Source organism: Streptomyces sp. NPDC047108, from assembly GCF_040643575.1.
In the GTDB taxonomy this organism is placed as follows: Bacteria; Actinomycetota; Actinomycetes; order Streptomycetales; family Streptomycetaceae; genus Streptomyces.
In genome coordinates this window covers 25,831-81,185 of sequence record NZ_JBEYUP010000024.1, presented here as the reverse complement: position 1 = coordinate 81,185, position 55,355 = coordinate 25,831, and the positions used below count along the sequence as shown (strand labels likewise).

Sequence of the window (55,355 nt, the reverse complement as noted above, 5' to 3'; positions counted from 1 at the left end):
GCGTGACCTCGTGCATCCGGTTCAGGGTGCGGAGGAAGGTGGACTTGCCGCAGCCGGAGGGCCCGATGAAGGCCGTCACTGACCGGGGCTCCACGGTCATCGAGATGTCCTCGATGGCCTTGTGGGAGCTGTAGTACGCGGTGAGGCCGCTGACGTCGATGCGCTTGGCCATGTGAATCACTACTTCTTTCGTCCGCCGGTCAGCGACCGGTCTTCGGGGCCTTCCAGCGGGCGATGCCCCGGGCCACCAGGTTGAGGATCATGACGAACGCGATGAGGACGAGCGCTGCCGCCCAGGCGCGGTCGAAGGAGACGTCCGTGCCCAGCTTGTACTGCTCGTAGACGTACAGCGGGAGCGACGACTGCGCCCCGTTGAACGGGTCGTTGTTGATGAACGCGTTGCCGAACACCAGGAGCAGGACGGGGGCGGTCTCACCGGTGATGCGCGCCACCGCGAGCATGACGCCGGTCGTGATGCCGCCGATCGCGGTGGGCAGGACCACCTTGAGGATGGTGCGCCACTTCGGGACGCCCAGGGCGAGGGACGCCTCGCGCAGCTCGTTGGGCACGAGCTTGAGCATCTCCTCGGCGGAGCGCACCACGATCGGCATCATCAGGATCGCCAGGGCCAGGGCGCCGGCGAGGCCGGAGAAGCCCATGTCGAAGGTCAGGACCCAGGTCGAGAGGATGAACAGGCCGGCGACGATCGACGGGATGCCCGTCATGACGTCGACGAAGAAGGTGACGGCCTTGGCCAGCCGTCCCCGCCCGTACTCGACGAGGTAGATCGCGGTGAGCAGGCCGACGGGTGCCGCGATCAGGGTCGCGATGCCGACCTGCTCCAGCGTGCCGATCATGGCGTGGTAGACGCCGCCGCCCTCGTCGCTGCTGCCGAGACCGGCCATCGAGTGCGAGAGGAAGTCGGCGTCCAGGACCTTGGCGCCGCGGGCGATCGTGCCCCAGGCCAGCGAGACCAGCGGGATGATCGCGACGACGAAGCTGACCCAGACGAGGCTGGTGGCGACCCGGTCCTTGGCCTGCCGCTTGCCCTCGACGGCGCTGGTGATCACATAGGTGCCGAGGACGTAGAGCAGACCGGCGATCAGGCCCCACTGGACCTTGCTGTTCCAGCCGGCGCCGATGCCGATGCCCACGCCCGCGCCGAGCGCCGCGACGGCGATGGCGGGCGGGGCCCAGCGGGGCAGGCGCCGGTGAGCCAGGCTGGACGGGCCGGGGGCGCCGGTGACCGGGGGCTTGTCCATGACGACGTTGCTCATGCGTTGGCCCCCGAGTACTCCTTGCGGCGGGCGATGATCAGGCGGGCGGTGCCGTTGACCAGCAGCGTGATGACGAAGAGCACCAGACCGGAGGCGATCAGCGCGTCACGGCCGTAGTCGTTCGCCTCGTTGAACTTCGCGGCGATGTTCTGGGCGAACGTGCCGCCGCCCGGATCCAGCAGATGGCCGGAGAAGAGGAAGCTCGGGGAGAGCACGGTGGCCACCGCCATCGTCTCGCCGAGCGCGCGGCCGAGGCCGAGCATCGAGGCGCTGATGATGCCGGAGCGGCCGAAGGGCAGCACCGACATGCGGATGACCTCCCAGCGCGTGGCACCGAGCGCCAGCGCGGCCTCCTCGTGCATCTTCGGCACCTGGAGGAAGACCTCGCGGGTGACGTTGGTGATGATCGGCAGGATCATCACGGCCAGCAGGATGCCGACGGTGAAGAGGGAGCGGGCCGGGCCCGAGCCCTCCTTGTCGAAGATGTACGTCCAGCCCAGGTACTCGTTGAGCCAGCTGTTGAGGCCGCCCAGGTACGGGACGAGGAAGAGGGCGCCCCACAGGCCGTAGATGATGCTGGGGACCGCGGCGAGCAGGTCGATGACGTACGCCAGCGGGGCGGCGAGCTTCCGCGGCGCGTAGTGCGAGACGAACAGCGCGATGCCGACCGCCACGGGCACGGCGATGACCATGGCGATGATCGAGCTGACGACCGTGCCGTAGGCCAGGATCGCGATGCCGAACTCCGGCGGGCTCCCCGCCGGGTTCCACTCGAAGGCGGTGAGGAAGTTGGCCTCGTCCTTGGAGATGGCGAGGTAGGCGCGGTAGGTGAGGAAGACCGCGATGGCCCCCATGATCACCAGCAGCAGGATGCCGGAGCCGCGGGTGAGACCGAGGAAGATGCGGTCGCCGGGGCGGGTGGCCTTGCCCTTGGGGGCGGCGGGTGAGGGTGGTGGCGGGGCGGAAGCTGTGGGAGTTATGTCCATGTTCGCTCCGGTCTGGTGGGGACCAATCTCATGGTGATGGGTCCCTGGCGGCGGTGCACCGGATGGGTGACCTCGGGCGGAAGGCCCCGCCCCCGCGAGAGCGGGTGGGCGGGGCCGAAGGCCCAGGTCAGGAGAGGGTCGGGACGGTCTCGCGGACCTTGTTCGCGATCTCCTCGGGGAGCGGCGCGTAGCCCTCCTCGCTGAGGATCGACTGACCGTCCTTGCTGGAGGTGTAGGTCAGGAAGGACTTGACCGCGTCGAGGGTCTCCTTCTTGTTGCCCTTGTCGCAGGCGATCTCGTAGGTGACCAGGATGATCGGGTACGCGCCGTCGGCCTGGGTGGTGTAGTCCAGGTCCATGGCGAGGTCCTTGCCCTTGCCGACGAGCTTCGCGGCCGCGATGGCCTTGGAGGCGTTGTCGGAGGTGGCCTCGACGGGCTGCGCCGCACCGGTGTCGACCTTGACCGTGCTGATCTTCTGCGAGGTCGCGTAGGACAGCTCGAAGTAGCCGATCGCGCCGTCGGTCTGCTTGACCTGCGAGGCGACGCCGGAGGAGCCGCTGGCGGACTGGCCGCCCTTGGCGGGCCAGGACTTCTCGTCCTCGTAACCCCAGTCCTTCGGCGCGGCCTTGCCCAGGTACTTGCCCAGGTTCTGGGTGGTGCCGGACTCGTCCGAGCGGTGGAAGGCCTGGATCTCGGTGGCGGGGAGCTTGGCGTCCGGGTTCAGCTTCTTGATCGCCGGGTCGTTCCACTTCTTGATCTTCGAATCGAAGATCTTGGCGATCGTCGGGGCGTCGAGGACCAGGTCGTCCACGCCGGCGACGTTGTAGCCGATGGCGATGGGGCCGCCGAGCATCGGCAGGTTCACGCCCTGGCCGCCCTTGCAGACCTTCTTGGACTCGGTGACCTCCTCGGGCTTCAGCGCCGAGTCGGAGCCGGCGAACGCGGTCGAGCCCTGGAGGAACTCGGTGATGCCGCCGCCGGAGCCGATGTCCTTGTAGTTGATCTGCGTGTCCTGGCAGGCCGTCCTGTACGTCTGGATCCAGGCGTCGATGGCGTTCTTCTGAGCCGAGGAGCCGGAGGCCAGGATCTGGCCCGAACCATCACACTTGATCTTGCTGGCGGCGGCCGTGTTCGTGTCGGCGCCGTCCTTGGCGTTGTTGTCCGAACCGCAGGACGTGAGGACGAGGGCACCGGACACCGCGACCGCGCCGACGGTCAGGACGCGCAGACCGCGACCACTCTTACGCTGAAGCTTCACCTTCGAGGTTCCTTCCTGGGGCCCGCCGGCGGACGGCGAAGCGATGAGGGTGTTTTCCGCATGTGCCGGCGGACGCGCCAGCCCAACCGGTAGGGCTGAAATTAGGCAGATCAGGTGAATCGATCGACGGGCACGAGTGAACGCGAGGTGAACCTCGACCGTCGGGGCGGCGACTCTGCTGACAGCGCACACCGCGTGCCTCTGTTGAATTACGGAGAGGCATGGCAACATCCGCACCTGGGACAAGACAACACCAAGTCGGATCGGTCGGGCGATAACAGGAGGTGGCCGGTGAGGCGGCAGGGGGGCATGGGCATACGGCTCGTGACGGCGACTGCTCTGGTCTGTGCGATGAGTGCGCTGGCCGTGCCAGGAGTGGCGACTGCGGCACCCCGTGAACCCGCGCCGAGACCGGGTGCGGACCGGAGCCTGGAGGACGTCCGCAAGCAGGTCGAGCGGCTCTACCGCAAGGCGGAGGCGGCCACCGACGCGTACAACGCCGCCCGCAGCGCCTCCCGGAAGCAGTCCAAGGAGATTGTCCGCATCGCCAAGGAGATCGTCCGCGCGGAGAAGAGGATGGAGCGCCTGAAGAACCAGGCCGGCGCCCTCGCGCGCGCCCAGTACCGCGGCGGCACGCTCCCCGACCAGGCCCAGCTCCTGCTGAAGAGCCGTCCGGAGGACTTCTTCCACGATGCCGACCTGGCCCGCAAGGGGCAGCAGGCCACACGCGGCCTGATGGGCGCGCTGGCCCGGACCCAGTCCGACCTGGACGACTACGCGCACACCGCGAGCGAGCAGTGGCAGAAGCTCGAGGAGAACCGGAAGAAGAAGGCCGGCGCGAAGCAGGAGATCAAGAAGCGCCTCGCGGCCGCCAAGAAGGTGGAGGACCGGCTCGAGAAGGACGAGCTGAAACGCCTGCGCGAACTGGAGGACGAAGTCGCGAGGAAGGCCCAGGCCAAGTGGCTGGACTCCGGCGTGCTCGACGAGATCAGCGACCGGGCCTCGAAGAAGGGCCGCAAGGCCATCGCCTTCGCGACGGCGCAGATCGGCAAGGACTACGTGTGGGGCGCCGAGGGCCCGGACACGTACGACTGCTCGGGCCTGACCTCACAGGCCTGGCTGGCCGCCGACCGTCCCATCCCGCGCACCTCGCAGGAACAGTGGCGGCAGCTGCCCCGCGTCAAGATCCGCGACATGCGCCCCGGCGACCTGATCATCTATCACCACGACGCGAGCCATGTGGGGATGTACGTCGGGGACGGCGCGATCGTGCACGCCCCGCGGCCGGGGCGGCAGGTGACGCTCGCCGGTGCGGGGTCGATGCGGATCCTCGGGGTCGTACGCCCGGACAAGTAGCCGCCGGACCGTCACCGACCGTGCCGCGCCCGGAGGTTGACGGGGTGACAGGTGGGCGGGCTCAGGTCGGCCGCCTGGCGGTGACGGTCTCTCAGCCGGGGCTCCGGCGCCCCGGCGGATGCGGGACGCCCCGGCCGGGGAAAGGTGCGGGGAAGTGCGCTCAGCCGTCCTTCCGCAGTGCCTCCCACGTCCGTGCGAACACGTCGTAGGCGTCCTGGTCGAAGAGCACGAAGCGCGCCTCGGTGACGGCGGTCGTCTCCGCGTCGCGGACCGCGGTGAGGGCGATGCGCGCGGCGTCCTCGAGCGGCCAGCGGTACACGCCGGTCGAGACGGCCGGGAAGGCGACCGTCCGCGCGCCCAGCTCGTCGGCGACGCGCAGCGACTCGCGGTAGCACGAGGCGAGCGTCCCCGACCGGTCCTCACCGTCCGACCAGACCGGCCCCACCGTGTGGATCACCCAGCGGGCGGGCAGGAGCCCGGCCGTCGTGGCGACCGCCCGGCCCGCCGGGAGGCCGTTGCCGTAGTGGCCGGCGCGGAGTTCCCGGCACTCCCGCAGGAGCTCGGGACCGCCCCTGCGATGGATCGCGCCGTCGACGCCACCGCCGCCGAGGAGTGAGGAGTTCGCGGCGTTCACGACGGCATCGACCGTCTGGTCCGTGATGTCTCCCATGGACAGAGTGATGTTCGTCATTCCCCGATTGTCTCGCTTCCGGTCAAAAGCCCAGCAAGGAGCGGCATATGACAGGCGCGGTTTCCGATTCGCCATTCCGCATCGGTGCGATGGACCGCTAGGGTCGCCTGTCAGCGTCCGCCGTCGGGCGGTTGCTGTGCCCTCGGGGGGAGGGAAGGAAGAAGAGGACATGCCCGTACCCGTACCGCAGCAGGGGGAAGCCCTCGCTGCGGGAGGTGCTTCGGCCGGCACCCCGGTCCGCTCCGGGGCGGACCGGCCGCTGGTGCCGCAGCAAGCCGGGCCGGTCGACAGTGCCGGACCGGACCACACCTTCGTATCCGGGTCCGGCTCCGCGGGCCCCGGCGAGGCGCCCCACGGCCCCGGGCTGACGCTGCTGGTGATCGAGGACCACCCGGCCGTCCCGCTGAACCTTCCGGAGATGCTGGACGCCGAGGGCAAGCGGGTCCGGATCCGCACCGCCCGCAATCTCACCGAGGCCGAGCGGCTGCTCACCGACGACGTGCACTGCATCCTGCTCGACCTGGCCCTGTCCGTGCCCGGTAAGGGGAAGGGCGAGGGCGACGAGCTGGACACGCTCCGCCACGTGCTGCAGCTCGCGCCGCACCACGCCGTGCTCGCCCTCACCGCCGAGGCGGACGCCGGCCGCGGCGCCGAGGCCGTACGCGTCGGGGCGCAGGACTACCTCTTCCGCAGCGAACTCGACGGGCAGCTCCTGAACCGCGCCATCCGCTACGCCGTGGAGCGCAAACGCGCCGACGTGGCGCACCGCCGCCTCACCGAGTCCGTCCTGCGCAGCCAGGAGAACTCCCGGCTGGAGCGCGGCCTGCTGCCCCGCCCCCTGCTCGACGGCTCCGACCTGCGGTTCGCCGCCCGCTACCGCCCCGGCCGCAGCCGCGCCCTGCTGGGCGGCGACTTCTACGACACCGTCCGCACGCCGGACGGCACGGTGCACGCCATGATCGGCGACGTCTGCGGGCACGGCCCCGACGAGGCCGCGCTCGGCGTCGAACTCCGCATCGCCTGGCGCGCCCTGACCTTCGCGGGCCTGTGCGGGGACGAACTGCTCGGCACCCTGCAGAAGGTGCTGGAGAACGAGCGGGCGGACGAGGAGATCTTCGCCACGCTCTGCACGGTGGACATCGCGCCCGACGGACGGCGGGCCGGCCTGTGCCTGGCCGGTCACCCGGCCCCCCTGGTCGTCCGCCCGGGCCTGGGCCCGCAGCTCCTGCCGTACGAGGAGGGCGGCCCGGCCCTCGGCCTGCTGCCGCGGGCCCGCTGGCCGCGGCTCCAGGTGGAGCTGGGCGGCGACTGGAGCCTGATGATGTACACCGACGGCCTGATCGAGGGCCGTATCGGGCAGGGCACGCAGCGGCTGGGCCAGGAGGGCATGGTCGCGATGGTGGCGCGCCGGCTCCGTACGGGCCTGCGCGGGGAGGCGCTGCTGGACGCGGCGCTTGCGGAGGCGCGCTCGCTCAACGGCGGCGAGCTGAACGACGACGTGGCGATGTTGCTGCTCGACCGCGGGCAGTGCTGAGAAGCCGGCCGCCGACACCTACGCAGAAACGATCCTCCGCGATGCGGGGGATCGTTTTGTTGCTGCTCCGCCCCTCACGCGCGGAGGTGCGGTTTGCTACGGGATGCCGCGAAAAGCCCGCACCGAACGGGTGCGGGCCTTCGGGTTGATGCGCGGGCCGGGTCGATGCCCGGGCGCGGAACCGGTTCCGGGAAGCGCGAGACCGAGAAAGGCCCCTCGGACGTCCCCGGAGGGGTCAGCGCCCGCCGTTGAACGGTCCGTACGGGCCGTCCGAGCTGCTTCCGCGCCGCTTGGGCCCCCGCCCGCCGCCCGAGAGCGACTTGATCGCGGGCCGCACGTCGACGATGTAGACGATCGCCGCGATGAGCCCGATGACCACGAGGAAGAAGAAGGCGAAGAGGTTCACGACGACCGCGAGCCCCAGAATGATCAGCCAGAACGGCTTGGTCTGCTTGTCCGCGGCGCGGAACGCGTCCTCGCGCCGGAAGAGGGCGTCGCCGAAGGCGAACACCGTGAACAGGAGCACGCCGAGAGTGATCCACCCGAGCACGTCGTTGAACCCCTGGATCAACACGCCGTTCACCACCTAGAGAGAGCCATCAGTCCACCGGGCGAACTTCGTCCCGTCCGTCACCGTACCCGGGGCGATGCCCGCCACGCACCCGAGGCGAAGGGGCTCCGTGGACGGGCGAGGGCCGGGCACGCCTCGCGCGCCCGGCCCTCCCGGTCGTGCCGGGTGCCTTCGGTCACTGGCCCGGCTTCGCTGCCGGCTTCTTGTTGGTCACCGGCCGGCGGGCCGGGGCCGGCTTCTTCGCACCCGGGTTCTTGGCCTGCTCGGCCTTCGGCTGCTGGGACTTGCCGTTCTGCGCCTGCGGCGCGGGCTTCTGCTCCGGCTCGGGCTCGACGGCGACGGCGATCTCCGCGATCTCCTCGGCGGTCTCGCCGCGCCAGGTCCGCACGGCACGCTGGCCGCGCTCGGCGAGCTCGTCGTAGGTCTCACGCGCCTTGACCGCGTACTCGGCGGCCTTGCCGACGCCCTGGAGCGCGAAGTCCTGCGCCTGGTCGCGGAACTTCTTCAGGTCGGTGTCGAGGTTCCCGATGACCTCGTTCATCTTGGACTGGACGACCGTCTGGGCGTCCTTCGCCTGCTTGGTCATCCGCTCCTGGACGGCCTTGGGGTCGGTGGACCGGACGGCCGCGATGCGTTCCGGAGCCTCGGCGCGGAACTTCTCGATCAGCGCCGGCACCTCCTTGAGCTTCTCGGCGGCGAGATCGGTGGCGCCGGCCGCGGCGTACAGGGGGGTGGGGTCGGTCAGGGTCTTGCGCAGGTCGTCGGTGATGGCCATGGCTATGCGTTCTCCCGGATCAGTTGGAGGGTGTGCTGGCTTCGTGGTCCGGCTTGTCGTCGTCCGTCACGAGTCCGTTCTCCTTGCGGAACGACTCGTAGATCTGCAGCAGCACCTGCTTCTGCCGCTCGTTGATCGTCGGGTCGGTGAGTATCGCGCTCTGCACCTCGACTCCCTCCCGGTCCCGCTCGTCGAGGATCCCGGCCTGCACGTACAGCGTCTCGGCGGAGATGCGCAGCGCCTTGGCGAGCTGCTGCAGGATCTCCGCGCTCGGCTTCCGCAGGCCGCGCTCGATCTGGCTGAGGTACGGGTTGGACACTCCGGCGGCGTCCGCGAGCTGACGCAGGGAGAGCTGCGCGCTGCGCCGCTGCTCCCGCAGGAACTCGCCCAGGTTGCCGACGTTGAGTGAAGCCATGGTTCGATCCTGCCGTTGCGTGCTAACTTTTGCAAGCAGGCGCTTGCAAAAGTGTCGTAACCAACAGGTGACCGGCGAGACCGAGCACGGTCGCCTTCGCAGCAGTGTGCGCGGCACGATCGTCCGGCCATCGCCCGACCTGCGCGGTTAGCATGCGGGGATGGAGATCCGCGTGGGCTCGGTGGTGTTCCACTACGTGGAGAAGGGGACGGGTCGGCCCGTTCTGGTACTCCATGGCGCCGGTGTCGACCACCGTGAGGCCGAAGCGTGCTTCGAGCAGGCCCTCGACGGTGTCGCGGGGCTGCGGCGGATCTATCCCGACCTCCCCGGCATGGGCCGGACACCCGCCCCCGGAACCCTGCGCAGCGCCGACGACGTCCTCGAGGCGCTGCTCGACTTCGCCGACGCGGTCATGGGCGGGACCGCGTACCTCCTCGTCGGGCACTCGGCGGGCGGGTACTTCGCCCAGGCGATGGCCGCGAGGCGCCCGGCGCAGGTCGCCGGTCTGGCGCTCGTCTGTCCGCTGCTGCCGGAACTGCGGGCCGTCCCGGAGCACCGCGTCGTCGCGGGATCGGGCGAGCAGGGTGACGAGGTCTTCCGGAGCTACTTCGTGATCCAGACCCCGGAGATGCTCGAACGGTACGAACGTCACGTCGCGCCGGCCGCCGCGCTCGTCGACCAGGCAGCCCTCGACCGCATCGGCGAACGGTGGGCACTCACGCCCGATCAAGCACCGGCCTACGCAGGTCCGACCGCGGTCGTGGCAGGGAGGCTGGACTCGACGGTCGGGTACGCCGCCGCCACCGACCTCGTCGACCACTACCCGCGCGCCTCGCTCGCCGTGGTCGACGACGCGGGACACGCCTTGCCCCACGAGAGGCCGGAACTCCTGCGCGCCCTGCTGGCCGATTGGCTCGCGCGCGTCGAGCGCTCGCGCTGACCCGGACCGGCAGGCGCGGCGCTCATGGTGCGGCGCTCGTGGTCCGGCGCCTCGTGGTCCGGCGGTCACCGGTTCGCCTCGTCCAGTCCGATCCGGGCGGCGACCGGCAGGTGGTCGCTGCCCGTCGCCGGCAGGGTGCGGATGCCGGTGACGGTCGCCGAGCGGGCCATGACCTGGTCGATCCGGGCCAGCGGGAAGCCGGCGGGGAAGCTCAGGGCGAAGCCGCGCTCCGCCACGTTCAGCCGTGAGGTCAGCGGGGCCAGCCCGCGGTCGTCGACCGTGCCGTTGAGGTCGCCCAGCAGGATCACCGTCCTCCGCTTCTCGGCGGCGATCGCCTCGCCCAGCAGGCTCGCGCTCTCGTCGCGCCAGGACGACGCGAGGCCGCTCGCGCGGACGCGGACCGAGGGAAGGTGTGCGACGTATACCGCGACGTCACCGTGCGGCGTACGGGCCACGGTCCGCAGGCCGCGGCGCCAGGGCTCCGTGATGCCACGGGGTTTGATGTCCAGGTGCCGGGTGCCCGTGAGCGGGTGCTTCGACCAGAGGCCGACCGTGCCCCGGACCGCGTGGTACGGGTAGTCCCGGCCGAGCCGCGTCTCGTAGACCCGCAGCGCGGACGGTGTCAGCTCCTCCAGTGCGACGAGATCGGGCTCCGCGGCGGCCAGTGCGCGGGCCGTGCTCGCCGGATCGGCGTTCTCGTCGCTGACGTTGTGCTGCACCACGACCAGGTCGCGCCCGCCTGGGTCCCTCTCGGGCAGGAGCAGCCCGCCGAAGAGGGACGTCCAGGCGGCCACCGGCAGGAGCAGGGCCACCAGCGCGACGGCCGAGCGGCGCAGCAGGGCGGCCCCGAGCAGCACCACGACCGCCAGGCCGAGCCAGGGCAGGAACGCCTCAAGCAAACTGCCCACGCGCCCTATGGAGTTGGGCACCGCACGGTGGAAGACCAGCAGTGCGGCCGCCAGCACCGCGAGCCCGGCGAGCACCCGCCCACGCTTCCAGGCCCCGTGGCCCCATGTCTTCCGCCGGCTCTCCACCCTGGCTCCTTGTCCGCTGGTCCCGTGCGGAAAGACGCGCCGCCGCGTGCATCCGTTTCCCGCCGGGGAGGACAGGTGCGGCGTCACGGCGTCGGCGTCACGGAACCGGGTCGGCAGCTACTGACGTCCCTCCCGTCGGGGATCAAGATCAAGATCGGCCGCTCGGTGGGTCGCGAACCAGGACATCAGGGCATCAAGGGGGACTCCGGACATGAGCGGGACCGCGACGCGTTACCTCTATCTCGCCCGGCACGGCGAGGCGTCACCGGACGAGGGCGAGCTGACCGCGAACGGGCGCCGCCAGGCCGTCCTGCTCGGCGAGCGGCTCCGGGAGGTGCCGCTGTCCGTGATCCACCACGGCCCGCTGCCCCGCGCGCGGGAGACCGCCCGGCTGGTCGGCGAACAACTCGACGGGGTCCCGCTGCGGATGTCCGAACCCGCCGGCGACTACGTCCCCTACGTGCCGCCGCATGAGGAACTGCCCGCGGAATCCGCCGACTTCTTCCTCGACTTCGTCTTGCGGTTCCCGGCGCACGAGCGCGAGCGCGGGCCCGGGCTGGCCCGTGAAGCCGAGGAGCGCTTCACCGGCCCCGTGCCCGGGGGCGAGCCGCGCCACGAACTCGTCGTCACGCACAACTTCCTCATCGGCTGGCTCGTACGCGCCGCCCTCGACGCGCCGGCGTGGCGCTGGCTGGGGCTCAACCAGGCCAACGCGGCGCTGACGGCGATCCGTTACGCACCCGGGCGGCCCGCCTCCGTCGCCTTCTTCAACGACATGGCACACCTCCCCGAGGGCCTGCGCTGGACCGGCTTCCGCCCGGAGGCGCGGGCCTGAACCGTCGCGGTCAGCCGGCACGGTGATCGGCGAGCACCGCGTCGATCACATGGCGTGCGTTGGTCGCGAGCACCGGGTTCGTGTCCTCGTAGTACGGGAGTTGGACGAGGGCCATCGACAGCGCCCAGCCGCGGCCCCGCGCCCAGGTGCCGTCGTCGGCCGCGAGGGCGGTGCGGAAGGTGTCGCGGGCGCCGGGCGGGAGGAGATTCCAGGCGGGGATCAGGTCCGATGCCGGGTCGCCCACGCCCATGGTCTCGAAGTCGATGACCGCGCTGAGCCGCCCGTTCCGGAGCAGCAGGTTCGCCGGCATCAGGTCGGCGTGGAGCCATACGGGCGGCCCGGACCACCGCGGCGCGCTCAGGGCCTCCTCCCAGGCCGCCGTCGCCGCGTCCGTGTCGATGGTCCCCCGCAACCGCAGCTGCTCCAGGGCCGACCGCGTCTCCTCGTCCTCCGCGTTCAACGGCCCGCCACGGTAGGCCGCGGGCCCTTCTGCCGGGTCGATCCGCCGGAGGGCGGAGACGAACCCGGCGAGATCGCGAGCGAGCAGGTCCGGCTCGGTGAGCCGGCCGGCGACCGGGTGGTCCCCGTCGATCCAGCGGTGCACGGACCAGTTCCACGGGAAGCCCTCGGCGGGTACGCCCTTCCCCAGGACTGCGGGGACGGCGACCGGGAGCCGTGGCGCGAGCCACCGCAGCCACCGGTCCTCGGTCTCCACGTCCTTCGCGCCGCGTTCGAGGCGGGGCAGCCGTACGGACATGGTGTCCCCGAGCCGGTACACCGCGTTGACCGTCCCCGACGACGGGAACGGCTCGACGGGCAGGCCGGCCCACTGCGGGAACTGGCCCGCGATCAGACGGCGTACGAGGGAGACGTCCGTCCTGGGCTCGCCGGCATGCATCGTCTCGACGCTCATCGATCCTTCTTCTCACGCTGACACTGACACTGAGACCGGCACTGACACTGACGCTGATTCGACGGGGAGGATCCGGGGCCCGCGACCCCGGACCCGACGGACATAGGAGCGCCGGCGAGCCGTGCCCGTCAACCGGGTTTCGCCCAGCGGGCCCGCGCGGTGGCCGCCCTGCCCCAGGTCATCCGCCCCGTGCGCGGATCAGCGTCCCGCGGACGCCCGTGCGGCGTTCGAGGCCGAGGACGAACGCGTCGTCCGGGCCGCCCGTCGCTCCCGTCACCCTCCCGAGGAGTGCCCTGGGAGCGGCGGCGGGGGGCTGCGTAGGATCCGCACATGAGCCACGATCCGACAGCAGATCCGACCGCCGTCGCCCTGCCCGGCCCCGACGCGAAGACCGGCTTCCCGCGGATCCCGGGACCGAAGGCATGGACGCCTCCGGTCCCGGAGTGAGCCTGTGACCCACCCCGGACTGCTGGTTCTCACCCCGCAATACACCTCGTCGGGCGCCCTGCTCGCGCAGGCCGCGGCAGAGCGCGGGATGCTCGTCGAGCAACTGCCGCCGAGCCGCCGGGTCCCGGAGGACCTGCGGGACATACGCCCCGCACACCTTTACGGCGGACCCCGTTTCACCGCCGCCGTGGCCCCGCATATCGGGGTGAAACCGCTGGAACCGGCCGTCCATTGGCTCGCTCGCCTGCCTTATCGTTTTGTCAGCAGGGCGATCCGGGAACTCCCTCTCTCCGCCGCCCGCGAGCTTCAGCAGCCCTTCTTCGCCAAGCCGCTCGCGGACAAGTCCTTCCCCACCGACGTCTACGCCTCGGGGGTGCGCCTGCCGGGTGGGCTGCCGGACACGACGCCGGTCCAGGTGAGCGAAATCGTCACCTTCGCCGCCGAGTTCCGCCTGTTCGTCCTCGACGGCGAGGTCCGTACGGGCAGCCGCTACGCCACCTTCGGCCGCCTCGATCCCGCCCCGCTCGCCTCTTGTCCCGAACGCGAGGACCTGCTCGAGTTCGCCGGTGACCTGCTGACCGCCCGCGCCCACACGCTGCCCCGCGCCTTCGTCCTCGACCTGGGCCTGATGGTGGCGGATGTCGGGGGAGAGGGGCCGTGGGCGGTGGTGGAGGCGGGCCCGGCCTGGTTCAGCCCGCTCTACGCCTCGGACGCGGCGGCCGCGCTGGACGTGGTGCTGGAGTCCGTGGCCTCGGAGGACGACGCGGGCTGAGCGCCACCCGAGCCCGTCACCGCCGCGCCGGTCCCGCCCGGGCGCGCCCCGCTCTCTGCCGCACCCGCCGCACCGGTCCGGGAACCCGTACGGTCTCCGGCCCGCGTACGGGACCATGCCCGGAACGTCGCCTCCACCTCCCCCGCGTCCGGAACCCGGCTCATCCCCAACGCCCGCTCCGCGCCCGCGAGTACGGGTGCGATGCGCTCGGCGGCGTCCCGGAGGTCCGCCCGTAGGGGCCGGGCGCCGAGGGTGATCGCGGTGCGGATGACGTCCGTGCAGACGGACTGGGCCCGCTTGAAGTCCAGATGGAGAGGGAGATCGTTCTCCCAGCCGTTCAGGCAGGCGGGCCGACTGGCCGCGAGCGCGTCGCGCCAGCAGGCGACGGCCTCCGCCTCCTGGTCCGCGGGGTAGCCCATGAGGTGCAGGTGGGTGGCGAGGTCGTACAACGGGTCGCCGATCGCGGCGAGTTCCCAGTCGATGGTCCAGATCCGGTCGTCGGCGTCGACGACGAAGTTCTCGCGGTGCAGGTCCCCGTGGAGGAGGCAGAAGGGGCGGTGGGCGAGGCCCGTGGCCCGCTCGCGCAGCCGGTCGAGACCGTCCGGCGGGACGCCGAGTGCGGAGAACAGCTCGCCGTACTGGGCGCTGTGGCGGCGGAGCACCTGGTGCTCGGTGAAGCGGATCAGGCCGCGGAGGAAGCCGGTTGTGTCGCCGTCGGGGAGCCGCCGTTCGCCGCCGCTGCCGGGCTCCACGGTCAGGTCGCCCGGCTTGACGGCCACGAGCTGCTCGAAGAGCCGGCCGAGTTGGGCCAGGTACGAGGACGGTACGCGCGTGCCCACGGGGTGACCGGTCCCGAGCGTGCTGCCCTCGATGAAGCCGTGGAGCGGGAATCCCTGGCTCATGTCGATGACCGGTATGTGCTGGATGCGGCCGGCGAGCGCGACGAGGAGCCGGGTCTCGTTCCCGAAGGAGCGGCGGTCGAACCAGAGGAGTCCGGGCCGGGGTTCGCGGAGCTTGGCGCGGCGGAAGTGGCCGGTGAGAGAGCTGGCCGGGGGGAGCGGGACCGCGTACGCCTCGTGGTGGTAGCCCTTGAGGGGGCCCTCCACCTCCTGGTCGGCCGTCAGCCAGGCGGCTTTCCGGGGGCCGGAGGGCGAGGCCGCCGTGGGTGTCATCGAGGGGCACTCTCCGGGAAGGGGAAGGAGCAGCGTAGTGCTCTTGCCCGCCCTGCTCGCCCGACTAACGGCCCGCGCCGCCGCCGCTGCCGGGACTCCCTCCGCCGTCAACTCCGGGCAGGGGCAGGCCGGTTGTCGTGCCACGGCCTCCGGCAGGGCTCAGGCGACGGCCGTCCGGCGCAGCGCGTCGTGGATCTCGTCCATGCCGGTCACGACGAGACCGGCCCCGGCGGCCCTCAGCCGCCGCGCCTTGCGTGGCGAGCAGGCGTAGCCCAGGAACGCGGCGCCGACGGCCGCAGCGGCCAGCACGTCCGGCTCGGAATCGCCGATCAGCAGACTGGCATCGGGCGTGGCGCCGAGCGAGGCCAGGGCCCGTTCCAGGACGTCGGGATGCGGCTTCATGCGCAGATGGTCGGCCGAACGCCCGAAGACACGTCCCTCGAAGACCTCGAGGAGACCGGTGCGGTCGAGCAGGACGCGGATGGCGTCGGCGGAGTTGTTGGACGTCACGGCCAGGGGGACGCCGAGCCGGTGCAGTTCGCGCAGGACGGCTTCGGCTCCCGGTGTGGGGACCGCGCTCTCGGTGGCGGCCGCCATCTCCTGGTCGTCCAGGCATGCGCGCAGCGCCGCGTCGAGGGCGACCGTCCGCGGCGTCCGCGGGCGGCCGCCGAGGCTTTCGAGGGCCGCGCGGTAGAGGGCGAGCGGGTCGTCCTGGTTCGGCAGCGCGGGGACGGGCTCGTCGTGCTCGACGAGGATCTTCTCCAGCAGCCGTGCGGTCTCGGGGGCGCGGCGCTCCAGGCCGGGACGGCGGGCGGCGTAGAAGTCGAACATGGGGCCGTCGAGGTCGAACATGACGGCCCACCTCGTGTGGACCACCGTCGAGAGGAGGGGTGTGAGGTCGGGCATCGCGATCAGTCGTCGAACCTAGCGTCGTGGGCCAGATGGTCCCAAAGCGAATCGAACCACCGCTGGGCGTGATCCACGAACGTCGCGTCCTGGGACACCGTCTCCGTGTCGCCTCCGGTGAAGGGGAAGAGCGTCGCGCCCAGGCCCATCACGTCGAAGATCTCGAGCTTCTCCGTCCGCCCCGAGTCGTCCGCGGCTCTCACGTCCACGGGCCGCTTGACCACGCGGTACATGCCGAACAGCGCATGACGGCGGTTGATGATGTAGAGCTTGGCGATCGGGGTCAGGGGCATGGTCCTGATCTCGACCGAGACGTCCTCCACCAGGTCGCGGTTGCGCAGCTCGAGGATGGCGTCGCGCAGCGCGCCGGCGTGCCGCTTGGTCAGCATGCGATGCCGGTCGCGCGGGCGCTCGTCGTTCGGGTCGTCGACGGAGCGGGGCAGCGCGAGGTTGATGTCGGTGCTGGGCAAGAGTAGCCGTACGGCGATGCGTTGTGGCTTGATTTCTTCGCTGTGGATGCGCAGTGTCTGGGCCCGGATGTGCGCGTCCATCGACTCGGCCGTGAGGGTCATCAGGTCGAGCGTGACCGTGGGCGCCTCGAACGCCTCTTCTATGTACGGCTTCAGATGCACCATCGGTGACGATGCGCCCGCCTGGTGCGAGGGTCGGCGGGCCACCACGGCGCCACTGCCCTGACGCGATTCGATCCAGCCTTCGTGCTGGAGGTCCTGCAGGGCCCGGCGGACGGTGTCGCGCGAGACGGCGAACCGCTGGACGAGTTCCCGCTGGGTGGGGATGCGCTGGCCGTACCGGTACTGGCCGTCGCTGATCTCCATCCGCAGCACGTCCGCAACGTGCTCGAACTTCGGGTCACTCGCCTTGGCTTCGCCCGGGGCGGAGCGGTCCTGAGTCACCTCACCACCCTACAACTGCGTCGTGCCTGTACGTAATTGGGCTGCCGCAGGTCGAGCGGGTTCCCGCTTGGCCGGGCTGATGTCCGGTCGGGTGAAAGGAAGTTGGGGAGGTTGGGCGCGCGGATGTATGGCCGTATCGGGATTCGCACCTACTTCCGGTCAACTGTGTCGACCAAGTTGGTAGGTGGGTTAGTCGTTCTTCGGGCTGGGGCACAACCTTTGTAGGGCCAACCAGTCTAATTTGATGGGTGGTTGATTGACCCGGTGTCCGGCCCGTCTCGCCCATCCGACGCTGTGTGGGCGCAGAGCTTCCCGCCGTTTCGCGCACCGTCCCGAGGGAGGGACCCATCATGAACGAAACCCAGCTCGCGCCTGTCGCCGCCCTCCTCCTCGCCGCTGTCGTCGTGGGATTCGAGCAGCTCGTGCAGTGGCGCTTCGGCGCCATGGGCATCGTCGGGCTGACCATGCTTGCCGTCGGCGTGAAGGCGAAGAACGTCACCTGCAGCTGCATCGGAGCGGTGGTCCTCACGATGCTGCTCGTGCACTGACGCCCGGCACACCGGCCGTTGCACCGGCGCCCGCCACCGGCCCCGTCCGTCGCGGGCGCCTGCCCCGTCCCGCCGCCCCGCCCGCGCCGCGTCAGAAGACGTCCGGGCACCACGGGCGGCGGGATGTCCGCAGCAGCGTGTCCGCCAGCGCCGCCGCCCCCGCCCGTTCCTCCGTGACGCGCCCCAGGGATGCCAGGCGCACCGCCGACTCGTCACCCAGGTAGAGCGCGCCCAATTCGCCCACCGGCAGCGTCAGATCGGCCGTCTCCGCCGTCGGCGTGCACGACGCCCCCTCGGGAGAGGCGTCCAGGCGGAAGCGGCCGCCGGCGAGGCCCGCCGTGTCGCGGACGTCCAGCACCAGCGAGCCCGCCGTCGGGTACGTCCGGGCCTCCATCGCCCGCGGTACGTCCAGCAGCCGGACCCAGAGGAAGTCCGCGTGCGTCGTGACGGTCGCGGCGCGCGGGTCGGGGAGCAGGAGCGGCAGGAGGTCGTCCGGCGCCCGTAGGCCGGAGTGGACCGCGGTGATCCAGTCGACCGAGATCAGGAAGTGCCAGAGCGCCCGCTCCGCCTCCGGGGTCGCCGCGATCAGGCTGCGCACCTTGGCGCCGCAGTGCGGCCGCTTGGCCTCCCAGCGGTTCCGCGCCGTGTAGACCAGCAGGCCGTCGATCCGGCCGTCGCCGTCCGCGGGGCGGTGGACCGCGTAGAACGGCTCCGTCCACTCGTCCGCCGCGATGCGCAGCTCGCCCGTGGCCCGGCGCCACCAGCGCTCGTCGCGGTCCACCGCGCCGTGCTGCACCGCCCGCAGCCGCTCGTGCAGCTGGGGGCCGAGCTTGCGCACCTCGGCGCCGTCGGTCAGATCGACCCGGCCGCCGTCGCCCGGGCCCGACCAGCGCGGGTCGACACCCGACCGGGCCACGTCGACCTCCCACGCGGTGGTCCACGTCGCCGGGCCGAAGCCGTACCGCCCGTAGATCGGGTACTCCGCGGCGACGAGGGTCGACAGGACGTCGCCGCGCTCCTTGGCCTGCGCCTGGTCCGTCTCCATCATCCGGCTGAGCAGGCCGCGCCGCCGGTGGGTGGGGGAGACCGTCACGTTGGAGACGGCATTCGCCGCGACCGTGCCGCCGCCGGCCACGGTGAGCCGCTGGGCGAAGCTGCGGTACGTGCCGACGCAGCGGCCCGCGTCGAAGGCCCCCTGCGTCCGGTCCGGGTCGATACCGGGGCGGCGCATCTCGACCTCCTCGGCGGAGATCTCCGGCGCCTGGAGGAAGCCGGTCGCCATGGCGCGCATCCAGTCGCGCAGTTCGTCGCCGCTGACCGTCCTGACCTCGAGACCCATACGGCCACGCTAGGGCAGGGGACCCTCGGGGGTCCCCTGATTTTTCCCGGCCCCGGTACGGCTCCTCGCCACCGCCCGACACCCGCCCGACGTGCGAAGACCGCCGTCGGAAGGCTGCCGTCGGCGGACGGCCGTCGCACGGCCGTCGGCAGAGGTGCACCGTCGGAGGAGCACCGTCAGAAGACCGCGCGTACCTCGCCCGCCGGGCGTCCGCCGCCCAGCAGCGGGGAGTCCGCGACCCGGTCCAGGACGGGGTCCGTGACACCCATCAGCCGGAGCGCACGGGCCAGGACCGGTCCCACGGCGCGCTTGGCCCCGTCCTCGATCTTGAACGCGAGGGCGCGGCCGTCGGCCAGCGCCACCGCCTGTACCGCCTCCGCCCCGACCTTGGCCAGGGCGCCCGGCACCTCCCGCATCAGCCAGGTGTCGATGCGGCGCGTCCCCGCCACGTACTCGGGGTGGGCCCGCATCGCATCCGCCACGCGCCGCTCGGCGCTGCCGGGCCCGGCCGTGACGTGGAAGCGGAACGCGCGGGCCAGCCCGGTGAGGGAGAACGCCAGCAGCGGTGCGCCGCAGCCGTCGACGCCGGTGTGCGCGACCTTCTCGCCGCTCGCCTCCTCGATCGTCTCCCGCACGAGGAGCTGCAGCGGGTGCTCCGGGTCCACATAGCCGTGAACCGGCCAGCCCGCCGCGACGCACGCGGCGAGCATCGCCGCATGCTTCCCCGAGCAGTTCATGGCGACGGGATCGGCCGAGCCGCCGGCGGCCAGGTGCGCCTGGGACTCGACCGGGTCGATCGGGAGATCCGCCGGGGTCCTGAGGGCCGCGGGGGTCAGTCCCGCCTCCGCCAGCATGGTCCGTACGAGGTCCTGATGGAACCGTTCGCCCGAGTGGCTGCCGGTCGCCAGCGCCAGCCGCTCGCCGGAGAGATCGGCGCCGGCGCGCAGCACACCGGCCGCCTGCATGGGCTTGTTGGCTGACCGGGGGAAGACCGGCGAGACGACGTCGCCGAGCGCCAGTTCCACGTCGCCCCCGCGGCCGAGGACGACCAGCGATCCCCGGTGGAGGCTCTCGGTGAACCCGGACCGGACCGCCTCGGCGAGCACGGGTGCCACCGTCCCGCCGGAGCGCTCGGCCTCAGCGATCCGCCGTTCCTCGGCGGCCGGAGCAGCCGGGCCCCGAGCCTTCCCGGCGACCGGAGCGCCCTGTCCCTGTGCGGCGCTCTCCGCCGTCCCCATGTCCCTTGTGCGTATGCCGTCCGTCATGCCAGCAGATCATCCACCTGTGCCTCGCCGTCGCGGTACCGGCGGGCGATCTCCGCGCTGCAGCCGTCTGCCGTCCGCTGGAGCTGCTGCCGCCGCCACGACACCTGCTGCTCGCAGCGCACCAGCCGGCCCATCGCGCCGAGCAACTCCTCGTCCGTACGCGACTCCAGGTCCGACAGCTCGACCTCGGACAGCATCTCCTCGGCCAGTTGGCGGTACTTCTCGCTGTGCGGGGTGCCGAGCGTCACATGCCGCGCCGAACGGCCGTTGCTCGGACCGTCCGCCAGGATCTCGTGCAGCCGGTCCACGACGGGCGACTCCGGCGCCGCACGGCGGGCCTGCTCCGCGCGGAGGATGTCGATCCGGCCCTGCAGCAGCCGCCGTACGTAACTGAGATCGGCCTCCTCCTGCTGCGACTGGCGGCGCAGGGACCGCAGTTCGGGCAGCCGCAGGGACTGCAGGTCCGGCTGCGGGGCGTCGGTCAGCGCGACCGGTGCGCTGCGTTGCGTGGGCGGGCGGCTGGTGGTGGCCGCTCGGCCGGTGCCAGGTGTACTCATGCCTCATCCGTCCCCTCGTCCGGTGCGGCAGCAGGGTGCCGTGATGCGCACCGCTTGTGATGCATCGTGCCACTATCGCCGGTGCACGTGCATCGGCACCGCTGCGGATAGGACCCGGACGGACGCAGGGCATGATGGTCCGTATGCGTGCTGTGGTGCAGAGGGTCGACGGGGCGAGCGTCGTCGTGGAGGGGGAGACGGTCGGCGAGATCGTGGGCCCCGGGCTGTGTGTGCTGGTGGGCGTCACGCACGACGACACCGAGGCCAAAGCGGCTCAACTGGCCCGCAAGCTCTGGTCGGTGCGCATCCTGGAGGACGAGAAGTCCTGCTCCGACGTCGATGCGCCGCTGCTCGTGATCTCCCAGTTCACTCTCTACGGTGACGCCCGCAAGGGGCGCAGGCCCACCTGGAACGCGGCGGCTCCGGGCGAGGTCGCCGAGCCGCTCGTCGACGCGGTCGTCGCGCAGCTCAGGGCGCTGGGCGCACACGTGGAAACGGGCCGGTTCGGAGCGGCCATGAAGGTCTCGCTCACGAACAACGGCCCGTTCACCGTGCTCGTCGAAGTCTGAGCCCGGCGGGTCCGGCTCCCCCCTGCGGAGCCGTTCTCGCCGCGGAGGCGGTGCGCGGCCGCCGCCGCGAACCCGGAGAGCGGATCGCCGCGGGGCGCCGGGCTCCCGCGGAGATCCGCATCCGTGTCACTCCGTACGGCTCTACTTCACCGAGCCCGCCATGACGCCCTGGACGAAGTGCCGCTGGAAGGCGAAGAACACCACCACGGGCACGATCAGGGACAGGAAGGCACCGGGCGCCAGCACACCGATGTTGCTGCTGAACTGGCGCATCTCGGACTGCAGGGCCACCGTCAGCGGCTGCGAACCGCTGTCGGCGAAGATCATCGCCACCAGCATGTCGTTCCAGACCCACAGGAACTGGAAGATGGCGAGGGAGGCGATGGCCGGCCGGCCGAGCGGGAGGACCAGCTGGATGAAGATCCGCCACTCGCTTCCGCCGTCCATCCGCGCGGCCTCCAGCATCTCCCGGGGGATCTCCGCGAAGTAGTTGCGGAGCAGGAAGACGGCGAACGGCAGACCGTACGCGACGTGGAAGAGGACCACGCCGGGGATGGTGCCGAAGAGGCCGACGGCGCCGAACATCTTGGCCACCGGCAGCAGACCGACCTGGACGGGCACCACGAGCATGCCCACCACGATCAGGAAGATCCAGTCGCGTCCGGGGAACTCCAGCCAGGCGAAGGCGTATCCGGCCAGGGCCGCGACGACCACCACCGTGATGGTGGCCGGTACCGATATCGCCACCGTGTTCCAGAAGGCGCTGACGATGCCGGAGTCCTCGAGCAGGGTCGAGTAGCTCTCGAACGACAGGCTTCCGGCGCCGGTGAGCGCCGTCCACCAGCCGCTGGTGGCGTTGTCCGTGTCCGGGCGCAGCGAGGAGATGAACAGGCCGGCGGCCGGGGTGAGCCAGACGAGTGCGACCAGAGCCAGGCCGACCTGCACCAGGCCGCGGCCGGCACGCTGGGCCAGCCAGGTGGCGGGGCGGCGCTTCGGCGCCGCCGGCCCGGCGTGACGCCGTGAGGTCGTCCGGGGAGGGGCGTCGACGGTCATGACTGGCTCCTGCGGAAACGTCGGATGTTGAGGATCATGGCCGGGACCACCAGGACCAGCAGGAGTACGGCGAGCGCGCTGCCGAGGCCCTGGTTGTTGCCGCCGCCGAAGGAGACCTGCCACATCTGGAGGGCCAGGACGTTGGCGTCCTGTTTCACGGGGCCCGGGGCGATGATGTAGACGAGGTCGAAGACCTTCATCACATTGATCACCAGGGTCACGAAGACCACGCCGAGCACGGGTGAGAGCAGGGGCACCGTGATCCGGCGGAAGATCTGCCACTCGTTCGCCCCGTCGATCCGCGCCGCCTCCAGGACGTCACGGGGCATGGCCGCGAGGCCCGCGCCGATGAGCACCATCGAGAAGCCGGTCCAGATCCACAGGTAGGCACCGATGATCGCGGGCGTGATGAGGGCGGGGCCGAGCCATTCCACACCCCCGTACGGTTCGGCGAAGTTCGCCGCGGGGAGCCGTAGGGAGTAGTCGCCCGCCTTCAGACCGGTGATGCGGTACGAACCGTCGGCCGCCGTGGTCGCCTTGTCCACGACCTTGCCGTCCTGGACGGCTTCGACGGTCATGTTCGGCAGGCCCTTCTCCTTCGGGTCGACCTTGCCGGGCTTGCCGCCACCGCCGAACGTGAAGTCGAACCAGACCACGCCCCGCAGCTCGCCGTCGGCCGCCGACGCGGCCGCGCGCGCCGGCTTCGCCTGCTTCGGCAGCTCCTTGGGCGGCACGCCGACCAGACCGAGGTCGACGGTGTTGCCCGGGGACGCCTTGTCCTTCGTGGTGTACGAGCCGTCCTTGCCCTTGTCGAGAACGGAGTTGTCCTTCGGGTGGGCGGAGGGGTAGCCCTGGCTCTTGTCGAAGGCGTCGTGGATGCCGACCGCGGCCGCGTTGAGCACACCCTTCTCGGGGTCGTGCTCGTAGACGACGCGGAAGATGATGCCGGCGGCGAGGAACGAGATCGCCATCGGCATGAACAGCACCAGCTTGAACGCGGTGGCCCAGCGGATCTTCTCGGTGAGCACCGCGAGGACCAGGCCGACGCCGGTCAGCAGGGCGGGGGCCACCACGACCCAGATCGCGCTGTTGCGGACGGCGCTCATCGTCGCCGGGTCGCGGAACATCTCCGCGTAGTTCTCCGCGCCGACGAACTCCGTGCCCGAGGCGTCGAAGAAGCTGCGGCCGACCGTGAACAGGATCGGGTACGCGACCAGCGCGCCGAGCAGGAGCAGCGCCGGCAGAAGGAAGACCAGGGCGACGAGCTTGCGCCGCCGGGCCGCCCGCTGGCGGGGGGTGGGGGCGCCGCCCCCCTTACGGGACGGCGCCGTCGTGGAGGTGTCGGGCGGAGCGGCGCCCTTCACAGAAGTGGCAGACATGGGTAAGGCCCTCAGTTCTGGGTGTCCTTGTACGCCTTCGCGGCTTCGGCCTCGAGCTTCTCGGCCGCGGCGGCCGGGTCGGACGGGTCGCGCAGGAAGTCCTGGAGGGCCTTCCACATCCCCTTGCCCTGGGTGCCGCCGAAGGCCGCGGGGGTCTGGTCGGACAGGTCGAACCGGACGGAGTTGCCGGCCTTGACGATCGACTCGGCGGTCGTGCGGCTGGTCTTGTCCTGGTAGGCGCCCGTGTCCAGCTTCTCGTTGGGGGAGATGAAGCCGCCGGCCTCGGCCCAGATCTTCGCCGCCTCCGGGGTGGCCATGAACTCGACCAGCTTCATGGCCGCTTCGCGGTTCTTGCCGGCCTTGAGGACCGTCGCGGCGTCACCGCCGCCGACGACCGGCGTCTTGCCGCCCTTGACGGCGGGGAAGCCGAAGAACTTGGCGTCCTTGCCGACCTTCTTCTTGAACTCGCCGGAGACGATGCCGCCCACGAAGTCGCCCTCGTAGACCATGCCCGCCTTCGGCTCGGTGCCGAAGACGTTCTCGACGGACTCGGGGAAGTCGGTGCGCAGCGCCTCGGAGTTGCCGCCGGCGACCAGGTTCTTGTCCTTGAACAGCTTGCCGAGCGTGGTCAGGGCCTTCACCACGGACGGGTCGGTCCACTTGATCTTGTGCTCGGCGAGCTGGTCGTACTTCTTCGGGCCCTCCTGGGAGAGGTAGACGTTCTCGAACCAGTCGGTGAGCGTCCAGCCGTCCTCGCCCGCGACGGAGAAGGCGGGCAGGCCCGAGTCGGCCAGGGTCTTGCCGGTCTTCAGCATCTCGTCGAAGGTCTTCGGCGGCTGAACTCCCGCCTGCGCGAAGGCGTCCGGGCTGTACCAGACCGTCGACTTGTGCGAGGCCTTGAAGTAGAGGCCGTAGTACTTGCCGTTGATGGTGCCGTAGTCCCGCCACACCGGCGCGAAGTTGATGCCGGCCTTCTCGTAGACCGTGGCGGACAGCGGCTGGAGCCAGTTCTTGTCGGCGAACTGCTTGAGCACACCGGGCTGCGGCACCATGACGACGTCGGGCGCGTTGCCGCCCTCGATCTTGCTGCCGATGACGGTGGAGACGTTGTCGCCGGTGGAGATGAAGTTGGTCTCGGCGCCGGTCTCGTCCTCGAAGGCCTGGAGCACCTTCTTGAAGTTCTTCTGCTCGACGCCGGTCCACACGCCCGCGACCGTCACGGACTTGCCCTTGAGCTCCTGCTTGCCGTCGCCCGACGAGCCGCTGCCGCCGCACGCCGTCGCGGTGAGGGCGAGGCCGAGGGCCACGGCCCCGGTCGCGGCGGCACGACGGCGCCGCTGGTCGCCTCTGGTGGTGCGCTTCATCGGGTGACTCATGAACTGGTTCCCTTCGTGGAGAGATCGCTGATCCACCAGGCAGCGGTGGAGCCGGGGAGGATTCCCGGAGGGCAGTCGCCGCTCGCGAGCAGCGGAGTCCCGGCTACGGGCGCCGGTACGGATTCGAGGCCGAAGTTGACCGCGCAGACCAGGCCGTCGCCACGCTCGAAGGCGAGGACCCCGGGCTCCGTCTCCAGCCAGCGCAGCGGGCCTTCGCCGAGCTGGGGCAGGTTGCGCCGCAGCGCGAGCCCGTCGCGGTAGAGGTGCCAGAAGGAGCGGGTGTCGGACAGGGCGCGGTCGGTGGCGTGCTCGGCGAACCACTCGGGCTGCGGCAGCCACGGCCGCGCCGCACCGTCGCCGCCGGCGGTGAAGCCGAACGGCGAGGCCTGGCCGGACCAGGGCAGCGGCACGCGGCAGCCGTCGCGGACGCGCAGCCGGCTGCCGGTCCTCCGGAAGATCGGGTCGGTGAGCACGTCGTCCGGAAGGTCGACGACCTCGGGCAGCCCGAGCTCCTCGCCCTGGTAGACGTACGCGGCGCCGGGCAGGGCCAGCATGAGCAGGGCGGCGGCGCGGGCGCGGGAGGGGCCGACGGTGGTCGTCTCCCCGGCGTAGCGGGTGACGGTCCTGACCTGGTCGTGGTTGTTGAGGACCCAGGTGACGGTGGAGCCGGTCCCGGCGATGTCGGTGAGCGCCTCGGAGATCGTCTTGCGGAACGCGTCGTGGTCCCAGTCGGCGCTCAACAGGTCGAAGAAGAACGCCTGGTGGAGCTCGTCCGGGCGGACGTACTTCGCGTGCTCGCGGGCCGTGGGCACCGACACCTCGCCGACGAGCAGCCGGTCGAGGCCGTCGGCGGCGGTGTACTCCTCGCACACCGCCCGCCACTGGCGCCACACGTCGTGCACCTCGGGCTGGTTCCAGGCCAGCGGGTTGACGGAGTCGCGGGAGCGCTCGTCGGCCATCGGGTCGGGGGAGTCGGGCAGTTCGGCGTTCTTGAACAGCCCGGCCGCCACGTCGATGCGGAAACCGTCGACCCCGCGGTCCAGCCAGAAGCGGAGGATCTCGTCGAAGGACGCGGCGACCGACGGGTCGCGCCAGTTGAGGTCCGGCTGCTCCGGGGTGAACAGGTGCAGGTACCACTGGCCGGGTTCGCCGTCCGGCTCGGTGACCCGCGACCAGGCCGAGCCGCCGAACATGGCGTGCCAGTTGTTGGGGGGCAGTTCGCCGTTCTCGCCGCGCCCTTCGGCGAAGTGGAACCGCTTGCGGGCCTCGCTGCCCGGGCCGTCCGCGAGGGCGGCGCGGAACCAGGCGTGCTCGCTGGAGCAGTGGTTGGGGACGATGTCGATGAGGACCTTGAGCCCGAGCCGCTGGGCGTCGGCCACGAGGTGGTCGAACTCCCGCAGGTCGCCGAAGACCGGGTCCACGCCGCGGTAGTCGGCGACGTCGTAGCCGTGGTCGTGGTGCGGCGAGGGGTAGAACGGGCTGAGCCAGATGCCGTCCACGCCCAGCTTTCTCAGGTAGGGCAGCCCGGCCCGGACCCCGGCGAGATCGCCGATGCCGTCGCCGGTGCTGTCGAGGAAGCTCCGGACGTAGACCTGGTAGATCACCGCATCCCGCCACCAGTGCTGGGTGTCGGCGGCCGTGGCTATGTGCATTCCCGTTGACCTGTCTGTCTGGCTCGACGCGCCCCGCGATCCACTCCGCCCCGGCGCGTTATGCATGCATGTTAAGTAGCCGTTTCCAACAGGTGTCAATGAGTCTGCGGCAAAATGAGGAGCATCCCGGGGGAACTTGTCCGGGTTGAGGAGAGAATAGTGAGGGAGCGCCTGTACCTAACAGGTAAGTAGTTACTCAGATGGTGCGAGCTGCAGGGTGCTCAGCACGGCGCGCAGGGCTCAGCCCCGGCGCACGATCGCCTCGAGCTCCCGCGCCAGCCGGGACACGGCCCGCCCCGGCGTCTCCCGCTGTGCCATCGCGTCGGCCGCCACGGCCTGGACGGCGAGGTTCACCTGCTCGTACCGCGGGCTCTTGGGGCGCGGCTTCGCGGCGAGCACGCTCTTCTTCAGCGTCGGCAGATACGGATAGCGGCGCACCAGATCCGGATCCGTGTACACATCGGCCCACACCGGCGGCAGCGCGCCCTCGGTGAGCACCCTGCGCTGGACCTTCTCGCTGGAGAGGAACGCCAGCAGGTCGGCCGCCGACTCCTTGTGCCGGGAGTTGGCGTTGACGGCGAGGTTCGAGCCGCCCAGGACGCCCGCGGCCGTGCCGTCGGGACCCGGCAGCGGCACGACGCCGAACTTCCCCGCGACCTTCGAGTCCGCGGCCCCGGCCAGCCGGTGGGCGTACGGCCAGTTGCGCATGAAGAGCAGCTTCCCGTCCTGGAAGGCCCGGCGGGACTCCTCCTCCTTGTACGTGAGCGCTTCCTTGGGGATCCACCCGTCGCGTACGCCGTCCGCCAGGAAGGCCAGGCCCTTGCGCGCGGCGTCGGAGTCCACCGTCACCCGGGCGCCCTCGTCCGCGAGGACGGAGCCGCCCGCCGACTGCACGGCCTCGGTCGCGTTCACGGTCAGCCCCTCGTACGGCAGGAACTGCCCCGCGTAGCCCTCCAGCCCGTACTTCGGCGCCACCGTCCGGGCCAGCCGGGTCAGCTCGGCCCAGGTGCGCGGCGGCTTCGCGCCCTCCTTGCCGAGGATGTCCTTGCGGTAGTAGAGGAGGCCCGCGTTGGTGACGTACGGCAGGGCGTGCAGCCGGCCGCCGAACGTGGCGGTGTCCACGACGGGCGGCAGGAAGTGCTTCAGCGGGAAGCGGTCGGCCTCCAGCGGCGCGATCCACCCGGCGGCCGCGAACTCCGATGTCCAGGCGACGTCGATGTTCAGGACGTCGAAGCGGTCGCTGCCGGAGCGCAGGCTGGTGGTCATCTGGGCGCGGACCTCGTCCGCGGCCTCGGGCAGCTCGACGAGGGTGACCTTCTCGGCGGGGTGGGTGCGGTTCCAGTCGGTGAGGACACCGCTCAGATAGCTGGTCGTGTCCCGGCCGGTCACCAGGGTCATGGGGCCCCGGCCGTCGCCGTCGGCCGGTTCACCCGCCGTCGCGCCCGTGCCCGCGTACCCCGCGAGTATCAGCGCCGCCACCAGGAGCCCTCTACCCGCGGCGTGCCTCCACCGCATAGGTTCCTCCTTGGCACATGGTGCCGGCCCGCCTTGCGTCCTCCGCGCCCCTGTATACCTGTTAGGCATGCGCGATACTAGACGTCGCGGACATATACCAGGGCGACGCGGCTCACAGCCCGTGACGGCCCTGCTCAGCCGCCCGTATCGTCACCTAACGAGCAGGTAACAGTGCATGGCACCGGGGAGGAGGGAGGGCAAGCGTGCGTCTGCCCCTCCTGGCACTTCTCGCCCAGGGCCCGGCCCATGGGTACGAGCTCAAGACGGCCCTTGAGAAGCTTCTGGGCGCCGCGTACCCTCAGCCGAACGTCGGGCAGATCTACGTCACCCTCGGCAGGCTCGAGAAGGCCGGGCTGATCGAGGGCGAGGAGGTCGCCCAGTCGAGCCGGCCGAACAAGCGCACCTACCAGCTCACCGACGCGGGACGTGAGGCGGTGGCCGCCTGGTTCGAGGAGCCGACCGACGAGCCCCGGGTGCGGGACGAGTTCTTCATGAAGCTCGCCATCGCTCCGGACACGGGGATGGCCGACCCGATCGCCCTGATCAACAAACAGCGCCGCCACTACCTGAACACCATGCGTGATCTGTCGAAACTGGCCGCGGCCGAGGACCGGGACAACCCGGTCTCCCAGTTGCTCATCGAGGGCGCCATGCTCCATCTGCAGGCGGACCTCGACTGGCTGGAGCGCTGTCAGGAGGAGCTGGAATGAGCCGCGAGCCACGCGACACCACGCCCGCCGGTGACGGCGGGACCACCGACGCCACCGCCGCTGCGGACGCCGGGGACACCGCTGCCGCGGACACCGGGGCCGCCGCTGCCGTGGACGCCGGGACGGGCACCGCCGCGGCCGACGCCGTCATACGCGCCGAGGGCCTGGTCAAGACGCACCGGCCCGAGGGCGCCCCGGTCAAGGCCGTACGAGGCGTGGACCTGTGCGTCGAGCGCGGCGAGTTCGTCGCCGTCACCGGCCCCTCGGGTGCCGGGAAGTCCACCCTCCTCCACCTGCTCGGCGGTCTGCACCGCCCCGACAGCGGGCGCATCTGGCTCGAGGGCGAACGGGTCGACACCTACAGCGAGGCGCGCTGGGCGCTCCTGCGCCGCCGCCGTATCGGCATCGTCTTCCAGTTCTTCAACCTCGTCTCGCACCTCACCGTCGCCGACAACGTCGACCTGCCCGCCCTGCTCGCCGGAAGCTCCCCGCGCCAGGCCCGCGAGAGCCGCACCGAGCTGCTGGGCGAGCTCGGCCTTGAGGGCAAGGAGAACTCCACACCCGCCGAGCTGTCCGGTGGCGAGCAGCAGCGCGTCGCGCTCGCCCGCGCGCTGGTCAACCACCCCGGGCTGCTGCTGGCCGACGAGCCCGCGGGCAGCCTGGACAGCAAGGGCACCCGCGAGGTGCTGCGTCTGCTGACCCGCTACCACCAGCGCGGCCAGACCATCGTGCTCGTCACCCATGACGCCCGTATGGCCAGCGCCGCGGACCGGGTGATCAGCCTCTTCGACGGACGGATCGCCGACGACGCGACGCTCGGCGACTCGACGGGCCAAGGCCCGTCCGGGAAGCGGCGCCAAGGCGGCGTCTCCGGCATGCTCGAGCTGAAGGGCTGAGAAGGATGCGGGCCACGGTGCGCCGCCCACGCGGCGCCGCCCCGCGCAGGGCGGGCCTACGCGCCGCCCTGCACCGGCTCGTCCTGCGCGTGACCGAACCGCGGGCCGGGGCGCGGGCCACGGCGCGCTGGGTGCGCGCCGATCTCCGCGCGCACCGCGGCGAAGCGCTCTTCCTCGTCCTGGCCACGGCCGGGATCATCATCTCGCTGCTGCTCGCCGGCGCCTTCCTCGCGTACGCGGCCAACCCCTGGCAGCGGGTGTTCACCCAGTCCACCGGCGCCCATGTCTGGCTGCAGACCAAGGGCGCGACCGACGCCGGTGCCCTGGCCGAACTCGACGGCGTCGAGGCGGTCTCCGGACCGTTCGGCACGGCCGGGGCCACCGCGGAACTCGGCGGCACCCGGGCCACCGTGCAGCTCCGCGCCGCCGAGTCCCAGCCGCCCGAGATCGCCCGTCCGCTCGTCGAATCCGGCCGCTGGCTCGACGCGGGCGACGAACGCGGCGGGAACGGGATCGTGCTGGAGTCCACGCTCGCCCGCGCCCTGTGGGCCGAGCCGGGCGACAAGCTGACCGTCCGCGACACCGGCGGCCAGGTCCACACCCTGCGCGTCACGGGCGTCGCGGACACCGCGGAGGCCCGCTACAGCCCCGGCGAGACCCCCGGCATCGCCTGGGTGCCCCCCTCGACGCTGCACCAGGTCGAGCCCGACGCCGACCGCCGGGGCCAGACGACCGGGCTGCGCCTCGCCGACCCCGACGACACGGACTTCGCCGTCCAGCGGGCGGTCACCGAGGTCGGCGCCGACCAGGTCGCCAAGGTCTCCACCTGGCAGGGCGCACGGGCCGACGCCGAGGGCGGCGACCGCCTCCTCGGGCTGCTGCTCGGCCTGTTCGGGCTCGGGGCCCTGCTGGCCGCCGCGCTCGCCGTGGCCGGGGCGATCAGTACGCGCATTCGCGGCCACCTGCGGGACATCTCCATCCTCAAGGCCATCGGATTCACCCCCGCCCAGCTCGTCCGCACCTTCCTCGTCGAGCACGCCGCCCTCGCCGTCCTCGGCGTGGCCCTCGGCGCGGTCCTCACCGAGACGCTCGGCCCGCACATGCCGGGCCGCGTCGGCGAGGCGATGCGGCTGTGGCAGGCGCTGCCCGCGCACACCTGGATCCCGCTGGTGATCCCCCTCGGGGCGCTGCTCCTGATCACGGGGACGACGGGCCTGGCGGCCTGGCGTGCGGGCCGCGTCCCGCCGGTTCCCGTGGCGCACGCCGCCGTCCCCGCGGTACGGCGCATGACCGGGACCGTACGGCGCGCCCTCGGGCTCCGCCTGCCGCCCGCCCTGGTCCTGGGCTGGCGGGGTGCCTTCAACTCGCGGGCGCGCTCCTTCGCGGCGGTGGTCAGGCTGGCCGTACCCCTGCTGCTGATCACCGTCGTCCTCGGCACCTGGACGACGCTGGACCGTTTCGAGAACCAGCCGGAGAGCGTCGGCATCCCGGCCCCGCTCAGCGTGCGCGGCGACAGCGTGGACGACGGCTCGGTGCAGCGGATGCTGAAGGGCCGCCCGGAGGTGACCGCGGCCTACCCGGGCGCGGAGGTCGAGGCGCTGGTTCCCGGCCAGACCGGCACGATCACCCTGCGCGGCCTGGGCACGGCGCAGGACCCGTACCCGTTCACCATCGCCGAGGGGCGGGCCGCGGACGGGCCCGACGAGGCGGTGGCGGGGCAGGGGCTGCTGGATCTGCTCGATGTGGAGGTCGGCGACTGGGTGCGTATGACGGTCGAGGGCAGCCCGCAGGTGCTGCACATCGTCGGGCGCAGCATCGAGCCTGAGGACAGCGGCCGGGTGATCTCCACGTCCGTCGACACCCTGAAGGAACGGGACCCCACCTTGCGGCCCGGCTTCTACCACCTCGCGCTCGCCGAGGGCGCCGACCCGGGTGCGGTCGGCGAGAAGCTGTCCGCGGCGCAGGGCGGGCGGCTCGACGTCCGCGAAATCCCCAACCCCGCGGACGAGTTGTCGGCCGTACGCGGGGTGCTGGCCGGGCTCGTGACCGTCCTCGCGCTGATCGGGCTCGCCGAGCTGACCACGACGATCGGCGCGGGCGTACGGGACCGGCGACGCGATCTCCTCGCCCTCAAGGCCATCGGTCTGACGCCGCGCCAGATCATGGCGGTGATCGTGGCCGGGACGGGGTTCACCGCACTGGCGGCGGCCGTGGCCGGGACCGCGACCGGTGTGCTGGCCGCGGGCTGGCTCATCGACCTGCAGGGCAGCTCCAGCGGCATCGGGGCCGGGATAGCCCAACAGCCCCCGCTCGCCGCGCTGTTGCTCCTGGTGGCGGCGGCCGTGGCGGGGGCTGTGGCGGTGTCGGTGCTCCCGGCGTCGCGCGCGGTCCGCCAGCGACTGGCGGACACGCTGAGCGACACGCTCTGACGAAGGGGCGGGACGGGACGGCGGTACGTCGAAGTCCCGTCGGCGGTACGGCAGTACGGGTCTACGGCTCGACGACGACTTCCTGGGCCGCGGCCGTCGCGTCGGCGATCAGCGCCGCGTCCGTGGGGACGTTCCGCTTCACCAACGCCAGTGCGATCGGCCCGAGTTCGTGGTGGCGCGCCGATGTCGTGACGAAGCCGAGCTGCCGCCCCTCCTCACCGTCCGCGGCCAGGCGGACCGGCGCCCCGTGGCCCGGCAGCTTCACCTCGCTGCCGTCCAGGTGCAGGAAGACCAGGCGCCGCGGCGGTTTCCCCAGGTTGTGGACGCGCGCCACGGTCTCCTGACCGCGGTAGCAGCCCTTCTCCAGATGGACCGCCGACTCCAGCCAGCCCAGCTCGTGCGGGATCGTCCGGTGGTCGGTCTCCAGCCCGAACCGCGGCCGGTGCGCCTCCACGCGGAGGGCCTCCAGGGCCATGACGCCGATGGCCGGGCCGTGCGCCTCCGCGAAGGACTCCAGGTCGGAGCGCGGCAGGAAGAGATCCCTGCCGTGCGCGGTCTCCCGTACGGCGACGCCCTCCGGCGTCTCGGTGATGGAGCCCGCGGGCAGGTGCACGACCGCGTAGTCGCCGGTCGCGTCCTTCACCTCGACCCGGTAGAAGAACTTCATGCTCTCCAGATAGGCGATGAGATCGTCCTGGCTGCCCGGCTCGACATGGGCCCAGGTCGTCTCGCCGTCGTCCACCAGATAGAGCGCGTGCTCTATGTGGCCGTGCGCGGAGAGCACCAGGGCCTCGGTGGCGCGGCCCGGCGGCAGTTCGCTGACGTGCTGGGTGAGGAGCAGATGCAGCCAGCTCAGCCGCTCCGCACCGGTGATCGTGACCACACCGCGGTGCGAGAGGTCCACGAAGCCGGTGCCGTCGGCGAGCGCGCGCTGCTCACGGAACAGATCGCCGTAGTGAGCGGCGACGCCTTCGTCGGGGGCCTCGGCGGGGACGGCGCCGGGCAGCGACAGCAGGGGGCTCTTCATGGCTCTTAGCCTACGGTCCGGTCCGCGGTCCGCCAGGGCGCCCTTTCCCCCGTCCGGCCACCGGCCCGCCGTGCTCCCCGGTAGGTGCTCCCGTACGCGCCCTCGTGGGCCCGCCCGTGCCCGCCGCTTCCGTCCCCGCGGCTCCTCCGGCCGCCGCCTCGGCCGCCGCGGCCGTGCAGTTCCGGCACCGGCCGAAGATCGCGAAGTGCTTGAGATCGGTGTCGAACCCGAAGGTCGCGCGCAGCTCCCGCGTGAAGTCCTCGGCCACGGACACGTCGGCCTCGATCACGTCCGAGCAGTCCCGGCACACCAGATGCAGATGGTGGTGCCGGTCCGCCAGGTGGTACGTGGGCGCGCCGTGCCCCAGGTGGGCATGGCTGACCAGCCCGAGCTCCTCCAGCAGCTCCAGCGTCCGGTAGACCGTGGAGATGTTGACGCCGCCCGCGGTGCGCCGCACCTCGGTGAGGATGTCGTCGGGAGTCGCGTGCTCCAGCTCGTCCACGGCCTCCAGCACGAGCTGGCGCTGCGGCGTCAGCCGGTACCCGCGCTTTCGTAGATCGCTCTGCCAGTCGGTGGTCACCACAGGGTCAGTGTAGGAGGAGACCGGCGGTCACGGCCGGGGCCGCCCGCCCGCGGCGGGGTGTGCGGGCGCCGGAGGGGTGGGCGCCTCCTGGAGGAGCGTTCGTCTGCCGGACGAAGCGGGCGCCTACTTGAAGAAGGCGATGCCGTCGTCCGGCAGGTCCCCGAGGTCCTTGGCCCACTCGCTCGGGTCGACGACCTTCTTGAGCTGGGCCGACATGTACGGACGCAGCTCGACCTCCGGGGTGGCCTTCTCGCCGACCCACATCAGATCGCTGTTCACGTACCCGTAGAGCCGCTTGCCGCCGGAGTACGGGCCGGAGGCCCCGGTACGCGCCACGGCGTCGGTGGCCAGGTCGATCTGCGGCTTCTGGTCGGCCAGCTCGCCGTACCAGACCTCGACGACACCCTGGTCGCGGGCCATGACGACCTCGACCTTGCGGTCCTTGTCGATCCGCCAGTAGCCCGTCTCGGACTCCAGCGGACGGACCTTCTTGCCGTCGCTGTCGAGCACCCAGGTGTGCGAGACGTACTCGAGGAAGTCCCGGCCGTCGTGGCCGAAGATCACTTCCTGGCCGAAGTTGCACTTCTCGTCACCGGGGAAGTCGAAGACACCGGCGCCTTCCCAGCGGCCGAGGAGGAAGGCGAGGGGGACGAGGTCCGGGTGGAGGTCGGACGGGATCTCGATCATGAACTCAGGCGATCTGTGGGAGGGGTGTGACGTCGGCGGTCAGCGCTGGCCCTGGAAGAGCTTCTTCACGGTCAGCCCCGCGAACGCGACCACGCCGACGGCGACGAGGACCAGCATGGCGGTGAAGAATGCATCAAGCACGAGCGCGCTCCTCGGCGGATCGGCGGGGGTACGGGTTCGTAAATCCTCCGTCGATTCTAGTCGGCGCCGGACGGCGCCCGCGCCGACCCCCTGGCCCGCCGCGGTCCCGCCCTCTCGGCCGCCCGGCGCGGCTCTAGAGTTGCCGCATGGCGAAGAAGCTCGTGATCAAGGTGACGGCCGGTGCGGATGCGCCGGAGCGGTGCTCGCAGGCGTTCACGGTGGCGGCGGTCGCCGTGGCCAGCGGTGTCGAGGTCTCGCTCTGGCTGACCGGCGAGTCCGCGTGGTTCGCCCTGCCGGGCAAGGCGGGCGAGTTCGACCTGCCGCACGCGGCTCCGCTGCCCGAGCTGCTGGATGCGGTGCTCGCGGCCGGCCGGGTCACCCTGTGCACGCAGTGCGCGGCCCGCCGGGACATCACGGAGAAGGACGTGATCGACGGGGTCCGGATCGCGGGGGCCCAGGTCTTCGTGAGCGAGGCCGTGGCGGACGAGACGCAGGCGCTCGTCTACTGACGGTCCGCGGTGACCGGCTGCCGGCAGGTACGCCTATGGCGTGTCTTTCCGGCCTAGGCCGTGTCTTCTGGATCAGCTCGGGCCCGCGACGCCTGGCACGGCACCTCGCCGCGTTGTCGGAGCATCCGAGTAGGCCCACTACGAGGACGCTCCTCCGCCTTGCGATGCACCGCACCATACGCCGCGGGCTGATCCGAACTGATCCAGAAGACACGCCCTAGCGCCGGTTCTTGCCGTCGAGCTCGTCCCACCACCGGTCGGACTGCGGATCCCCCGAGGGGTCGTCCCACCAGCGGTCGTCGGGCCCGCGGCGGTTCGCGACGATCGCGGCGACCGGAGGGATGACCATCGCGACGACGCACATCGCGACGGCGGCGGGCACCGACCACAGCCGTACGACGCCCCAGGCCAGCACGAAGAGCCCCACGCAGAGCCCCATGAGGACGAAGTAGCGCCGTCGTCGCACCGCGTACATGCCTTCAGCGTACGACCGGAACGGGTCCCCGCGGCGGCTCCGGACGGGCTCGTGAAGACGTTTCGGACACCGGTCCGGACGCGGCCGGAACGGGTCCGGACACGGCGGAGGGCCGCATCCCGCAGAGCGTCCAACCCTGGGATGCGGCCCTCCCGCCCGGTGGGCCGGGGCGGGGCGGGCGTCGCGCCGACGCCCGCCGTTCCGGCCGCGGGGTGCCGTCAGACGGCGATGGCGACGTCGGCCGCGGCGCCCTGCTGGGCGACGACCGTACGGTCGACCGTCCCGCCCGGCACGAGGGCGCGGAGCGTCCAGGTGCCGGGGGCGGCGAAGAACCGGAACTGGCCGGTCGCCGAGGTCGGGACCTCGGCGGTGAACTCGCCGCCGCCGTCGAGGAGGCGGACGTAGCCCGAGACGGGCTCGCCGTCGCGGGTCACCGAACCCTGGATGATCGTTTCCTTGGCCACGTCAACACCTGCCAGGTCCGGGCCGCCGGCTGTTGCTCCACACATGTGCGTCCTTCTTCTTCCGTGAGAGGGGTCGGCCGTAGGCCAGGGGTCACTTGGCGGCGCCGAGCTCGATCGGCACGCCGACCAGGGAGCCGTACTCGGTCCAGGAGCCGTCGTAGTTCTTGACGTTCTCCACGCCGAGCAGCTCGTGCAGCACGAACCAGGTGAGCGCGGAGCGCTCGCCGATCCGGCAGTAGGCGATGGTGTCCTTGGCGAGGTCCACCTTCTCGTCGGCGTACAGCTCCTTCAGCTCGTCGTCCGACTTGAAGGTGCCGTCGTCGTTGGCGTTCTTGGACCACGGGATGTTGCGGGCGCTCGGCACGTGGCCGGGGCGCTGCGACTGCTCCTGCGGCAGGTGCGCCGGCGCGAGCAGCTTGCCGCTGAACTCGTCGGGGGAGCGCACGTCGACCAGGTTCTGCGAGCCGATGGCCGCCACGACGTCGTCGCGGAAGGCGCGGATCGCAGTGTTCTGGGCCTTGGCCTTGTAGTCGGTGGCCGGACGCTCGGGGACGGCCTCGACCAGGTCGCGGGAGTCGAGCTCCCACTTCTTGCGGCCGCCGTCGAGGAGCTTGACGCTGTCGTGGCCGTAGAGCTTGAAGTACCAGTAGGCGTAGGAGGCGAACCAGTTGTTGTTGCCGCCGTAGAGGATCACCGTGTCGTCGTTGGCGATGCCCTTCTGCGACAGGAGCTTCTCGAAGCCGTCCTGGTCGATGAAGTCACGGCGCACCGGGTCTTGGAGGTCCTGCTTCCAGTCGATGCGTACGGCGTTCCGGATGTGGTTCTTTTCGTAGGCCGAGGTGTCCTCGTCGACCTCCACGACGACCACCTTCGGGTCGTCGAGGTGGGCCTCGACCCAGTCGGCGTCCACGAGGACGTCACTGCGGCTCATGTTCTTCTCCTCCGGGGCTGGAAGCACCCCCAGGTGAAGTGCTGGGGGCGGCGGATTGCGCGAGCGTTGCGGGCTGTGCGGTCGCGCCGTTTCGGTTCGGGGTGCGCGAGAGGGCGCGCCGCTGCGATGAGCGGGAGCGGCCCGCCAAAGGGCCTGCGGAGAGCGGGAGTCGGGGACTCCGCTTCAGAAGCTGCGACAGAGCATGGCAGCGACACGGCACAGATCGACTGCCCGCCGCTTCGTGAGATCCGCCTGTCGAGTCATGCCTCGATCGTAAGGAGGGTGCGGGTGGCATGTCACCGGCGTGTCATATCGTGAGACGCAGATATCCGCAATGCGGGATCGAGGATGACCGGATCCGAGTGCCACGCCCTGCGGCGGTCTGGCGGGCGCGGGGCCTTCTGCGGTACGGACGCTGGTGTCTCGCTCCTCGGAACGCGGCCCGAGGAGTCCTGGTCGGAGGGGGTTCCCCGGCGGGCGCGCCGGGCCGAGCGGCATCCGGCCGTACCGTCCGGCCCGTGCCGCGGGCCGGGGGAGGTGCTTGCGGGAGCCCGGCCGGCGCGCGGCCGTCGGCATCAGCCCGCGAGCCGCACCTGGCTGCCGGTGACCGCGATGTCGACACCGTCGGGGGTCGCCACGACCTTGTCCAGCTCGATCCCCTGCGGCATCCCGATCAGCTTGCGGTCGAAGTCGATCTGCTCGCGCACGACCTTCTCCAGGCCCGGTACCTCGGAGCCCGGGACCGACTCGGCGCGCAGCCGGATCGTGTCGCCGTCCACGACGCTGACCGTGCTCACCACGCTCCGCCGGAAGGTCTGCCCGAGGAGCGGGAGCTGCAGCTTCGCGGTGACCTTCACCTGGCTCTTGCCCGCCTGGTCGCGGCCGCCGTAGCCGACCGTGACGCCATCGCGGGACGCCTTCGACAGGTCCGCGTACGAGATGTGGGCCGAGCCGGTGGCGCGCTCCGCGGTGGCGGAGGAGAAGTCGCTGCCGATCTCCACGTCGTGCAGTTCGGCGCTCATCCTGCCGACCCGGATCTCCTGCCCGCCCGCGCCGGCCCTGGCGCCGTCGAGGGTCACCTCGACCTCGTCGAGGTGCTGGCTCGCGACCTGGGTGAGGAAGGGGAAGCCCTTGATCGAGACCTCGGGGTCGCCGCTCAGGCCCTGGGTGTTCTTGATCTTCTCCGCGGCCTCGTCCTCGGCCAGGCCGACGGCGATGCGGTCGGCCGCCACGAAAAGGCCCCCCAGGACCACGGCGACGATCAGGAGTATTCGCAGTGCGCGCATTGAGCTGTCTTCCCCACCCTCTGGACCAGTCCCCGTTCAGATCCGCTGTCCCGCGAGCCTAACGGCCCGGTCAACGGAAGGGGAGGTTCACCCGAACGAGCGAGTTTGTGTCACATTCCCGTCCAGAGCGGGGGCGTACGGCGCGGTCGGGCCAAGGGGGCTCTGAGGGAAGGGTGTTGGGCGGAGCGCGACGGCGGGAGGCGTCCGGCAGGGCGCGGGAGCGGACGGGCGACCTGACGGCCGGGGCCGCTCGGGTCCGTCAAGGGCGCCCGGGCGGCGGGCCCGTGGGCGTCAGCCCAGGGCCCGGCCCAGGACGTAGACGGCGGGCGCGGCCACGGCGAGCGGCAGCGCGACCCCCGCGGTCAGGTGGACGAAACGCGACGGGTAGTCGTAACTCGCCACGCGCAGACCGATCAGGGCGCAGCCGCCCGCGACCGCGCCGAGCAGCGCTGCCGCGGCGCCGCCGACGCCCGTCGCCCCGCCCGCCACGATGCCCACGCCCGCGGCGGCGACCAGCGCGGCTGCGGGGGAGACGTACGGCGGCAGGCCCAGCGCGCGGGTCAGCGTGGCCACGGCGACGGCTGCCGCACCCACGACGACGGCGTCGGAGGAGACGTCGACGGCGGCGAGATGGCCGGCGGCGAGCACGGTGAAGGCGCTGGACGCGATGCCGGCGGTCAGCGCGTAGAGCCGCTCGTCCGCCGAACTGTGGTTGCGGAGCTGGAGGACCAGGACGAGCAGACACCAGACGCCGAGGGTGCCGAGCGCGACCGTCGGCGCGTACTGGCGCGCGGTCGACAGGAGCGCGATGTCGGTGGCGAGGCCGCCCGCGAACGCGAGGGCGATGCCCTGACGGGCGGGCCACATGCCGTTGAGCCGGTACCAGCCCGCAGCCGTCAGTGCCTGCAGCAGGACGACCGGCACGGCGAGTGCGAAGGGGCCGAACGGTCCGTGCACCAGCGCTGCGAGCGCCAGCAGCGCCGACAGCGCGGCGGTGAGCAGCGCGGGCTCCATCCCCGGCGGAATGATCGGCGAACGCCCCTCCGCCCGTGCCCGCTGGGCCGGCGTGAGGGAAGCGTCCGACGGGGTCGGGAGGACGGGCGCTGCGGTGGCGGCAGGAGCGCCCCCCGCGCCTGCACCCACACCTGTGCCCCCGCCCTTGCTGTCGGAGTGCTCCCACGTCGCGGCGGGGTGGCCGGGGCCCGGCGCCGGTGCGTGGCCAGGGGCCTGGGGCTGCGCGGAGGGATGGGGAGCGTGGCCCTGCGCCTGGGGGTGGCCCGGCGCGGGCGCGTGGCCAGGCGCGTGCGTACGGCCCGGCGCCTGGGCGTAGCCGGGCGCCTGCGGATGACCTGCGGCCCGCAGCGGACCGGGGGCGCCCGGCCCCGCGGCGTGGGGGTGGCCGGGCATCGGCGGGTGGTGCGGTGCGGGCTGCTCCGGCGGGAGGGGGCCGGGGCCCTGGGGCTGCTGCTGGTACGGCGGCAGATGCTGGTACTGCCCGCTGTCCTGGTACGTCGGGCCGCGCCAGGTCTGCGTCTGCGGATCCTCGGGCATGTGCTGCCCGCCCGGTGCGCCCGGCCGCGGCCAGTTCGCGCCCTGGGGTCCGGGGTGGACCGGCTGCTGGGCCTGCTGCGCGTACGGGTCATGGGCCCCGTGGGGTCCGGCTGCGTGAGCCCCGGTCCCGTGAGCCCCGGCCCCGTGAGCCCCGGCCCCGTGGGCGTGGTGGGCGTCGTACGGCGGCTGGTGCTGCGGATGCTGCGGGGGCTGCGCGTGCGGGTCGCCCGGACGGGAGCCGTACGGATCGTGCTGTCCGTACGGCCCGTTCGGATTCTGCGGCTGGTCGTTCATCGCGTCGCGCTCACCCTCCTGCGAACGGCGGGAGCACCTCGACCGTGCCGCCCTCGGCCAGTGTGACCGTCCCATGGCTGCGGGTCCCGACCGGGGTCCCGTCGACGAGGAAGGAGCAGCGCAGGAGTACGCGGGCGAACTCCGGCCGCTCGCTGTGGCGTCGGCGCGCCGCGTCGAGGGCGTCGGCGAGGGTGGCGGCCTCGTACGGCTCCTCCGCCGTCCCGGCCGCGGCTTTGGCCGCCGCCCAGTAGCGGATCGTGCCGTGGGCGCGGCTCCCCGACCGGGCGGCGTCCGCCGCGCTCCCGGCGGTTCCGGTGCCGTCGGCGGTCGTCGCGTCCGCGGCGGTCGTCGTGCCGTCGGCGGTGCTCGCGCCCTCGGGCCGCGAGCCGCCCGGTCCTGCCGCGGCGGCGTGCGCGCGCGGCGTGGCCTGCGATGCGGCCATGGGGGCTCCTGTTCTCCGTCCTCGGCGGTCGGTGTGCTCCTCGCGGAGCGCGCCGCCCTCCATCATGGCGTCTGCGGCGGGCTGCCGGGGCGAGGCGACCGACCCGGAGGGGTCCGGCCCGACGGCGGCGGCGTGCCCGTACCCGGCCCGACGGCCGCCACCAGCCAGTCCGCGACACGGTCGAGCAGCGCGGCTTCCGCCGCGTTCTCCGCGTGTCCCAGGCCCTCCTCGATCCACAGCTCGGCCGCGCCCTCGGGCGCCGCCGCGGCCAGCGAGAGCGGATGGTCGAGCGGGAAGTACGGATCCTGGTCGCCGTGGACGATCAGCAGAGGCACCGGCGGGATCAGCGGCACCGCCTCGACGGGCGAGAGCGGCACCGGGCTCCAGTCCTTCGCATGGATACGGGTGCGCAGCCCGAAGCGGCCGACGAGCCGCCCGACCGGCCGCTGCACCACCCAGTGCAGCCGCCGCATCGGAGCGGTGCCGCGGTAGTACCAGCGCGCGGGGGCGCTGACTGCCACGACGGCGTCGGTGTGGGTGCCGGGCCGGGACGAGGCGGTGTCGCCGGGAGTCTCCGTCGCGTCCGCCGGCGGGGGGCGGTGGAGCGCCGCGTGCCGGATCACCACGGACCCGCCCATCGAGAACCCCGCCGTCGCGACCCGCGTGTGCCCCAGGGACCGGGCCCACCGCACCGCGGCCGCCAGGTCGAGCACCTCGCGGTCGCCGACGGTCGAGCGTCCGCCGGACCGTCCGTGGCCGCGGAAGGAGAACGTGATCACCGCCGCGTGCCTGCCGAACGTCCGGGCCGCCCGCTGCAGGGCGGGGCGGTGCAGAGAGCCGGTGAAGCCGTGGGCGACCACGATGGCCAGATCGTCGGAGGGCCCCGCTCCGGCGCCCTCACCGCCGTCCTCGGCGCCCGTCAGGGACGTGTCCCCGCCGTCCGCGGCACCCTCCGCGGGCCGGTCCCCGGCGCCCGCCCGGGGCTCGTACGCGGCCTCGATCCGCACCCCGTCGTCCGTCAGGAGCGTCGTCCGCAGGTGCCCATGACGGATACCTGACGTGATCGAGGGAACACGGGTTCGTGCGTCATCGGCCTCCGGTCCGGAACTCATGTGGGCTATTCTTGCTGCCCAGAGGACTCGGGCAGTGCAGCCCCCGGGTCCTTTCGTGCTTTCAGGCGCCTTGGTGCGCGAAAGGAGCGCGGGCGTGCTCCGGTAGCGGGGCCGCCGCCGCAGACGGTACAGAGCCGTGCCGCAGACTTCCCCAGGCCACTGGGTTGTGCCCCCATCACGGGACCGAGGAGGAACCGACGTCATGGGCAAGCCAAGCGTGCGAAGCGTGCAGAGCCGTACGATCCGGACATACGGATACGTCCCCGCGACAGAAGGGGGCCGTCGATGAGCTCACTCCTGCTGCTCACCAACGCCCTGCAGCCTTCGACCGAAGTCCTCCCTGCCCTCGGGCTGCTCCTGCACAGCGTGCGGGTCGCGCCGGCGGAAGGCCCGGCGCTCGTGGACACCCCGGGCGCCGACGTGATCCTCGTCGACGGGCGGCGCGACCTGCCGCAGGTGCGCTCCCTCTGCCAGCTCCTGCGCTCCACCGGTCCCGGCAGCCCGCTGATCCTCGTGGTGACCGAGGGCGGTCTCGCCGCCGTCACCGCCGACTGGGGCGTCGACGACGTCCTGCTCGACACGGCAGGACCGGCCGAGGTCGAGGCCCGGCTGCGGCTGGCCATGGGCCGGCAGCAGATCACGGCCGACGACAGCCCGATGGAGATCCGCAACGGTGACCTGTCGGTGGACGAGGCGACCTACAGCGCCAAGCTCAAGGGCCGGGTGCTCGACCTGACCTTCAAGGAGTTCGAGCTGCTGAAGTACCTCGCGCAGCACCCGGGCCGGGTGTTCACGCGGGCGCAGCTCCTCCAGGAGGTGTGGGGCTACGACTACTTCGGCGGTACGCGGACCGTGGACGTCCACGTACGGCGTCTGCGCGCGAAGCTCGGGCCCGAGCACGAGGCGCTGATCGGCACCGTCCGGAACGTCGGCTACCGCTTCGTCACTCCCGAGAAGGCCGAGCGGGCCGCCGAGCGCGACGCGAAGGGGTCCGAGAAGGCCGAGGCGGCGGAGGCCGGCGGGTCCGCGGGCAAGGGTTCCGGCGGGTCCGGACGAGGAGAGGCGCGCGAGGTGTCGCGGAACGGTGCCCAAGCCGTTGCCGCACGCCCGGCCAAGGGCTGAGTCATCCCGCGTAGACTGCCCGCCGTGGCCAAGGTGACGCGTGACGATGTGGCAAGGCTGGCGGGAACCTCGACCGCGGTGGTCAGCTACGTCATCAACAACGGACCGAGGCCGGTCGCGCCGGCCACCCGCGAGCGAGTTCTCGCCGCCATCAAGGAGCTGGGCTACCGGCCCGACCGGGTTGCGCAGGCGATGGCGTCCCGGCGCACGGACCTCATAGGGATGATCGTCCCGGACGCGCGGCAGCCGTTCTTCGCGGAGATGGCCCACGCCGTGGAACAGGCCGCCGCCGACCGCGGAAAGATGGTCCTCGTCGGCAACTCCGACTACCTGGACGAGCGCGAGGTCCACTATCTGCGGGCCTTCCTCGGCATGCGCGTGGCCGGGCTCATCCTGGTCAGCCAGGGCCCCAGCGAGCACGCCGCCGCGGAGATCGACGCCTGGGACGCCCGCGTGGTGCTGCTGCACCGGCGCCCCGACGCGATCGACGACGTGGCCGTGGTGACCGACGACGTGGGCGGCGCCCAGCTCGCCACCCGCCACCTCCTGGAGCACGGGCACGACTACGTGGCGTGCCTCGGCGGCGTGGAGTCCACCCCGGCGAGCGGCGACCCCGTCACCGACCATGTCGAAGGCTGGCGCCGCGCGATGCGCGAAGCGGGGCGGCCCACGGAGGGCCGCCTTTTCCAGGCCCAGTACAACCGCTACGACGCGTACAAGGTGGCGCTGGACCTCCTCGGCGGCCCCGACCGGCCGCCGGCGATCCTGTGCGCCACCGACGACCAGGCGATCGGCGTGCTGCGGGCCGCGCGCGAGCTGCGCATCGACGTCCCCGGGGAACTGGCCGTCGCGGGATTCGACGACGTGAAGGAAGCGGCGCTCACCGACCCGCCGCTCACCACGGTCGCCTCGGACCGCGAGGCGATGGCACGGGCCGCGGTCGACCTGGTCCTGGACGACGGACTGCGGGTCGCCGGGTCGCGGCGGGAGCGGCTGAAGCAGTTCCCGTCGGGGCTGGTGATCCGCAAGTCCTGCGGCTGCCACTGAGCAGTCCGGCCGCAGTTCCGACGGCGTTCCACGCGGCACGCGGCACGCCGCGCCCACGCCGCACGCCGACCGCGTCCCGGGCCTTGCCCCCACCGCGTCCGGGCCGTGCTCCGGCCACCTTCCGGCCGTGCGTGACGTGCTCGCCGAGCGCCCGCCCGCGGCTTCTCGTCCGGTTCTCAGGGCGGTCTCAGCGGATTCTCATCTTCGGCGGTGAGAGTCGGTGGCATGACCGACAACGAAGCGTTGCGCAATCCGTATCAGGGGCCGCGGATCCCGGACCGGCCGACGTACGAGCCCCCGGTGGCCGGGCCCGGTGGCGTCACCATCTGGCCGGGCGGGGGCGGCGGCGCCGCTCCGGGCGGACCGGGCGGTGGCGGTGCCGCCGGCGTCGGCCCGGGTGACACCTTCGGCGCGGGCGACTACGGGTCCGGAGGGCGGGGAGGCGGCGCGCACCGGCGGGCGCGGAAGCCCGTCGCCCTGATCGCCGCCGTCGCCATCCTCGCCGCCGGAGTGGGCGGTGGCACCGCGCTGTTCGTGGACCGTCTCGCCTCCGGCTCCGGCTCCGGCGGCAGCAGCGCCGTCGCCGGGACCGTCACCTCGAACTCGGTCTCCACGGACGGCACGACGGCATCCGTCGCCAGTGCCGTGAGCCCGAGCGTCGTCGAGATCATCGCGACCTCGCCGAGCGGCCGCTCCACCGGCTCCGGTGTCATCACCACCGAGGACGGCGAGATCCTGACCAACAACCACGTCGTCTCCGGCGCCTCGTCCGTCAAGATCCGGTTCAACGACGGGAAGACGGCCACCGCCGAGATCGTCGGCACCGACCCCGATCTCGACATGGCCCTGGTGAAGGCGCGGGACGTCAGCGGGCTGAAGCCCGCCGTGCTCGGCGACTCCGACCAGGTCAAGGTCGGTGACGAGGTCGTCGCGATCGGATCCCCCGAGGGCCTGTCCGGCACCGTGACCAGCGGCATCATCTCCGCGCTCGACCGCAAGGTGACCGTGCAGAAGGAGGACGGCGGTGGCGGGGACGGCGGCCGGCCGGGCGGCGGCGACCGGTGGCCCTTCGAGTTCGGCGGCGGCCAGTACAACGGCGACGTCGGCGAGTCCACGACCACGTACAAGGCGCTGCAGACCGACGCCTCGCTCAACCCCGGCAACTCCGGCGGCGCGCTGGTCGACATGCAGGGCCGGATCATCGGCATCAACTCGGCGATGTACGCCCCGGCGTCGGCGGCCGGCGCGCAGTCCGGCAGCGCGGGCAGCATCGGCCTGGGCTTCGCCATCCCCGTCAACGACGTCAAGAAGATCCTCGACGACCTGCGTGACGGCGGCAGTGGCGGCTGACCGCCGTCGCAGACCGCCGACGCCGCCCCCGGCGTGCGAGGCTGACAGCGTCCGTCCCCGCCGCCGAAGACCACCGAGGTACGAGCCCGCATGAGTCCCGCCGAAGGCGACCACCGGATCCTGATCGTCGACGACGAACCCGCCGTGCGCGAGGCACTCCGGCGCAGCCTCGCGTTCGAGGGGTACGGCACCGAGCTGGCCGTCGACGGGATGGACGCGCTGGAGAAGGTCGCGGCCGAGGAGCCCGACCTGGTCGTGCTGGACGTGCTGATGCCCCGGATGGACGGCCTGACCGCGGCCCGGCGGCTGCGCTCGTCGGGCGTACGGGTGCCCATCCTGATGCTGACGGCGCGCGACACCGTCGGCGACCGCGTCACCGGCCTGGACGCGGGCGCCGACGACTACCTGGTCAAGCCGTTCGAGCTGGACGAGCTGCTGGCCCGGATCCGCGCGCTGCTGCGGCGCAGTTCGTACGCGGCCGGCGCCGGCGTGCCCGAACCGCCGGACCACGTCCTGACGTTCGGCGATCTGCGGATGGACCTCACCACGCGCGAGGTCACCCGCGGGGAGCGCGCGGTCCAGCTCACGCGGACGGAGTTCACGCTGCTGGAGATGTTCCTCTCCCACCCCCGCCAGGTGCTGACCCGCGAGCAGATCCTGAAGGCCGTCTGGGGCTTCGACTTCGAGCCGGCGTCCAACTCCCTGGACGTCTACGTGATGTACCTGCGCCGCAAGACCGAGGCCGGCGGGGAGCCGCGGATCGTGCACACCGTGCGCGGTGTCGGGTACGCCCTGCGCGGCGCGGACGGCGGCACCCCGTGAGCCGGAGCAGGGCCCCGCTGGCCGGCCGGCTCCGGCGGCTGCCGCTGCGCTCGCGGCTGGCCCTCCTCGCGGCGCTCGCGGTGGCGGTGGCGGTGGCGCTGTGCGCGACCGCGTGCTGGTTCCTGGTGCGCGGAGCGCTGGTCGACTCGCTCGACGCGTCGCTGCGGGACAGCCGCGGCCGCTTCCCCGACCGCGTCGTCATCGCCGCCCTGGACTCCGGCGACTGCCGGGCCACCCCGCCCCCGCAGAACGAGCAGGAGCTGGAGGACCCGTTCCGGTCCACGGTCCAGGTGGTGACGCGCGAGGGCACCGGCTGCGTCGTCCTCGGACGTCAGTCGCTGGACGTGACGCCCGAGGACACCGCCGTCGCGAACGGCACGTCGGACGACGCCGTGCACGACGTCAAGGGCTCCAACGGGGCCGAGTACCGCGTCCTGACCACCCCGCTGCGCGGCACCGACGCCGCCGTCTCGGTCGCCCGGCCGCTCGGCGAGGTCGACGACTCGCTCGACTCGCTCGCGCTCGTCCTCGTCCTGGTCGCGGGGGTCGGCGTGATCGGGGCCGCGAGTGCCGGGCTGTGGATCGCCCGGGCCGGGCTCAAACCGGTCGACCGGCTCACCGACGCGGTCGAGCACGTGGCCCGTACGGAGGACCTGGCGGTCCGGATCCCGGCCGACGGCGAGGACGAGATCGCCCGGCTGTCACGGTCGTTCAACGCGATGACCGCGGCGCTCGCGTCCTCCCGCGACCGGCAGCAGCAGCTCATCGCCGACGCGGGACACGAACTGCGCACCCCGCTCACCTCGCTGCGCACCAACATCGAACTCCTGCTGCGCAGCGAGGAGACCGGCCGTGCGCTGCCGCCCGGCGACCGGCGTGAGCTGCTGGACTCCGTACGCGCCCAGGTCGCCGAACTGGCCGCGCTCATCGGCGATCTGCAGGAGCTGTCCCGGCCCGACGCGGCGGCCGGGAGCGCGGGCGGCGAGGTCGTGGCGCTGCACGAGGTCGCCGACCGGGCCGTCCAGCGGGCCCGGCCGCGCGGCAAGGGCCTGACGATCACGACGGATCTCGACCCCTGGTACGTGCGCGGCGAATCCGCCGCGCTGGAACGGGCGGTGATCAACCTCCTCGACAACGCGGTGAAGTTCTCCGGCGGCGACGAGCAGGGCGAGGGCGAAGGGGCCGAGGGTGAAGGGGCCGGGGGTGAAGGGGCCGCCGGGGGTGTGGGCCGTTCGGTCGAGGTCGCGCTCAAGGACGGGGAGCTGACCGTACGGGACCACGGGCCCGGCGTACCGGACGACGAACTGCCGCACGTCTTCGAGCGGTTCTGGCGGTCCCCCTCGGCGCGCAGCCTGCCCGGCTCCGGGCTCGGTCTCTCCATCGTCGCCCGCGCGGTCGCGCAGGCGGGCGGCCAGGTGGCCCTGCGCCCGGCGGAGGGCGGCGGTGCGGTCGCGGTCGTCACCATCCCGGGGACGGACCGCCCCCCGGCCGGCGCCTGATCCCCGTACGGCATGCGGTGTGGCCGTGTCCCGGGCGGGTACGCCTGCCGCGGTGCCGTCCGGGCCGGACGCCCCGTGCCGTACTGTCCCCACACCGGCCCGGGGCTCCTTCTCCCTTACTTCCGGTGGCGGGCCGCTTCGCCGAACGGCAGGTCCATGCCGGACAGGTCGGCGCGGATGCCGTCCTCCTCCACCGAGATGTTCCGCAGCCGGACGTAGCCCGGCACCTCCGGCAGCTCGAAGGCCAGCGAGAGCCGCTCCGAGATCACCGGGGGCGTCAGCTTCGTCAGCCCGGCCAGCAGCGAGCGGTCGATGCCGACCTTCTCCAGCAGCCAGGGGTGATCGGCCACCACATCCACGAGGTTGAGCCCCATGGCCTGCTGCACGAAGCGCGGCGACCCGGTGATCTCGTTGAGCCGCTTGTCACTGCGGAGCGTCTGCTCCAGGGCCGACGGCGGCACGCCGAACCGCTGCGCCAGTGAGGGCACCGACAGCAGCGCCTTGGCCTGCGCCACGTTGCGCCTGACCTTCTCCGCGCCCTTGCGGGTGAGCTGCAGCCCGGCCTTCTTGCCGGGCTTGTACGTGGCCACGTCCGCGATGTCGAGCCGCATCCCGGTGATGTCGGTCTCGATGCCCCGGCCGCCGACGCGCCGGATGTGCGCCTCGGCCCGCATCCGCAGCTCGTGTCCCGCGACGGGCAGCGTGCCCACGGCCCGCACGGAGTTGCGGCCCCGCTCGGTGAACTTCACCTGGGAGGAGCCCAGTTCGCGGTTGAGGTCGTCGAAGGAGAGCAGCACGTCGCCCTCCATCCGCCCGATGACCGCGCCCTTGATGGACGAGGGGAGGCTGCCGGTCAGCCGCACGTTCCGGGCGGACGCCTCCACCTTGGCGAGCGAGACACGGTCGGCCGCGACGTCGGGAATGGCCACATCCACGCGGTCCAGACGCTTGCCCGCCATCTGCGTCAGGAACGGGAAGCCGTGGATGTCGACCTCCGGATCCGCCGCCAGATGAAGGGAGTCCTTCAGCTTCTCCTCGGCCTTGTTCTCCGCGTAGAGCACCGCCCAGCGGTCGGCGACGGTCAGGAACGCGGCCGCGACCAGCACCGCGACGACCGCCTTGAAAGCCAGCGGCAGCGCGGCGAACCGTCCCCGGCGGCGGCGCGACCTGCGGTGGTCGGGTGCGGTCCAGGCGTCTTCCGCCCCGTCGTCCTCGCGGAGGCCGAGGCCGAGCGGGTCGTCGTCCTCGCGGGCGCCGCCCGGGCCGTAGGACGCGTAGTCCTCCTCGGGATCGGCGAGCGCGGCCAGATCGTCGTACGGGTTGCGCGGCGTGGCGGGGCCGGCCGTGCCGACGGGGGCCTGGGCTCCGCCCGGGTCGTGGGGGACGGCGGCGTAACCGTCCTGGGTGAGGGCGGCGTAACCGTCGTAGGGGGCGGTCGCGTAACCGCCGTGGAGGGAGGTGGCGTCACCGGTCGTGCCGGCCGGCGCATACCCGTGACCGCCGTCGGCGTGCACGGCTCCAGCGGGGGAGGCTTCCGCGTTGGGGTCCCCCGCATAGGGGGCCTCCTCGTGAGCGTGCTCCGCATAGGGGCCTGCCGCGCTGTGACGCAGGGGTATGCGCGTGGGGGTTCGCATCGGGACATCCGATCACGCGGCCCACCCCCGACCGCAAGTTCTACGGGCTCAAGTCGGCCAGTGCGTCCGACATCACACCGCGGCCTGCCGAAACTAGACTCGTCCCGGCAAGGCGGGCACGCCGTCCTGCACGACGACGAGGTCCTCGATGACGACGCCGATGCCTCCGCGCGGCCACCGCGCGGTCCCCCACACCGCGGACATCCGCCTCGAGGCATGGGCGCCGACGCGCGACGAGTGCATCGCGGAGGCCGTGCTCGGACTCGTGGAGTCGTTCGCCGACGTGTCGGGGGTACGGCCCGAACGCCTGGTGGCCTTCTCCGTGCCCGAAGGGCCGGCCGAGGACCTGCTGCTCGCCGTCCTGGACGAGGTGATCTATCGGCTGGATGTGCACGGTGACGTCCCGGTCGACGTCGAGGCGGCGGCCTCCATGGGCGCGGAACAGGGAGCGGAGGGCGGTGACGAGGAGGCCGGGCCGGGTGACGGCGCGCTGTACCTGCGGTTCGCCGTGACCGACGCCGAGCACGTACGGGCGGTGGGCGCACAGCCGAAGGCCGTGGCCCTGCAGGGGCTGCGCTTCGCTGCGGAGCACGGGCGCTGGTCGTGCGGAGTGACGGTGGACGTCTGACCGCGGCCGCCCCGACCGCGTCGTAAGGTCGTTCAGCCCTTCACGACGCCCAGCGGGGTCAGGCGGGCGACCTTCCGGCAGAGCCCCGCCGCCTCGCTCGTCCCCACCACCGCGTCCACGTCCTTGTACGCCTCCGGCGTCTCCTCCGCCAACCCCCGCCAGGAGCCGGCCCGTACGGCGATCCCCTTCCGCTCCAGCCGGTCCCGCAGCTCCTTGCCCGGCACCGTCCTGACCGCCGCGTGCCGGCTGAGCACCCGGCCCGCGCCGTGGCAGGTGGACGCGAACGCCGGTCCGCCCGCCACCCCCGTCAGCACGTACGAGGCCGTGCCCATCGTCCCCGGGATCAGCACCGGCTGCCCGAACGGGCCCAGCCCGGGCGGCAGTTCGGGGTGGCCCGGCGGCAGCGCCCGGGTCGCGCCCTTGCGGTGCACGCACAGCCGCCGCGGCTCGCCGCCGACGCCGTGGGTCTCCGTCTTGGCGAGGTTGTGGGAGATGTCGTAGACCAGGTCGAGGGGGGACGCGGTGACCTTGGCGAAGACCTGGCGGGCGGCGTCGGCGAGCAACTGCCGGTTGGCGCGCGCGTAGTTGGCCGCGGCGGCCATCGCCCCCAGGTAGGCACGGCCGCGCGGTGAGCCGACGGGCGCGCAGGCGAGCTGCCGGTCGGGCACCTCGATCCCGTGGCGCGCCATGTCGGGTTCCATGGCCCGGACGTGGTCGGTGCAGATCTGGTGCCCGAGGCCGCGGGAACCGCAGTGGATCATGACGCAGACCTGGCCCCTCCGCAGGCCGAACGCCGCCGCCGCGGCGTCGTCGTAGACCTCGTCGACCTGCTGCACCTCCAGGAAGTGGTTGCCCGAGCCGAGGCTGCCGACCTGGCCGAGGCCGCGGTCCAGGGCACGCACGCCCACCTGCCCCGGGTCGGCGTCGGAGACCGCGCCGCGGTCCTCGCACCGCTCCAGGTCGCGGGGTTCGCCGTGCCCGGCCTCCACCGCGTAGCGGGAGCCGCCGGTCAGGACCTTCTCGAGTTCGCCGGGACCGGAGAGGTGCCAGACGGCGCCGCGCCTCATGCCGCGCGGGGTCGCGTGGCCGAGCCCGTCCATCAGCCGCTCCAGGGCCGGCCGCGTCAGCTCGGACGCGGTCAGGCCGGCGGCCAGCAGCCGTACCCCGCAGGAGATGTCGAATCCGACGCCGCCGGGCGAGACGACCCCGCCGCGGTCGATGTCGGTGGCCGCCACGCCGCCGATGGGGAAGCCGTAGCCCCAGTGCACGTCGGGCATCGCGTACGACGCGGTGACGATGCCGGGCAGCGTGGCCACGTTCACGACCTGCTCCAGGGCCTCGCCGCCTCGCGGCAGCAGGTCGCGCGAGGCGAACACGACGCCCGGCACCCGCATGGGGCCGTGGCGGTCGATCCGGAAGCGGTGCGGTGTCTCCTCCACGATGTCCATGGCACGTCCATGACTCCGGCCGTCACCTGCGTCCCGGCGCGGAACGCCGCGGGACGGGGCGGTGCGGCCCGGTCGGGTACGGGCTCCCTTCCGGGGTGCCCGCGACGGCGCGGGCCATGCGCCGGACGGGACCCCTGCGAGGGCCGGAGTGTCGTGCGGACATGACGACGGCCCGGCGGGGTGGTGTCCCGCCGGGCCGTGGCCGGTGATGCCGTGGTGGTTCGGAGCGGCCGGGGCGCGGGACGGGTCGTGGCCCGTCCCGTCGCCCGGCCGGGTTACTTCTTGACCTCGATGCGGTCCGCCTTCGGCGGGTCCAGGGGGTCGGAGGCCGAGGAGTGCTCGCCGAAGTACGCGATGAGCGCCTCCAGGTCGGACTTCCCGACGAACTTGTCCTTGCCCTCCTTGAAGGCCGCGAAGCCGTCGCCGCCGCCGGAGAGGAACTCGTTCATCGCGACGCGGTACGTCTTCGCCGGGTCGATCTTCGTGCCGTCGAGCTTCACCGAGTCCTTCACGACGCGGTCAGCGCCGGACTTCGTCATGTCCAGGGTGTAGGTGAAGCCCTTGGAGACCTGAAGGATCTTCGGCGACGCCTCGTTGGCGCCGCTGACCTGCTGCTGCAGGGCGGTGATGAGCTGCTCACCGGTGAGGTCGATCGCGGTCATCATGTTGGTGAACGGCTGGACGGTGAACCCCTCGCCGTACGTCACCACGCCGTCGCCCTCGTCGCCCGACGCCTTGTGCACCAGGTCGGACCGGACGCCTCCGGGGTTCATCAGCGCGATCTGCGCGCCGCCCTGGTCGTCCGGGGCCATCGCCTCGAGCTGGGCGTCCGAGATCAGGTCGCCGAGCGGCGTCTCGGGCGTGGTGGCGCCGCGGCCCGGGATGTCGGCGGAGATGTGGCCGATGGGGCGGTTGGCGATCGGCGCGGCCAGCTTGTTCCAGCGCTTGATCAGCGAGGTCATGTCCTCGGCCTTGGGCTGGTCACGGCGCACGACGTGGTTGGCGGAGCCGACCTTGGTGCGGACGATGTCCCCGGTGCGGCGGTCGTACGTGAGCGTGGTGTCGGTGTAGAGCTTGCCGAACGAGGCCGCGGAGGTGACCATCCGCGGGTTGCCGTCAGGGTCCGGGATCGTGCACACGTACGCCTGGTGCGTGTGGCCGGTGACCAGCGCGTCGACCTTCGGCGAGATGCCCTTGGCGATGGCGGAGATCGGGCCGGAGATGCCGTCGCCCGGACCGGGGCTGTCGCAGTCGTAGTTGTAGTCGGGCGACTTGGGAGTCCCGCCCTCGTGGATGAGAGCGACGATCGACTTCACGCCGCGCTTCTGCAGTTCCTTGGCGTACTTGTTGACCGTCTTGATCTCGTCGTGGAACTTGAGGCCCTTGACGCCCTCGGCGGACACGATGTCCGGGGTGCCCTCCAGGGTCACGCCGATGAAGCCGATCTTGACGCCGCGCTTCTTCCAGATCGTGTACGGCTTGAGGATCGGCTTGCCGGTCTTCTCGTCCGTCACGTTGGCCGCGAGGTAGGGGAAGTCGGCGCCCTTGAAGACCTTGCCGTCCTCGAAGCAGCCGTCCTTCGGGTGGCAGCCGCCCTTCTGGAGGCGGGTGAGTTCCTTCCGGCCCTCGTCGAACTCGTGGTTGCCGACGCCGGTGACGTCCAGGTCGAGCTTGTTCATCGCCTCGACGGTCGGCTCGTCGTGGAAGAGCCCGGAGACCAGCGGCGATGCGCCGACGATGTCGCCCGCGGCGGCGGTGACGCTGTACGGGTTGCCCTTGCGCGCCTTGCGCAGCGAGGTGGCCAGGTACTCCGCGCCGCCCGCGTCGATCTTCGTCGTGCTGCCGTCCGCGTTGTGCTCGGTCACCTGGCCCGAGGACCCGGCCGGGGGCTCCAGGTTGCCGTGGAAGTCGTTGAAGGAGAGCAACTGCACGTCGACCGTGCGGCCGTGGCCCTTGCCGTGGCGGTCGGTGGTCTCGGCTCCGGCCGGCAGGGCGGCGGTCAGGATGCCGGCCGCGGCAGCCAGCGCGGCGGCACCCACCGCGAACCGGCGGACGGCGCGGCGACGTTGTGGTGTCGCTGGCATGGGTTCCCCTTCTGTGACAGCGAGATGCAGCGGAACGACGGTTCCGGGTCGGGGGCAGCCTACGGTCAACGCGCGTAGCGTGTCAGGACTGTTGAGGTAACGAGCACATTGCACCTGGGGAGATCATCGTCCGCTTTGGTGGGGCAATGGTGACGAATGCGGCGAAGCCGTACGTCCGAACGGCGGGCGCCCGCCCGTCCGTCCGTGCCGAGGCACCGTCCGTCCGCGCCCCGTCCCGCCCGTCCGCGCCGTGGCACCGCCCGTTCCGCGGCCACGTCCGTCCGGCCACCGTGAAGGCCCGCCCTCCCGCGTACAGGCCGCGAACGCCCGTCCGGTGGCCCGCACTCCCGCGGATTCCTCATCCCGTCCCTGCCCGGGTGGTCCGCCTCCGGGGCACCGGGTCGTAGGCTCTGGTCATGAGCAATCTGGTGGACGGTGCGGGTGCCGCGCGCAGCATCGAGATCCTCGACGAGGTCGGGCCCGAGGCGATGCCGGAGGTCCTGGAACTGCTCGAGGAGGCGGCCCGCGTCGACGGGCAGCAGGCCGTGTCCGAACAGGGCCGGCTCCAGCTCCGCGGCGGCCCGCGCGAGGGCGTACGGCACCTCCTGCTCCACGAGGACGACGGCGAGGGCGGCCGCCTCCTCGCCGGCTACGCCCAGCTCGAGGAGACCGACCCGGTCGAGGCTCCGGCGGCCGAGCTGGTCGTACGCCCCGAGCGCCGCGGGCGCGGCCACGGACGGGCCCTGGGCAGCGCGCTCCTGGAGACCTCGGGCAAGCGGCTGCGGCTGTGGGCGCACGGCGGCCACCCGGCGGCGCGCCACCTGGCGCAGGTGCTCGGGCTCTCGCTCTTCCGTGAGCTGCGGCAGATGCGGCGCCCGCTGGCCGGACTCGACCTGGCGGAGCCGGTGCTGCCGGAGGGCGTGACCGTGCGGACCTTCCGCCCCGGTGACGACGACGCGGCGTGGCTGGCCGCCAACGCCGCTGCCTTCGCCCACCACCCGGAGCAGGGCACGCTCACCCAGCGGGACCTGGACGACCGCACGGGGCAGCCCTGGTTCGACCCGCGAGGCTTCTTCCTGGCGGTACGGAAGGAGCCGGAGGGCGAGCGCGTCGTCGGGTTCCACTGGACGAAGATCCACGCCGAGGAGCAGCTGGGCGAGGTGTACGTGCTGGGCGTCGTCCCCGGCGAGCAGGGCGGCGGCCTGGGCAAGGCCCTTACGGCGGTGGGCCTCAGGCACCTGGAGGCCCAGGCCCTGCCCACCGCGATGCTCTACGTGGACGCGGACAACACCCCGGCGGTGAAGGTCTACGAGCGCCTGGGATTCGTCACGCACGAGACGGACCTGATGTACCGCACGGAGACCTAGCCCGCGGGGTGGGTGTGGGCGCGGAGCTGCGGAGCCACGGAGCTGCGGAGCTGCGGAGCCTGGCGGCGCGTTGGGGCCTGCGCGTTGGGGCCTGAGGGCGTGGGCGTCTGGCGGTATGGGGGTCTGGGGGTTGTGGCCGGGTGCTGGCCGGTGGGTGGTTTTGGAGCATTGGGGGTGGGGCGGAGGTCGGCTGAGCTGGGTGTCCGGGGACGGCCGTCGCATGGTTGCGGTACAGGCGGTTCGTGTGTCCGGGAGGTCTCCGGGGGCGGCCGTCCCATGGGTTTTGGCACGGGTGGTTGGTGTGTCCGGGAGGTCTCCGGGGGGTGTTTTCAGAATGCTTGACTTGAGGCAAGTATTTTCGCAACGGGTGCTCGGGGGACGGCCGGGAGTTGGGCCGGTCCTGTTGTGACCTTGCCGGTCACCGGCCGTCACTGCGGGAGCGGGCCGTCACCGGCCCCGTGCCTGCCCCGATGCTCGGCTGTGCGCCGCAGGCGCGAGACGAAACCGCTTCTCGCGGGACGGCGGAAGTCCAGCCGGGCCGGCGCCCTGGCGGGCCCGCGCCGCCCCAGCTCCCGGCCGGTCACCGGCCGTCACTGCGGGTGCGGGCCGTCACCGGCCCCGTGCCTGTCCCGATGCTCGGCTGTGCGCCGCAGGCGCGAGGCGAAACCGCTCCTCGCGGGACGGCGGAAGTCCAGCCGGGCCGGCGCCCTGGCGGGCCCGCGCCGCCCCAGCTCCCGGCCGGTCACCGGCCGTCACTGCGGGTGCGGG

General features: G+C 72.2%; 52 protein-coding genes (1 of these 52 running past the window's edge). 18 read left to right on the top strand and 34 right to left on the bottom strand.

Annotated features, from left to right (window positions below; genetic code table 11):
* The 4 genes from pstB to pstS form a co-directional block, all read right to left on the bottom strand.
* Window positions 1–172, bottom strand: partial view of a phosphate ABC transporter ATP-binding protein PstB gene (pstB, locus tag ABZ822_RS29485; protein ID WP_360860874.1) — the 5' end (the start) only. It extends 605 nt beyond the left edge of the window; the window shows 172 of its 777 coding nt (coding positions 1–172); it begins with the start codon at window positions 170–172; its stop codon lies off the left edge, out of view.
* A gap of 28 nt (window positions 173–200) precedes the next feature.
* Window positions 201–1,277, bottom strand: coding sequence for a phosphate ABC transporter permease PstA (gene pstA, locus ABZ822_RS29480; RefSeq protein WP_360860872.1), 1,077 nt, complete (start codon window positions 1,275–1,277; stop codon window positions 201–203).
* Window positions 1,274–2,263 (bottom strand): phosphate ABC transporter permease subunit PstC, encoded by a 990-nt coding sequence (gene pstC, locus ABZ822_RS29475; protein WP_360860870.1) that lies wholly within the window; start codon window positions 2,261–2,263, stop codon window positions 1,274–1,276. The genes pstA and pstC overlap by 4 nt, the downstream gene beginning before the upstream one ends.
* A gap of 127 nt (window positions 2,264–2,390) precedes the next feature.
* Window positions 2,391–3,521: a phosphate ABC transporter substrate-binding protein PstS gene (gene pstS / locus ABZ822_RS29470; protein WP_360860868.1), complete on the bottom strand. Its 1,131-nt coding sequence runs from the start codon at window positions 3,519–3,521 to the stop codon at window positions 2,391–2,393.
* Between the two features lie 309 nt (window positions 3,522–3,830).
* Here pstS and ABZ822_RS29465 point away from each other — a divergent pair, with 309 nt between their 5' ends.
* Window positions 3,831–4,877 (top strand): NlpC/P60 family protein, encoded by a 1,047-nt coding sequence (locus ABZ822_RS29465; RefSeq protein WP_360860918.1) that lies wholly within the window; start codon window positions 3,831–3,833, stop codon window positions 4,875–4,877.
* 160 nt (window positions 4,878–5,037) lie between these two features.
* On the opposite strand, the gene ABZ822_RS29460 is transcribed toward ABZ822_RS29465, so the two are convergent.
* Window positions 5,038–5,568, bottom strand: coding sequence for an O-acetyl-ADP-ribose deacetylase (locus ABZ822_RS29460; RefSeq protein WP_360860866.1), 531 nt, complete (start codon window positions 5,566–5,568; stop codon window positions 5,038–5,040).
* Between the two features lie 169 nt (window positions 5,569–5,737).
* On the opposite strand from ABZ822_RS29460, the gene ABZ822_RS29455 reads away from it, so the two are divergent.
* Window positions 5,738–7,102, top strand: coding sequence for a SpoIIE family protein phosphatase (locus tag ABZ822_RS29455; RefSeq protein WP_360860864.1), 1,365 nt, complete (start codon window positions 5,738–5,740; stop codon window positions 7,100–7,102).
* A 235-nt stretch (window positions 7,103–7,337) separates the two neighbouring features.
* On the opposite strand, the gene ABZ822_RS29450 is transcribed toward ABZ822_RS29455, so the two are convergent.
* The 3 genes from ABZ822_RS29450 to ABZ822_RS29440 form a co-directional block, all read right to left on the bottom strand.
* Entirely contained in the window at window positions 7,338–7,676 is a 339-nt protein-coding gene (locus ABZ822_RS29450) for a DUF2516 family protein (protein ID WP_360860862.1), read from the bottom strand.
* 172 nt (window positions 7,677–7,848) lie between these two features.
* The gene (locus ABZ822_RS29445; protein ID WP_360860860.1) at window positions 7,849–8,448 is read right to left on the bottom strand and encodes a hypothetical protein; all 600 of its coding nucleotides are present in this window, start codon (window positions 8,446–8,448) and stop codon (window positions 7,849–7,851) included.
* Window positions 8,449–8,467: 19 nt separating this feature from the next.
* A complete protein-coding gene (locus ABZ822_RS29440) occupies window positions 8,468–8,863 on the bottom strand; it encodes a helix-turn-helix transcriptional regulator (protein WP_360860858.1) in 396 nt (131 codons plus the stop codon).
* Between the two features lie 160 nt (window positions 8,864–9,023).
* Here ABZ822_RS29440 and ABZ822_RS29435 point away from each other — a divergent pair, with 160 nt between their 5' ends.
* A complete protein-coding gene (locus ABZ822_RS29435; RefSeq protein WP_360860856.1) occupies window positions 9,024–9,803 on the top strand; it encodes an alpha/beta hydrolase in 780 nt (259 codons plus the stop codon).
* A 65-nt stretch (window positions 9,804–9,868) separates the two neighbouring features.
* On the opposite strand, the gene ABZ822_RS29430 is transcribed toward ABZ822_RS29435, so the two are convergent.
* Window positions 9,869–10,786, bottom strand: a complete 918-nt coding sequence (locus ABZ822_RS29430; protein WP_360860916.1) for an endonuclease/exonuclease/phosphatase family protein — start codon at window positions 10,784–10,786, stop codon at window positions 9,869–9,871.
* A 262-nt stretch (window positions 10,787–11,048) separates the two neighbouring features.
* Between ABZ822_RS29430 and ABZ822_RS29425 the strand changes: the two genes are divergently transcribed.
* On the top strand, window positions 11,049–11,672 hold the full coding sequence (locus ABZ822_RS29425) for a histidine phosphatase family protein (protein ID WP_360860854.1): 624 nt from the start codon (window positions 11,049–11,051) through the stop codon (window positions 11,670–11,672).
* Between the two features lie 10 nt (window positions 11,673–11,682).
* On the opposite strand, the gene ABZ822_RS29420 is transcribed toward ABZ822_RS29425, so the two are convergent.
* The gene (locus tag ABZ822_RS29420) at window positions 11,683–12,585 is read right to left on the bottom strand and encodes an aminoglycoside phosphotransferase family protein (RefSeq protein ID WP_360860852.1); all 903 of its coding nucleotides are present in this window, start codon (window positions 12,583–12,585) and stop codon (window positions 11,683–11,685) included.
* Between the two features lie 451 nt (window positions 12,586–13,036).
* Between ABZ822_RS29420 and ABZ822_RS29415 the strand changes: the two genes are divergently transcribed.
* A complete protein-coding gene (locus ABZ822_RS29415; protein WP_360860850.1) occupies window positions 13,037–13,804 on the top strand; it encodes an ATP-grasp domain-containing protein in 768 nt (255 codons plus the stop codon).
* On the opposite strand, the gene ABZ822_RS29410 is transcribed toward ABZ822_RS29415, so the two are convergent.
* The 3 genes from ABZ822_RS29410 to ABZ822_RS29400 all read right to left on the bottom strand — a co-directional run bounded on the left by ABZ822_RS29410 (window position 13,732) and on the right by ABZ822_RS29400 (window position 16,796).
* Window positions 13,732–14,976: a phosphotransferase gene (locus ABZ822_RS29410; protein ID WP_360860848.1), complete on the bottom strand. Its 1,245-nt coding sequence runs from the start codon at window positions 14,974–14,976 to the stop codon at window positions 13,732–13,734. The genes ABZ822_RS29415 and ABZ822_RS29410 overlap by 73 nt on opposite strands.
* Before the next feature lie 159 nt (window positions 14,977–15,135).
* Window positions 15,136–15,828: an HAD family phosphatase gene (locus tag ABZ822_RS29405; RefSeq protein ID WP_360860846.1), complete on the bottom strand. Its 693-nt coding sequence runs from the start codon at window positions 15,826–15,828 to the stop codon at window positions 15,136–15,138.
* A 59-nt stretch (window positions 15,829–15,887) separates the two neighbouring features.
* Window positions 15,888–16,796 (bottom strand): GntR family transcriptional regulator, encoded by a 909-nt coding sequence (locus ABZ822_RS29400; protein ID WP_360860844.1) that lies wholly within the window; start codon window positions 16,794–16,796, stop codon window positions 15,888–15,890.
* Window positions 16,797–17,146: 350 nt separating this feature from the next.
* Here ABZ822_RS29400 and ABZ822_RS29395 point away from each other — a divergent pair, with 350 nt between their 5' ends.
* Window positions 17,147–17,344, top strand: coding sequence for a hypothetical protein (locus ABZ822_RS29395; RefSeq protein WP_360860842.1), 198 nt, complete (start codon window positions 17,147–17,149; stop codon window positions 17,342–17,344).
* A gap of 91 nt (window positions 17,345–17,435) precedes the next feature.
* Here ABZ822_RS29395 and ABZ822_RS29390 read toward each other — a convergent pair whose 3' ends face one another.
* The 3 genes from ABZ822_RS29390 to ABZ822_RS29380 form a co-directional block, all read right to left on the bottom strand.
* A complete protein-coding gene (locus ABZ822_RS29390) occupies window positions 17,436–18,683 on the bottom strand; it encodes a GNAT family N-acetyltransferase (protein WP_360860840.1) in 1,248 nt (415 codons plus the stop codon).
* 176 nt (window positions 18,684–18,859) lie between these two features.
* Complete coding sequence (locus tag ABZ822_RS29385) at window positions 18,860–19,948, bottom strand: asparaginase (protein WP_360860838.1); 1,089 nt, start codon at window positions 19,946–19,948, stop codon at window positions 18,860–18,862.
* The gene (locus tag ABZ822_RS29380) at window positions 19,945–20,505 is read right to left on the bottom strand and encodes an ABC transporter substrate-binding protein (protein ID WP_360860836.1); all 561 of its coding nucleotides are present in this window, start codon (window positions 20,503–20,505) and stop codon (window positions 19,945–19,947) included. Before ABZ822_RS29380 ends, ABZ822_RS29385 begins: the two co-directional genes overlap by 4 nt.
* Before the next feature lie 143 nt (window positions 20,506–20,648).
* On the opposite strand from ABZ822_RS29380, the gene dtd reads away from it, so the two are divergent.
* Window positions 20,649–21,074 (top strand): D-aminoacyl-tRNA deacylase, encoded by a 426-nt coding sequence (gene dtd / locus ABZ822_RS29375; protein ID WP_360860834.1) that lies wholly within the window; start codon window positions 20,649–20,651, stop codon window positions 21,072–21,074.
* Window positions 21,075–21,215: 141 nt separating this feature from the next.
* Here the strand turns inward: dtd and ABZ822_RS29370 are convergent, their stop codons facing one another.
* From ABZ822_RS29370 to ABZ822_RS29350, 5 genes are all read right to left on the bottom strand, one after another.
* A complete protein-coding gene (locus tag ABZ822_RS29370) occupies window positions 21,216–22,127 on the bottom strand; it encodes a carbohydrate ABC transporter permease (RefSeq protein WP_360860832.1) in 912 nt (303 codons plus the stop codon).
* Complete coding sequence (locus tag ABZ822_RS29365; RefSeq protein ID WP_360860830.1) at window positions 22,124–23,506, bottom strand: ABC transporter permease subunit; 1,383 nt, start codon at window positions 23,504–23,506, stop codon at window positions 22,124–22,126. The genes ABZ822_RS29370 and ABZ822_RS29365 overlap by 4 nt, the downstream gene beginning before the upstream one ends.
* A gap of 11 nt (window positions 23,507–23,517) precedes the next feature.
* The gene (locus ABZ822_RS29360) at window positions 23,518–24,882 is read right to left on the bottom strand and encodes an extracellular solute-binding protein (RefSeq protein WP_360860828.1); all 1,365 of its coding nucleotides are present in this window, start codon (window positions 24,880–24,882) and stop codon (window positions 23,518–23,520) included.
* Window positions 24,879–26,534, bottom strand: a complete 1,656-nt coding sequence (locus ABZ822_RS29355) for a glycoside hydrolase family 13 protein (RefSeq protein WP_360860826.1) — start codon at window positions 26,532–26,534, stop codon at window positions 24,879–24,881. The genes ABZ822_RS29360 and ABZ822_RS29355 overlap by 4 nt, the downstream gene beginning before the upstream one ends.
* Before the next feature lie 240 nt (window positions 26,535–26,774).
* Complete coding sequence (locus ABZ822_RS29350) at window positions 26,775–28,049, bottom strand: ABC transporter substrate-binding protein (RefSeq protein WP_360860824.1); 1,275 nt, start codon at window positions 28,047–28,049, stop codon at window positions 26,775–26,777.
* A 203-nt stretch (window positions 28,050–28,252) separates the two neighbouring features.
* Here ABZ822_RS29350 and ABZ822_RS29345 point away from each other — a divergent pair, with 203 nt between their 5' ends.
* The 3 genes from ABZ822_RS29345 to ABZ822_RS29335 all read left to right on the top strand — a co-directional run bounded on the left by ABZ822_RS29345 (window position 28,253) and on the right by ABZ822_RS29335 (window position 32,084).
* Entirely contained in the window at window positions 28,253–28,759 is a 507-nt protein-coding gene (locus tag ABZ822_RS29345; protein ID WP_360860822.1) for a PadR family transcriptional regulator, read from the top strand.
* On the top strand, window positions 28,756–29,655 hold the full coding sequence (locus ABZ822_RS29340) for an ABC transporter ATP-binding protein (protein ID WP_360860820.1): 900 nt from the start codon (window positions 28,756–28,758) through the stop codon (window positions 29,653–29,655). The genes ABZ822_RS29345 and ABZ822_RS29340 overlap by 4 nt, the downstream gene beginning before the upstream one ends.
* 89 nt (window positions 29,656–29,744) lie before the next feature.
* Entirely contained in the window at window positions 29,745–32,084 is a 2,340-nt protein-coding gene (locus ABZ822_RS29335; RefSeq protein ID WP_360860914.1) for an FtsX-like permease family protein, read from the top strand.
* A 61-nt stretch (window positions 32,085–32,145) separates the two neighbouring features.
* Here the strand turns inward: ABZ822_RS29335 and ABZ822_RS29330 are convergent, their stop codons facing one another.
* From ABZ822_RS29330 to ABZ822_RS29320, 3 genes are all read right to left on the bottom strand, one after another.
* Window positions 32,146–33,111, bottom strand: coding sequence for a folate-binding protein (locus tag ABZ822_RS29330; RefSeq protein ID WP_360860818.1), 966 nt, complete (start codon window positions 33,109–33,111; stop codon window positions 32,146–32,148).
* Between the two features lie 10 nt (window positions 33,112–33,121).
* Entirely contained in the window at window positions 33,122–33,694 is a 573-nt protein-coding gene (locus ABZ822_RS29325) for a transcriptional repressor (protein ID WP_360860816.1), read from the bottom strand.
* A gap of 123 nt (window positions 33,695–33,817) precedes the next feature.
* A complete protein-coding gene (locus ABZ822_RS29320) occupies window positions 33,818–34,381 on the bottom strand; it encodes an FABP family protein (RefSeq protein ID WP_360860814.1) in 564 nt (187 codons plus the stop codon).
* 287 nt (window positions 34,382–34,668) lie between these two features.
* On the opposite strand from ABZ822_RS29320, the gene ABZ822_RS29315 reads away from it, so the two are divergent.
* Window positions 34,669–35,031, top strand: a complete 363-nt coding sequence (locus tag ABZ822_RS29315) for a DsrE family protein (protein ID WP_360860812.1) — start codon at window positions 34,669–34,671, stop codon at window positions 35,029–35,031.
* 217 nt (window positions 35,032–35,248) lie between these two features.
* Here ABZ822_RS29315 and ABZ822_RS29310 read toward each other — a convergent pair whose 3' ends face one another.
* From ABZ822_RS29310 to ABZ822_RS29280, 7 genes are all read right to left on the bottom strand, one after another.
* A complete protein-coding gene (locus ABZ822_RS29310) occupies window positions 35,249–35,506 on the bottom strand; it encodes a DUF3099 domain-containing protein (RefSeq protein ID WP_360860810.1) in 258 nt (85 codons plus the stop codon).
* A 218-nt stretch (window positions 35,507–35,724) separates the two neighbouring features.
* Window positions 35,725–36,015 (bottom strand): DUF1416 domain-containing protein, encoded by a 291-nt coding sequence (locus ABZ822_RS29305; protein WP_360860808.1) that lies wholly within the window; start codon window positions 36,013–36,015, stop codon window positions 35,725–35,727.
* A 46-nt stretch (window positions 36,016–36,061) separates the two neighbouring features.
* The gene (locus tag ABZ822_RS29300; RefSeq protein WP_360860806.1) at window positions 36,062–36,901 is read right to left on the bottom strand and encodes a sulfurtransferase; all 840 of its coding nucleotides are present in this window, start codon (window positions 36,899–36,901) and stop codon (window positions 36,062–36,064) included.
* Between the two features lie 575 nt (window positions 36,902–37,476).
* A complete protein-coding gene (locus ABZ822_RS29295; RefSeq protein WP_360860804.1) occupies window positions 37,477–38,187 on the bottom strand; it encodes a DUF2993 domain-containing protein in 711 nt (236 codons plus the stop codon).
* A 291-nt stretch (window positions 38,188–38,478) separates the two neighbouring features.
* Window positions 38,479–40,032 carry a hypothetical protein gene (locus tag ABZ822_RS29290; protein ID WP_360860802.1) on the bottom strand — a complete coding sequence of 518 codons (1,554 nt, stop codon included), beginning with the start codon at window positions 40,030–40,032 and terminating at the stop codon, window positions 38,479–38,481.
* Window positions 40,033–40,042: 10 nt separating this feature from the next.
* Window positions 40,043–40,288 carry a MoaD/ThiS family protein gene (locus ABZ822_RS29285; protein ID WP_360860912.1) on the bottom strand — a complete coding sequence of 82 codons (246 nt, stop codon included), beginning with the start codon at window positions 40,286–40,288 and terminating at the stop codon, window positions 40,043–40,045.
* Between the two features lie 248 nt (window positions 40,289–40,536).
* Window positions 40,537–41,586, bottom strand: coding sequence for an alpha/beta fold hydrolase (locus tag ABZ822_RS29280; RefSeq protein ID WP_360860800.1), 1,050 nt, complete (start codon window positions 41,584–41,586; stop codon window positions 40,537–40,539).
* A 285-nt stretch (window positions 41,587–41,871) separates the two neighbouring features.
* On the opposite strand from ABZ822_RS29280, the gene ABZ822_RS29275 reads away from it, so the two are divergent.
* The 5 genes from ABZ822_RS29275 to ABZ822_RS29255 all read left to right on the top strand — a co-directional run bounded on the left by ABZ822_RS29275 (window position 41,872) and on the right by ABZ822_RS29255 (window position 47,426).
* The gene (locus ABZ822_RS29275; protein WP_360860798.1) at window positions 41,872–42,708 is read left to right on the top strand and encodes a response regulator transcription factor; all 837 of its coding nucleotides are present in this window, start codon (window positions 41,872–41,874) and stop codon (window positions 42,706–42,708) included.
* Between the two features lie 24 nt (window positions 42,709–42,732).
* Window positions 42,733–43,755: a LacI family DNA-binding transcriptional regulator gene (locus tag ABZ822_RS29270; RefSeq protein ID WP_360860796.1), complete on the top strand. Its 1,023-nt coding sequence runs from the start codon at window positions 42,733–42,735 to the stop codon at window positions 43,753–43,755.
* Window positions 43,756–43,980: 225 nt separating this feature from the next.
* Window positions 43,981–45,105, top strand: coding sequence for a trypsin-like peptidase domain-containing protein (locus tag ABZ822_RS29265; protein WP_360860794.1), 1,125 nt, complete (start codon window positions 43,981–43,983; stop codon window positions 45,103–45,105).
* A 90-nt stretch (window positions 45,106–45,195) separates the two neighbouring features.
* On the top strand, window positions 45,196–45,927 hold the full coding sequence (locus ABZ822_RS29260; protein WP_360860792.1) for a response regulator transcription factor: 732 nt from the start codon (window positions 45,196–45,198) through the stop codon (window positions 45,925–45,927).
* Window positions 45,924–47,426 carry a HAMP domain-containing sensor histidine kinase gene (locus ABZ822_RS29255; RefSeq protein ID WP_360860790.1) on the top strand — a complete coding sequence of 501 codons (1,503 nt, stop codon included), beginning with the start codon at window positions 45,924–45,926 and terminating at the stop codon, window positions 47,424–47,426. Before ABZ822_RS29260 ends, ABZ822_RS29255 begins: the two co-directional genes overlap by 4 nt.
* Window positions 47,427–47,542: 116 nt before the next feature.
* Here ABZ822_RS29255 and ABZ822_RS29250 read toward each other — a convergent pair whose 3' ends face one another.
* A complete protein-coding gene (locus ABZ822_RS29250; RefSeq protein WP_360860788.1) occupies window positions 47,543–49,060 on the bottom strand; it encodes a DUF2993 domain-containing protein in 1,518 nt (505 codons plus the stop codon).
* A 148-nt stretch (window positions 49,061–49,208) separates the two neighbouring features.
* Here ABZ822_RS29250 and ABZ822_RS29245 point away from each other — a divergent pair, with 148 nt between their 5' ends.
* Window positions 49,209–49,688: an archease gene (locus ABZ822_RS29245; protein ID WP_360860786.1), complete on the top strand. Its 480-nt coding sequence runs from the start codon at window positions 49,209–49,211 to the stop codon at window positions 49,686–49,688.
* Between the two features lie 32 nt (window positions 49,689–49,720).
* Here ABZ822_RS29245 and ABZ822_RS29240 read toward each other — a convergent pair whose 3' ends face one another.
* Together ABZ822_RS29240 and ABZ822_RS29235 are read right to left on the bottom strand one after the other, a co-directional pair.
* The gene (locus ABZ822_RS29240; RefSeq protein WP_360860784.1) at window positions 49,721–51,136 is read right to left on the bottom strand and encodes an RtcB family protein; all 1,416 of its coding nucleotides are present in this window, start codon (window positions 51,134–51,136) and stop codon (window positions 49,721–49,723) included.
* Between the two features lie 275 nt (window positions 51,137–51,411).
* Window positions 51,412–53,220 (bottom strand): bifunctional metallophosphatase/5'-nucleotidase, encoded by a 1,809-nt coding sequence (locus tag ABZ822_RS29235; RefSeq protein ID WP_360860782.1) that lies wholly within the window; start codon window positions 53,218–53,220, stop codon window positions 51,412–51,414.
* 488 nt (window positions 53,221–53,708) lie between these two features.
* On the opposite strand from ABZ822_RS29235, the gene mshD reads away from it, so the two are divergent.
* Complete coding sequence (gene mshD, locus ABZ822_RS29230) at window positions 53,709–54,587, top strand: mycothiol synthase (RefSeq protein WP_360860910.1); 879 nt, start codon at window positions 53,709–53,711, stop codon at window positions 54,585–54,587.
* Window positions 54,588–55,355: the final 768 nt, after the last annotated feature.

Coding starts and splice junctions, on each gene's coding strand:
- ABZ822_RS29320 (WP_360860814.1), bottom strand. CDS start 34,381: ATGATCGAGATCCCGTCCGACCTCCACCCGGACCTCGTCCCCCTCGCC.
- ABZ822_RS29380 (WP_360860836.1), bottom strand. CDS start 20,505: ATGAGTACACCTGGCACCGGCCGAGCGGCCACCACCAGCCGCCCGCCC.
- ABZ822_RS29315 (WP_360860812.1), top strand. CDS start 34,669: ATGGCGAAGAAGCTCGTGATCAAGGTGACGGCCGGTGCGGATGCGCCG.
- ABZ822_RS29370 (WP_360860832.1), bottom strand. CDS start 22,127: ATGACCGTCGACGCCCCTCCCCGGACGACCTCACGGCGTCACGCCGGG.
- ABZ822_RS29275 (WP_360860798.1), top strand. CDS start 41,872: ATGAGCTCACTCCTGCTGCTCACCAACGCCCTGCAGCCTTCGACCGAA.
- ABZ822_RS29390 (WP_360860840.1), bottom strand. CDS start 18,683: ATGGGTCTCGAGGTCAGGACGGTCAGCGGCGACGAACTGCGCGACTGG.
- ABZ822_RS29300 (WP_360860806.1), bottom strand. CDS start 36,901: ATGAGCCGCAGTGACGTCCTCGTGGACGCCGACTGGGTCGAGGCCCAC.
- pstA (WP_360860872.1), bottom strand. CDS start 1,277: ATGAGCAACGTCGTCATGGACAAGCCCCCGGTCACCGGCGCCCCCGGC.
- ABZ822_RS29385 (WP_360860838.1), bottom strand. CDS start 19,948: ATGACGGACGGCATACGCACAAGGGACATGGGGACGGCGGAGAGCGCC.
- ABZ822_RS29280 (WP_360860800.1), bottom strand. CDS start 41,586: ATGAGTTCCGGACCGGAGGCCGATGACGCACGAACCCGTGTTCCCTCG.
- ABZ822_RS29235 (WP_360860782.1), bottom strand. CDS start 53,220: ATGCCAGCGACACCACAACGTCGCCGCGCCGTCCGCCGGTTCGCGGTG.
- ABZ822_RS29425 (WP_360860854.1), top strand. CDS start 11,049: ATGAGCGGGACCGCGACGCGTTACCTCTATCTCGCCCGGCACGGCGAG.
- pstC (WP_360860870.1), bottom strand. CDS start 2,263: ATGGACATAACTCCCACAGCTTCCGCCCCGCCACCACCCTCACCCGCC.
- ABZ822_RS29460 (WP_360860866.1), bottom strand. CDS start 5,568: ATGACGAACATCACTCTGTCCATGGGAGACATCACGGACCAGACGGTC.
- ABZ822_RS29245 (WP_360860786.1), top strand. CDS start 49,209: ATGACGACGCCGATGCCTCCGCGCGGCCACCGCGCGGTCCCCCACACC.
- ABZ822_RS29355 (WP_360860826.1), bottom strand. CDS start 26,534: ATGCACATAGCCACGGCCGCCGACACCCAGCACTGGTGGCGGGATGCG.
- ABZ822_RS29295 (WP_360860804.1), bottom strand. CDS start 38,187: ATGCGCGCACTGCGAATACTCCTGATCGTCGCCGTGGTCCTGGGGGGC.
- ABZ822_RS29420 (WP_360860852.1), bottom strand. CDS start 12,585: ATGAGCGTCGAGACGATGCATGCCGGCGAGCCCAGGACGGACGTCTCC.
- ABZ822_RS29440 (WP_360860858.1), bottom strand. CDS start 8,863: ATGGCTTCACTCAACGTCGGCAACCTGGGCGAGTTCCTGCGGGAGCAG.
- ABZ822_RS29465 (WP_360860918.1), top strand. CDS start 3,831: ATGGGCATACGGCTCGTGACGGCGACTGCTCTGGTCTGTGCGATGAGT.
- ABZ822_RS29290 (WP_360860802.1), bottom strand. CDS start 40,032: ATGAACGACCAGCCGCAGAATCCGAACGGGCCGTACGGACAGCACGAT.
- ABZ822_RS29330 (WP_360860818.1), bottom strand. CDS start 33,111: ATGAAGAGCCCCCTGCTGTCGCTGCCCGGCGCCGTCCCCGCCGAGGCC.
- ABZ822_RS29455 (WP_360860864.1), top strand. CDS start 5,738: ATGCCCGTACCCGTACCGCAGCAGGGGGAAGCCCTCGCTGCGGGAGGT.
- ABZ822_RS29360 (WP_360860828.1), bottom strand. CDS start 24,882: ATGAGTCACCCGATGAAGCGCACCACCAGAGGCGACCAGCGGCGCCGT.
- ABZ822_RS29405 (WP_360860846.1), bottom strand. CDS start 15,828: ATGTTCGACCTCGACGGCCCCATGTTCGACTTCTACGCCGCCCGCCGT.
- ABZ822_RS29310 (WP_360860810.1), bottom strand. CDS start 35,506: ATGTACGCGGTGCGACGACGGCGCTACTTCGTCCTCATGGGGCTCTGC.
- ABZ822_RS29445 (WP_360860860.1), bottom strand. CDS start 8,448: ATGGCCATCACCGACGACCTGCGCAAGACCCTGACCGACCCCACCCCC.
- ABZ822_RS29435 (WP_360860856.1), top strand. CDS start 9,024: ATGGAGATCCGCGTGGGCTCGGTGGTGTTCCACTACGTGGAGAAGGGG.
- mshD (WP_360860910.1), top strand. CDS start 53,709: ATGCCGGAGGTCCTGGAACTGCTCGAGGAGGCGGCCCGCGTCGACGGG.
- dtd (WP_360860834.1), top strand. CDS start 20,649: ATGCGTGCTGTGGTGCAGAGGGTCGACGGGGCGAGCGTCGTCGTGGAG.
- ABZ822_RS29240 (WP_360860784.1), bottom strand. CDS start 51,136: ATGGACATCGTGGAGGAGACACCGCACCGCTTCCGGATCGACCGCCAC.
- ABZ822_RS29260 (WP_360860792.1), top strand. CDS start 45,196: ATGAGTCCCGCCGAAGGCGACCACCGGATCCTGATCGTCGACGACGAA.
- ABZ822_RS29340 (WP_360860820.1), top strand. CDS start 28,756: ATGAGCCGCGAGCCACGCGACACCACGCCCGCCGGTGACGGCGGGACC.
- ABZ822_RS29395 (WP_360860842.1), top strand. CDS start 17,147: ATGAACGAAACCCAGCTCGCGCCTGTCGCCGCCCTCCTCCTCGCCGCT.
- ABZ822_RS29365 (WP_360860830.1), bottom strand. CDS start 23,506: ATGTCTGCCACTTCTGTGAAGGGCGCCGCTCCGCCCGACACCTCCACG.
- ABZ822_RS29410 (WP_360860848.1), bottom strand. CDS start 14,976: ATGACACCCACGGCGGCCTCGCCCTCCGGCCCCCGGAAAGCCGCCTGG.
- ABZ822_RS29265 (WP_360860794.1), top strand. CDS start 43,981: ATGACCGACAACGAAGCGTTGCGCAATCCGTATCAGGGGCCGCGGATC.
- ABZ822_RS29350 (WP_360860824.1), bottom strand. CDS start 28,049: ATGCGGTGGAGGCACGCCGCGGGTAGAGGGCTCCTGGTGGCGGCGCTG.
- ABZ822_RS29250 (WP_360860788.1), bottom strand. CDS start 49,060: ATGCGAACCCCCACGCGCATACCCCTGCGTCACAGCGCGGCAGGCCCC.
- ABZ822_RS29305 (WP_360860808.1), bottom strand. CDS start 36,015: ATGTGTGGAGCAACAGCCGGCGGCCCGGACCTGGCAGGTGTTGACGTG.